44 protein-coding genes and 1 pseudogene (2 of these 45 running past the window's edge) are annotated in these 57,671 nt (G+C 67.0%); 15 read left to right on the top strand and 30 right to left on the bottom strand.

Features of this window, described 5'->3' with window-relative positions:
- Together ARC23_RS02370 and ARC23_RS02365 are read left to right on the top strand one after the other, a co-directional pair.
- Positions 1-1,571, top strand: partial view of a fructose-specific PTS transporter subunit EIIC gene (locus ARC23_RS02370; RefSeq protein WP_057495743.1) — the 3' portion only. The gene continues 121 nt to the left of window position 1, outside the view; the window shows 1,571 of its 1,692 coding nt (coding positions 122-1,692); the start codon falls outside the window, past its left edge; the stop codon is at positions 1,569-1,571.
- 113 nt (positions 1,572-1,684) lie between these two features.
- The gene (locus ARC23_RS02365; protein ID WP_411847887.1) at positions 1,685-2,908 is read left to right on the top strand and encodes a carbohydrate porin; all 1,224 of its coding nucleotides are present in this window, start codon (positions 1,685-1,687) and stop codon (positions 2,906-2,908) included.
- 126 nt (positions 2,909-3,034) lie between these two features.
- Here the strand turns inward: ARC23_RS02365 and ARC23_RS02360 are convergent, their stop codons facing one another.
- From ARC23_RS02360 to ARC23_RS02330, 7 genes are read right to left on the bottom strand one after another with little or no spacing between them, the layout of a single operon-like run.
- Positions 3,035-3,880 (bottom strand): aldose epimerase family protein, encoded by an 846-nt coding sequence (locus tag ARC23_RS02360; RefSeq protein WP_057495741.1) that lies wholly within the window; start codon positions 3,878-3,880, stop codon positions 3,035-3,037.
- Positions 3,870-4,907 (bottom strand): glycoside hydrolase family 43 protein, encoded by a 1,038-nt coding sequence (locus ARC23_RS02355; RefSeq protein ID WP_057495783.1) that lies wholly within the window; start codon positions 4,905-4,907, stop codon positions 3,870-3,872. The genes ARC23_RS02360 and ARC23_RS02355 overlap by 11 nt, the downstream gene beginning before the upstream one ends.
- Before the next feature lie 16 nt (positions 4,908-4,923).
- The gene (locus ARC23_RS02350; RefSeq protein ID WP_057495740.1) at positions 4,924-6,408 is read right to left on the bottom strand and encodes an MFS transporter; all 1,485 of its coding nucleotides are present in this window, start codon (positions 6,406-6,408) and stop codon (positions 4,924-4,926) included.
- Between the two features lie 59 nt (positions 6,409-6,467).
- Positions 6,468-9,164: a glycoside hydrolase family 3 protein gene (locus ARC23_RS02345; protein ID WP_152985185.1), complete on the bottom strand. Its 2,697-nt coding sequence runs from the start codon at positions 9,162-9,164 to the stop codon at positions 6,468-6,470.
- Entirely contained in the window at positions 9,161-10,855 is a 1,695-nt protein-coding gene (locus tag ARC23_RS02340) for a glycoside hydrolase family 43 protein (RefSeq protein WP_057495781.1), read from the bottom strand. Before ARC23_RS02340 ends, ARC23_RS02345 begins: the two co-directional genes overlap by 4 nt.
- Positions 10,856-10,908: 53 nt before the next feature.
- A complete protein-coding gene (locus ARC23_RS02335; RefSeq protein WP_057495739.1) occupies positions 10,909-12,885 on the bottom strand; it encodes a sialate O-acetylesterase in 1,977 nt (658 codons plus the stop codon).
- On the bottom strand, positions 12,882-15,056 hold the full coding sequence (locus tag ARC23_RS02330; protein WP_057495738.1) for an alpha-glucuronidase family glycosyl hydrolase: 2,175 nt from the start codon (positions 15,054-15,056) through the stop codon (positions 12,882-12,884). The genes ARC23_RS02335 and ARC23_RS02330 overlap by 4 nt, the downstream gene beginning before the upstream one ends.
- Before the next feature lie 92 nt (positions 15,057-15,148).
- Here ARC23_RS02330 and ARC23_RS02325 point away from each other — a divergent pair, with 92 nt between their 5' ends.
- Entirely contained in the window at positions 15,149-16,207 is a 1,059-nt protein-coding gene (locus ARC23_RS02325; protein WP_057495737.1) for a LacI family DNA-binding transcriptional regulator, read from the top strand.
- A 70-nt stretch (positions 16,208-16,277) separates the two neighbouring features.
- On the opposite strand, the gene ARC23_RS02320 is transcribed toward ARC23_RS02325, so the two are convergent.
- From ARC23_RS02320 to ARC23_RS02285, 8 genes are all read right to left on the bottom strand, one after another.
- On the bottom strand, positions 16,278-18,839 hold the full coding sequence (locus ARC23_RS02320; protein ID WP_057495736.1) for a glycoside hydrolase family 3 protein: 2,562 nt from the start codon (positions 18,837-18,839) through the stop codon (positions 16,278-16,280).
- The gene (locus tag ARC23_RS02315) at positions 18,836-20,245 is read right to left on the bottom strand and encodes a sugar porter family MFS transporter (protein ID WP_057495735.1); all 1,410 of its coding nucleotides are present in this window, start codon (positions 20,243-20,245) and stop codon (positions 18,836-18,838) included. The genes ARC23_RS02320 and ARC23_RS02315 overlap by 4 nt, the downstream gene beginning before the upstream one ends.
- A gap of 49 nt (positions 20,246-20,294) precedes the next feature.
- The gene (gene xylA / locus ARC23_RS02310) at positions 20,295-21,629 is read right to left on the bottom strand and encodes a xylose isomerase (RefSeq protein ID WP_057495734.1); all 1,335 of its coding nucleotides are present in this window, start codon (positions 21,627-21,629) and stop codon (positions 20,295-20,297) included.
- 43 nt (positions 21,630-21,672) lie between these two features.
- Positions 21,673-23,166 carry a xylulokinase gene (xylB, locus tag ARC23_RS02305; protein ID WP_057495733.1) on the bottom strand — a complete coding sequence of 498 codons (1,494 nt, stop codon included), beginning with the start codon at positions 23,164-23,166 and terminating at the stop codon, positions 21,673-21,675.
- 165 nt (positions 23,167-23,331) lie between these two features.
- Positions 23,332-24,861: a tryptophan halogenase family protein gene (locus ARC23_RS02300; RefSeq protein ID WP_057495732.1), complete on the bottom strand. Its 1,530-nt coding sequence runs from the start codon at positions 24,859-24,861 to the stop codon at positions 23,332-23,334.
- A 14-nt stretch (positions 24,862-24,875) separates the two neighbouring features.
- Positions 24,876-25,898: a cupin-like domain-containing protein gene (locus tag ARC23_RS02295; RefSeq protein ID WP_080392994.1), complete on the bottom strand. Its 1,023-nt coding sequence runs from the start codon at positions 25,896-25,898 to the stop codon at positions 24,876-24,878.
- A 3-nt stretch (positions 25,899-25,901) separates the two neighbouring features.
- Complete coding sequence (locus ARC23_RS02290; RefSeq protein WP_057495730.1) at positions 25,902-26,660, bottom strand: SapC family protein; 759 nt, start codon at positions 26,658-26,660, stop codon at positions 25,902-25,904.
- 130 nt (positions 26,661-26,790) lie between these two features.
- The gene (locus ARC23_RS02285; protein WP_057495729.1) at positions 26,791-29,919 is read right to left on the bottom strand and encodes a TonB-dependent receptor; all 3,129 of its coding nucleotides are present in this window, start codon (positions 29,917-29,919) and stop codon (positions 26,791-26,793) included.
- 353 nt (positions 29,920-30,272) lie between these two features.
- Here ARC23_RS02285 and ARC23_RS21335 point away from each other — a divergent pair.
- Positions 30,273-30,512: pseudogene (locus ARC23_RS21335) on the top strand (hypothetical protein); the annotation flags it as partial.
- On the opposite strand, the gene ARC23_RS02280 reads toward ARC23_RS21335, so the two are convergent.
- From ARC23_RS02280 to ARC23_RS02260, 5 genes are all read right to left on the bottom strand, one after another.
- Positions 30,509-31,942, bottom strand: a complete 1,434-nt coding sequence (locus tag ARC23_RS02280; RefSeq protein ID WP_057495728.1) for an OprO/OprP family phosphate-selective porin — start codon at positions 31,940-31,942, stop codon at positions 30,509-30,511. The pseudogene ARC23_RS21335 and the gene ARC23_RS02280 sit on opposite strands and share 4 nt — an antisense overlap.
- A gap of 132 nt (positions 31,943-32,074) precedes the next feature.
- Entirely contained in the window at positions 32,075-32,851 is a 777-nt protein-coding gene (locus ARC23_RS02275) for an ABC transporter permease (protein ID WP_049447913.1), read from the bottom strand.
- Complete coding sequence (locus tag ARC23_RS02270; RefSeq protein WP_057495727.1) at positions 32,835-33,668, bottom strand: ABC transporter ATP-binding protein; 834 nt, start codon at positions 33,666-33,668, stop codon at positions 32,835-32,837. Before ARC23_RS02270 ends, ARC23_RS02275 begins: the two co-directional genes overlap by 17 nt.
- Positions 33,669-33,682: 14 nt before the next feature.
- Entirely contained in the window at positions 33,683-34,741 is a 1,059-nt protein-coding gene (locus ARC23_RS02265; RefSeq protein ID WP_057495780.1) for an ABC transporter substrate-binding protein, read from the bottom strand.
- A 75-nt stretch (positions 34,742-34,816) separates the two neighbouring features.
- Positions 34,817-35,938, bottom strand: coding sequence for a 4-oxalomesaconate tautomerase (locus tag ARC23_RS02260; RefSeq protein ID WP_057495726.1), 1,122 nt, complete (start codon positions 35,936-35,938; stop codon positions 34,817-34,819).
- Positions 35,939-36,047: 109 nt separating this feature from the next.
- Here ARC23_RS02260 and ARC23_RS02255 point away from each other — a divergent pair, with 109 nt between their 5' ends.
- A complete protein-coding gene (locus tag ARC23_RS02255) occupies positions 36,048-36,950 on the top strand; it encodes a LysR family transcriptional regulator (RefSeq protein WP_049410734.1) in 903 nt (300 codons plus the stop codon).
- Positions 36,951-37,272: 322 nt separating this feature from the next.
- On the opposite strand, the gene ARC23_RS20665 is transcribed toward ARC23_RS02255, so the two are convergent.
- The 5 genes from ARC23_RS20665 to ARC23_RS02230 all read right to left on the bottom strand — a co-directional run bounded on the left by ARC23_RS20665 (position 37,273) and on the right by ARC23_RS02230 (position 41,206).
- Positions 37,273-37,743 carry a hypothetical protein gene (locus ARC23_RS20665; protein WP_057495725.1) on the bottom strand — a complete coding sequence of 157 codons (471 nt, stop codon included), beginning with the start codon at positions 37,741-37,743 and terminating at the stop codon, positions 37,273-37,275.
- A 136-nt stretch (positions 37,744-37,879) separates the two neighbouring features.
- Positions 37,880-38,407, bottom strand: a complete 528-nt coding sequence (locus ARC23_RS02245) for a DUF6622 family protein (RefSeq protein WP_057495724.1) — start codon at positions 38,405-38,407, stop codon at positions 37,880-37,882.
- Positions 38,408-38,499: 92 nt separating this feature from the next.
- Positions 38,500-39,333: a S1 family peptidase gene (locus ARC23_RS02240; RefSeq protein WP_057495723.1), complete on the bottom strand. Its 834-nt coding sequence runs from the start codon at positions 39,331-39,333 to the stop codon at positions 38,500-38,502.
- 83 nt (positions 39,334-39,416) lie between these two features.
- On the bottom strand, positions 39,417-40,292 hold the full coding sequence (locus ARC23_RS02235; RefSeq protein WP_057495722.1) for a methylenetetrahydrofolate reductase: 876 nt from the start codon (positions 40,290-40,292) through the stop codon (positions 39,417-39,419).
- On the bottom strand, positions 40,292-41,206 hold the full coding sequence (locus ARC23_RS02230) for a LysR family transcriptional regulator (protein ID WP_057495721.1): 915 nt from the start codon (positions 41,204-41,206) through the stop codon (positions 40,292-40,294). The genes ARC23_RS02235 and ARC23_RS02230 overlap by 1 nt, the downstream gene beginning before the upstream one ends.
- Before the next feature lie 75 nt (positions 41,207-41,281).
- Between ARC23_RS02230 and msuE the strand changes: the two genes are divergently transcribed.
- From msuE to ARC23_RS02215, 3 genes are read left to right on the top strand one after another with little or no spacing between them, the layout of a single operon-like run.
- Positions 41,282-41,872, top strand: a complete 591-nt coding sequence (gene msuE, locus ARC23_RS02225) for an FMN reductase (protein WP_057495720.1) — start codon at positions 41,282-41,284, stop codon at positions 41,870-41,872.
- A gap of 59 nt (positions 41,873-41,931) precedes the next feature.
- On the top strand, positions 41,932-42,909 hold the full coding sequence (locus tag ARC23_RS02220; protein WP_057495719.1) for a DUF1852 domain-containing protein: 978 nt from the start codon (positions 41,932-41,934) through the stop codon (positions 42,907-42,909).
- A 38-nt stretch (positions 42,910-42,947) separates the two neighbouring features.
- On the top strand, positions 42,948-43,982 hold the full coding sequence (locus tag ARC23_RS02215; protein WP_057495718.1) for a methionine synthase: 1,035 nt from the start codon (positions 42,948-42,950) through the stop codon (positions 43,980-43,982).
- A gap of 123 nt (positions 43,983-44,105) precedes the next feature.
- On the opposite strand, the gene ARC23_RS02210 is transcribed toward ARC23_RS02215, so the two are convergent.
- Positions 44,106-45,305: a serine hydrolase domain-containing protein gene (locus ARC23_RS02210; RefSeq protein ID WP_057495717.1), complete on the bottom strand. Its 1,200-nt coding sequence runs from the start codon at positions 45,303-45,305 to the stop codon at positions 44,106-44,108.
- Between the two features lie 169 nt (positions 45,306-45,474).
- Between ARC23_RS02210 and ARC23_RS02205 the strand changes: the two genes are divergently transcribed.
- The gene (locus tag ARC23_RS02205; RefSeq protein ID WP_203226333.1) at positions 45,475-46,710 is read left to right on the top strand and encodes an MFS transporter; all 1,236 of its coding nucleotides are present in this window, start codon (positions 45,475-45,477) and stop codon (positions 46,708-46,710) included.
- Positions 46,711-46,723: 13 nt separating this feature from the next.
- Positions 46,724-47,971 carry an arsenic transporter gene (locus ARC23_RS02200; protein WP_057495716.1) on the top strand — a complete coding sequence of 416 codons (1,248 nt, stop codon included), beginning with the start codon at positions 46,724-46,726 and terminating at the stop codon, positions 47,969-47,971.
- 13 nt (positions 47,972-47,984) lie between these two features.
- Here the strand turns inward: ARC23_RS02200 and ARC23_RS02195 are convergent, their stop codons facing one another.
- The 3 genes from ARC23_RS02195 to ARC23_RS02185 form a co-directional block, all read right to left on the bottom strand.
- Entirely contained in the window at positions 47,985-49,184 is a 1,200-nt protein-coding gene (locus ARC23_RS02195; RefSeq protein WP_238985166.1) for a serine hydrolase domain-containing protein, read from the bottom strand.
- 290 nt (positions 49,185-49,474) lie between these two features.
- Positions 49,475-50,701 (bottom strand): SHOCT domain-containing protein, encoded by a 1,227-nt coding sequence (locus ARC23_RS21040; RefSeq protein ID WP_057495714.1) that lies wholly within the window; start codon positions 50,699-50,701, stop codon positions 49,475-49,477.
- Positions 50,702-50,796: 95 nt separating this feature from the next.
- On the bottom strand, positions 50,797-51,237 hold the full coding sequence (locus ARC23_RS02185) for a hypothetical protein (RefSeq protein WP_057495713.1): 441 nt from the start codon (positions 51,235-51,237) through the stop codon (positions 50,797-50,799).
- 145 nt (positions 51,238-51,382) lie between these two features.
- On the opposite strand from ARC23_RS02185, the gene ARC23_RS02180 reads away from it, so the two are divergent.
- From ARC23_RS02180 to ARC23_RS02170, 3 genes are all read left to right on the top strand, one after another.
- Entirely contained in the window at positions 51,383-51,943 is a 561-nt protein-coding gene (locus ARC23_RS02180) for a fasciclin domain-containing protein (RefSeq protein WP_057495712.1), read from the top strand.
- Positions 51,944-52,073: 130 nt separating this feature from the next.
- Positions 52,074-54,257: an AsmA family protein gene (locus ARC23_RS02175; protein ID WP_057495778.1), complete on the top strand. Its 2,184-nt coding sequence runs from the start codon at positions 52,074-52,076 to the stop codon at positions 54,255-54,257.
- Positions 54,258-54,329: 72 nt separating this feature from the next.
- On the top strand, positions 54,330-54,815 hold the full coding sequence (locus tag ARC23_RS02170) for a TspO/MBR family protein (protein WP_057495711.1): 486 nt from the start codon (positions 54,330-54,332) through the stop codon (positions 54,813-54,815).
- A gap of 15 nt (positions 54,816-54,830) precedes the next feature.
- On the opposite strand, the gene ARC23_RS02165 is transcribed toward ARC23_RS02170, so the two are convergent.
- Positions 54,831-55,124: a hypothetical protein gene (locus ARC23_RS02165; protein ID WP_057495777.1), complete on the bottom strand. Its 294-nt coding sequence runs from the start codon at positions 55,122-55,124 to the stop codon at positions 54,831-54,833.
- 181 nt (positions 55,125-55,305) lie between these two features.
- On the opposite strand from ARC23_RS02165, the gene ARC23_RS02160 reads away from it, so the two are divergent.
- Both ARC23_RS02160 and ARC23_RS02155 read left to right on the top strand, forming a co-directional pair.
- Entirely contained in the window at positions 55,306-55,839 is a 534-nt protein-coding gene (locus tag ARC23_RS02160) for a biliverdin-producing heme oxygenase (protein WP_057495710.1), read from the top strand.
- A 114-nt stretch (positions 55,840-55,953) separates the two neighbouring features.
- A protein-coding gene (locus ARC23_RS02155; RefSeq protein ID WP_057495709.1) for an ATP-binding protein crosses the window boundary here: on the top strand, positions 55,954-57,671 show its 5' portion. 520 nt of this gene lie beyond the right edge of the window; 1,718 of the gene's 2,238 nt are visible here — the first part of the coding sequence; its start codon is at positions 55,954-55,956; its stop codon lies beyond the right edge, outside the window.

Raw genomic sequence — 57,671 nt, 5'->3', positions numbered from 1 at the left:
GCGCCCAGGGCGTCACCGGCGCGTTGACCGCCGCACAGGCCAGCACCGCAACGCCGCTGCTGCTGGTCGGTGACGGCGAGGCAGACACGTCCCGCTTCGGCAACGCCCAGATCGTGCGCGCGAGCCTTGGCGAAGTGCTGGACGATCCGCTTGCTGCGCTGGCGCCGCTTTCGGTCGCACCCAGGGCAGGCAGCGGCCAGCGCATCGTCGCGGTCACGTCCTGCCCGACCGGCATCGCCCACACCTTCATGGCGGCCGAAGGCCTGCAGCAGGCCGCCAGGGCGTTGGGCCACGTCATCCGGGTCGAGACCCAGGGTTCGGTTGGCGCGCAGGATGCATTGAACGACGAGGAAATCGCGGCCGCCGACCTGGTGCTGATTGCCGCCGACCGCGAAGTGGATCTGTCGCGCTTCGCCGGCAAGCGCCTGTTCAAGAGTGGTACCAAGCCAGCGATCAACGATGGCCAGAACCTGGTCCGCAAGGCGCTGGCCGAGGCCGGCGTGCACGCGGCTACGGCGGTTGCTGGCCGCACCCCCGAAAAGACCAGGGCCACCGGCCCCTACAAGCACCTGATGACCGGTGTGTCGTTCATGCTGCCGTTCGTTACCGCCGGTGGCCTGCTGATCGCGTTGGCCTTTGCGCTGGGCGGCATCTACGCCTTCGATGATGCACACAAGGGCACGCTGGCCTGGTCGCTGTTCCAGATCGGTGCCAAGTCCGGCTTCATGTTGATGGTGCCGGCACTGGCCGGTTACATCGCCTACTCCATCGCCGACCGCCCCGGCATCGCGCCCGGCATGATCGGTGGGCTGGTTGCGGTCAACATGGATGCAGGCTTCATCGGCGGCATCCTCGCCGGCTTCATCGCCGGCTATGGCGTGCACTGGATCAATCGTGCACTGCGCCTGCCGCGCAGCCTGGAGGGCCTCAAGCCGGTGCTGATCCTGCCGGTGCTGGGCACGCTGCTGGTCGGCCTGCTGATGATGTATGTGATCGGTACGCCGGTGGCCGGGCTGCTGGCATGGCTGACCGACTGGCTGCGCGGGATGCAGGGCAGCAGCGCGATCCTGCTCGGCCTGCTGCTGGGCGGAATGATGGCGGTGGACATGGGTGGGCCGGTCAACAAGGCGTCCTACGCCTTCTCCACTGCATTGATCTCCAGCCAGGTCTACACGCCGATGGCGGCAACAATGATCGGCGGCATGACCCCGCCGCTGGGCATTGCGCTGGCAACGTGGTTGTTCAGCAACCGCTTCACCGCCGAAGAGCGCGGTACTGCCGGTGCCGCCGGCGTGCTTGGCTTGAGTTTCGTGACCGAGGGCGCGATCCCTTACGCCGCACGCGATCCGCTGCGCACCATTCCCGCGCTGATTCTGGGCTCCGCCGTAGCCGGCGCGATCTCGATGGCCGCGGGCGTCGAGCTGAAGGTGCCGCACGGCGGTGTATTCGTGCTGCCGATCCCGAACGCGGTCACGCACCTGGGCATCTACCTGCTGGCGTTGCTGGCCGGCGTGGCGGTCACTGCGGTCGCACTGCGCATACTCAAGAAGCCGGTCACCACGCCGGCCTGATCCATCCCATCGCCAAGACCCTGCCACCGCCCCTGCGCGCGCAGGAGCGCGGTGACCTGCGCCCTGCACAAGGAGCCTCGCCCATGCCCCGCTCTTCCCGATACGTGTTGCCGATGGTGATCGTGCTGACCCTGCCGTCCCTGCCCGCCGCCGCCGACGCCAATGACGTCTTCACTCCCAGGCTCGCCTACACCGGCGAAGCCGCCGCCACGCTTGATGGTGGCAAGCGCAGCGGCACCGCCTATGCCGGACAGCTCATGTTCGGCGCCGATGTGGATCTGGACGCCGCGTTCGGCTGGCGGGGCGCGACGATCAAGGCCTACGGCATCAACCGCCATGGCACCAACCTGGCCAACAGCAGCACTGGCAACAGCACCTCGGTGCAGGAAATCTACGGCGGCCAGGGCACGCGCCTGGCCAACCTGACGCTCGAGCAGAAACTGCTGGATGACCGGCTGGTACTGGAAGCCGGGCGCAGCGTCGCCAACATCCACCACCTCGGCTCGGAGCTGTGCCAGTACTTCCAGGGCAACTCGGCCTGCGGCAACCCGACCTACGTGTTCCGCACCAGCAATTTCACCTGGTGGCCGGTATCGAGCTGGATGGCCGATGCCACGGCCTGGGTGACGCCCGATGTCTATGTGCGCGTCGGCGCCTATCAGGTCGACCCCAGCCAGGCCGAGGACGGCCAGCATGGGCTGAAGTGGAATACGAACCAGGCCACCGGCTGGATCGTGCCCTACACGATCGGCTGGCGCAGCCCTGGATCGGCGCGGCTGAAAGCCCGGTACGAGCTCGGTGGCTGGCAGGACAACTCGGCCTATCTCGATCCACTGCGTGATGCCAACGGCGCCCCGGCGCTGCTCAGTGGCCAGGTCCATGCGACCCATCGTGGCCGCTCCGGTGCGTTCGCGCGCTTCGAGCAGCAGCTTACCGGCGATGGCAATGGTCGCGGCCTGACCCTTTTCGGTGCCGCGCTCAAGGGTACCTCCGGCCAGTTGATCGAGGATCACTTCCTGCAGGCCGGCCTGGTCCAGAGAGGTACGCTGGCGCGGCGACCGCAGGACAGCATCGCCTTCGTCGTCACCCAGCAGAAGTACAGCGGTATCGCGCTGGAGAACCTGCGCCTTGCCCGTGCCGCGGCGGGTGGCAGCGGCACCCCGCACGGAAGCCAGGTGATGATGGAGCTGAGCTATGGCATCCAGCTCACCCCGCAGCTTCGGGTCGCGCCGAACCTGCACTACATCGTGCATCCCGACCAGTTCAATGAACCCGCACGCCAGCGTGACCTGCCGAATGCGCTGATCGCCGGCCTGCGGATCGACTGGAGCCTGTAAGGCAACGGCCAGTGGCCGCGAAGCGCTGCCAGCGTGACGCACCGACGCGCTCCCTCCGCCCGCAGAGCCATCGCGGCGTGCCGGCCCGCTGCGGCGTCGCCCTCCGGTGCATGCCCCCGGCGGGCTTCAAGGACTGTTCGCTGCCCACGCCAGTTCGAACGTCAACGCCAGCCGCTGCCCCGGCTCCAGCCGATGCGGCGCCAGGGTGAAGCCGTCCGGCGGGCCACTCTGCGGTTCGACACAGGTCGCGTGTGACGCACCGTCGTAGACCACCCAATGGTCGTTGTCCGACCGCAGCCGCAGGCGCTGGCCCCCACGCACCAGGGTGATGCCGCTTTCGGCGATGAAGCAGTCGTCCCATGGGCCGTGGGCAGGAGACACACAGGGCAGCGTGGCAATGCCCTCTCCGTCCCGCGGATACATGGCGCGAGGGCTGAACAGCAGTCGATCCGGCTTCCGGAACCACGGGTGCCAGCCCAGTACCGCCGGCATCGCCTGCTCGCCCGCCTGGACCGAGAGACGCAGCTGCAGGCGGTGAGGGTGCAGGGTCACTTCCTGGACGGCAACGCCACCAAAGGGCCAGTACCTGTCGCGTGGCAGCGCCAGCGACAGCGTGGCCGTGGCCGCCTCCATGCGCTCGACCTGCCAGGGCCGCGTGAAGCCCACGCCATGGATGGCATGCCCGCCGAAATTCAGCGGCAGCGCATGCGACGCGCCGTCGAAGCGGAACTGTCCCTGACGGATGCGCCCGGCCCACGGCACCATCGGGTAGCAGCCCCATGCGATCGCCGCCGGACCCGCCTGCTGCGCATCCACCAGCCATTCCACGCCGCAGTAGCGCAGGTGCGCCACGCGCCCGCCCGCCCCCGTCGCCAGCGCAACCTCCAGATCGCCGCACCTCAGCCAGTGCAGCTCACCGGGCGGCAGCGCGGCGAGTGCATCGTCCACCGCCAGCACGCGCTCATGCACCATAGGGATCGACCGTGCCGATGCTGCCGTCCTGCGCCATGTGCAGTGGCGTGCACTTGGCCGAGCGCAGGTGGGTCACGCCGCCCGAGAGCAGTGCATCGTGATAGAACAGGTACCACTGCCCTTCGAACTGGCAGATGGAGTGGTGCGTGGTCCAGCCCACCACGGGCGTCAGGATCACCCCGCCATAGGTGAACGGCCCGTAGGGGCTGTCGCCCACGGCATAGCACAGCAGGTGCGTGTTGCCGGTGGAATACGAGAGGTAGTAACGGCCCTGGTACTTGTGCAGCCACGGCCCTTCGAAGAAGCGTCGCGCGTGATCATCCGCGCGCAGTGGCTGGCCATGCTCATCCAGGATCTGGACTTCGCGGGTGGCTTCGGCCAGCTCGGTCATGCTGGCGTCAAGCCTGCCCACGCGCGGGCCCAGCGCCGGTGCACTGCCCTCGGGTTCCTGGTGGGCGTCGTTGTACTGGTTGTCACGATACTTCTGCAGCTGCCCGCCCCAGATGCCGCCGAAGTACAGGTAGTGGCTGCCGTCATCGTCTTCGAACACGGCCGGGTCGATCGAGTAGGCGCCCTTCATCGGCTCTGCGAGGGGAACGAACGGCCCATCGGGCCGCTCGCCGATGGCCACGCCGATGCGGAAGCGACCGCTGGCGTCCTTGGCCGGGAAGTAGAGGTAGTAGCGGCCATCGCGACAGGCGGCATCGGGGGCCCACATCTGTTTGCGGGCCCAGGGCACGTCCCGCACATGCAACGCCATGCCGCAATCGACGGCGGTGCCGTCGGGCGTATCCATCTTAAGCACGTGGTAGTCCTGCATGCCGAAATGGCCGCCTTCATCGTCGAATGGCTGGCCGCCGTCGATGTCGTGCGACGGATAGATGTACAGGCGCCCCTCGAACACGTGTGCCGAGGGGTCGGCGGTATAGATGTGGGTCACCAACGGTTGCGAAATGGCATGCGTGGCGAGCTGCGCAAGCCGGGCTTCATCGGCCCGGCCGTCTTCACCGGCAGAGTGGTCGATCATGGTCGTCATCCTGGGTTCAAGCGGAGGCGTCGGCGGAACGACGACGCAGCAGGAGATCCTGTTCGATGCGGGTTTCGGCACGCTTGTCGATCTCGTAGGCGAACAGCAGCGCCACGGCGAGCAGGAAGGGAATGGAGCAGTAGACGCTGATGGTCAGGCGAATGCCTTCCACCACCGCCTCGGGCTGCTGCGCCAGGCCTGCCTGGTAGCCATAGTGGGCAAGGATGGCGGCTACCAGTGCGCCGCCCACGCTGAGGCCGATCTTCAGGCCGCACAGCATCGCCGAGAAGATGATCGCAGTGGCGCGGCGATGGTTCTTCCACTCGGAGTAATCCGCGACGTCCGCGATCATCGCCCACAGCAGCGGGATGGTGATGCCGTAGCAGAAGCCATGCAGCATGAAGGCGCCGAAGGCCACGGCGACTGCGGTGGGCGGGAAGAGAAGGAAGGCGAGCAGGAACAGGGTCGATACGAACAGCGCACCGCCAAAGACATCGCGCTTTCCGAAGCGGTCGGCCAGCCGCCGCGACAGGCCGATGCCCAGGATCATGCAGAGGATGCCGCAGGCATTGAACAGGCTGAAGGCCGAGGTGGCGGCATCCCTGGGCCAGGTGAATGCGGCAAGACCGGCACGGGCCAGGCCCGCATTCAGGCCACCGATCAGCCCATTGAAGCCCGAATCCTGCAGGAATGCGACCAGCGCCGCTTCGCTCATGTAGTACTGGAAGTAATAGATGTAGCTGCCGCCTTTCAGCGCCAGGTTGATGAACACCAGCACGGTCAGCGCGAGCATCACCTGCCACGGCCGGTTGTGCAGCAGGTCGGACAGGTCCTGCAGTACGCCGCCGGTCTGCTCGCGGGTCGGCACGATGCGTTCGCGGGTGGTGGCGAAGGTGATCAGGAAGAACAGCGTGCCGATGAGGGCGAACGCGGTCATCACCCGTTCGAAGCCGCGCACCCGGTCACCGTCCCCCAGGATCAGCACCAGTGGCATCAACAGCACCTGGATGATGAACTGCGCGATCATCACGGCTACGAACCGGTAGGCCGAGAGGCTGTTGCGCTGGGCCATGCTGCCGGTCAGAACACCGCTCAACGCCGAGTAAGGCAGGTTGTTCGCGGCGTAGACGCACACCAGCAGCGCGTAGGTGGTCAGCGCATAGACCACCTTTCCGCGCTCACCCAGGTCCGGTGTACTGAATGCCAGCAGTGACAGCACGCCGAATGGAATGGCCGTCCACAGGATCCACGGGCGGAAGCGCCCCCAGCGCGTGGACGTGCGATCGGCCGCGATGCCGATCAACGGGGTGAACACGAATGCGCCAAGCAGGCCGACCACGAAGATGATCGTCGCCGCCGTGGCCGCCGGCAGGCGATAGACGTCGGTGTAGAAGAACGCCAGATAGGTGATCAGGGTCTGGAAGATCAGGTTGGCCGCAAGATCGCCCAGGCTGTAGCCGAGCTTTTCGCGTACCGATAGCGCGTGTTCAGTGCTTGCCATGCAGCGGACGTCCTGGAAAAGGGATCTGAACGGATGGGAATCGAGGTGGGTAATGACGATCAGTCATGCGTTGGCTCTACGGTGAACCTGCCCCGCGCGCGCACATCCGCACTGGATGCGCCGACCCTGATCTCGTACGCGCCGGGCTGCACCACGTACGCGGCGCGGGCATCGTCATAGTGGCGCAGCGCCTGCGGCGCCTCCACGGTGAAGGTGATCGTGCGGCGTTCGCCCGGGGCCAGCTGGACACGCTGGAAGCCGCGCAGCTCCTGCACGGCGTCACCCTCGCTGCCGCGCTCGCGCCGTACGTACAGCTGCACCACCTCGTCACCGGCGCGGCTGCCCGCATTTGCCACGTCCACCTGCACGCGCAGGCGGCCGTCGGCGCGGATCGTATCCGCATCCAGGCGGAGGGGGCCGTATTCGAACCGCGTATATGACAGCCCGTGGCCGAACGGATACAGCGGCGTGCCGCGGAAGTAGCGATAGGTACGGCCCTCCATGGCGTAGTCGTCGAATGCCGGCATCGCTTCGCCCGCCTTGTAGAAGGTGACCGGCAGGCGGCCGGCAGGATTGATGTCGCCGAACAGCGCCTGGCCGACGGCAGTGCCGCCGCGCTGGCCCGGGTACCAGCTCATCAGGATCGCCGGCAGGTGTGCCTGCGCCCAGTCCACGGCGATGGCCGAACCGCCGGTGAGCACCATCACCACCGGCTTGCCGGTGCCGTGCAGGGCCTCCAGCAGGGTGCGCTGGGGCGCAGGCAGCCGCAGGTCGGTGCGGTCACCGCCGGCAAAGCCCGGATAGTTGACGGTCATCTCCTCGCCTTCGACGTCGCCGGTAAGGCCACCGACGAACACCACCACGTCGGCATCGCGTGCGGCATCGAGCGCTTCATCGAATGGCGCCTTGGCGCCGGGCATGCGCCAGCCCAGGCGCACGCCGGCATCGCGCTGGTCGTCGTAGTACTCCAGCTTCAGGTCATAGGCGCGCCCCGCCTGCAGGTCCAGTTCGACACCTTCGGCATGCAGCCGGTCACTGTTTTCCCAGTGATCGATCACGCGCTTGCCGTCCAGGTACAGCCGGTAGCCATCGTCGCCGGCCAGCTCCAGCCGATAGCGGCCGGACACCGGCGGCAGCAGCTGGCCGCTCCAGCGGATGCTGAAGCGGTCGTTCGGGATCCCCTGCCCTGGAGCCGCTTCGCCGCGTGCCAGCAGGTTGTCGGTCGGCGAGCCGCGGTCCCAGCGGAAGCCGATCTGCGCGTCGGTACGCACCAGGGCCGGCGTGCCGGACAGGTCGGGCGTGCGGAAGTACTCGCCGCGCAGGCCACGCTCGGGCGAGTCCGCCGAGGGCCGCAGGAAGGTTGGCTCGATCAGCGGCGTGGCACCGGGATCGTCACGGCCTTCCACCAGGTCCACGCCGCGGGCGTAGCGCACCTCGATACCCCTGGCCGCATCGCGTATGCCCTGCAGGATCGTGACGGGCGCGGCCGGTGTACCGAAGTAGTTGCCGAGCAGTGCCATGGTGTCGTCGGCGGTGGGTCCGACCACGGCAATGCGCTTGACGCTGCGCGACAGTGGCAGGACGCCGTCGTTCTTCAGCAGCACCAGCGATGCCTGCGCCGCCTTGAGCGCCAGCGCATCGTGGGCCGGGGCCTGGTTCACCGAGGCCGGAATGCGCGCCCAGCGCACCCGCTCGGGCGGATCGAACATGCCCAGCCGCATCCGTGCGGTGAACAGGCGGGTTACCGCATCGTCGATCTCTGCTTCGCTGATCAGCCCCTGGCGCACCGCGGCAGGCAGCGTGGCGTACTCCTGGCCACATTCCAGCTCGGTGCCGTTCCGGACCGCCAGCGCCGCGGCGGCTTCGCGCGTGGCGACGATGTGGTGGTGCTTCCAGATGTCGACGATGGCCCAGCAGTCCGAGACCACGTAGCCCTTGAAGCCCCAGTCGCGCCGCAGCACATCACGCAGCAGGAAGCGGCTGGCACTGGCGGACTCGCCGTACACGCGGTTGTAGGCGCCCATGACCGCATCGACGTCGCCCTCCTTCACCAGCGCCTCGAACGCCGGCAGGTAGGTGTCATACAGGTCGCGCCGGCTGGGCCGTGCATCGAAGTGATGGCGGTCGGCCTCCGGTCCGCTGTGCACGGCCAGATGCTTGGCGGTGGCGTCCAGCTTGCGGTAGACCGGGTCGTCGCCCTGCAGGCCGCGCACGAAGGCCACCCCCATGCGGGCGGTGAGGTAGGGATCCTCGCCGTAGGTTTCCTGCCCGCGGCCCCAGCGCGGGTCGCGGAAGATGTTGACGTTCGGCGACCAGAAGGTCAGCCCCTGGTAACGGCCGTGCGCGCCTTCGCGGAGGAACTGATGGTGCTTGGCGCGGGCCTCGTCGCTGATGGTCGTGGCCACCTGCCCCATCAACGGCACATCGAAGGTCGCGGCCAGGCCGATTGCCTGCGGAAACACCGTGGCCTGCCCTGCCCGTGCTACGCCGTGCAGTCCCTCGTTCCACCAGTCGTAGGCGGGTACCCCCAGGCGTTCGATCGCCGGCGCGGCGTTCTGCATCTGCGCAGCCTTCTCTTCCAGCGTCATCTGCGCGACGAGTGCGGCGGCCCGTTGCTCGAAGCTGGCCGAAGGATCCAGCCAGGGCTGCGGCGATGCCGCCGACGCGACGGTCGCCACGCACGCCAGGACGGCCAGGACCGGCAGGCCGTGCAACCTGCTGCGACGGCCGGCGATGGACAGTGACGGCAGCTTCATTTGCTCCTCCCGGTGCGCTCATCGCGCGCGAAGGGACCCAGCAGTGCGCCGACGAAGCCGCCTGCCCGATCCGTACTCAGAACGGTGCCATCCACACCGGCGGCGAGCAGCTGCCAGCCCTGCCCGTCGCCGGTGTCGAACGAAAACGTGTAGTCCCCCTCGTTGCCGGCGATCTGCAGCCGCACCGTCTCCGGTGCCCGCACTTCGCGGGTGGCCAGTGTGCGCGTACTGCCACCGCCGTCACGAACCTCCAGGAACAGCGCAAGTCGCCCGCCCGGCAGGCTGCGCACGCCAAGGAAATACCAGTACGCCTCACTCTGGAACGCGGCCAGGCCGGCCGCCACGCCAGGCCCGGGCCGGCTCATTGCGGTGCTCGCCTCGAAGCGCAGGTGCTGCTGGCGTCGGCCGAGGAACGCCGGATTGCGCAGCGTGTCCAGATCCTCGGCAAGCGGGCGCACGGCCAGCATGCCCGGACGCGTGGCCAGGTCGGCCCAGGCATGCCTGGGCACCCGCACGCGCAGCCACTGGCGATCAAGTGTTGGTCCATCAAAATTGTCGCGCGCTACGAAATTGCCGGTCGAAGGGGCCTGCGATGCCTCGCCCTGCATCCACGACGGCGCCTCGACCACGTAGGGAATGGCCTGGTCGGTCGGCAGGATCCGTGGCCAGCCGTCCTGCCAGCGCACCGGCAGCAGATAGGTCTCACGTCCGGTGTTGTAGTGGCGCTTCTGATAATTGCGGCTGGCCAGGAACACCGCCCACCACGAACCATCCGGGCCCTCGACCAGGTCGGCATGGCCGGCATTGGTGATCGGCAGCGGACGGTCGTCCGGCAGCTCGCGCTGGGTCAGGATCGGATTGCCTGCGTAGGGAACATACGGTCCCCACACCGAGCGGCTGCGCAGCACCACCTGCGAGTGCTGCGGCCCGGTGCCCCCTTCGGCATCGGACAGGTAATACCAGCCCTGGCGCTTGTAGATGTGCGGTCCCTCGATCCAGATCGGGTTCTTCGCCGGCTCCACGCCTCCATCAACCAGCACCCGGCGCGGGCCGACCGGCTTGAAGGCGGCCAGATCGATCTGCTGCATCCAGATGGCGCGGTGTCCGTCATAGCGTGGCGTGCCGGGCGGCGCGTCGTTGTTGATCAGGTACACCGTGCCGTCGTCGTCGAAGAACAGTGATGGATCGATGCCGTCGATGCCGGGCAGCCAGTGCGGGTCCGACCACGGCCCGGCCGGGTCGCGCGCGGTGGCAATGAAGTTGCCGCCGCTGTCGGTGGCCGTGGTCACCACGTAGAAGACCCCGTCGTGGTATTCGATGGTGGGGGCGAAGATGCCGCGCGAGACGCTCAACCCGTCGAAATCCAGCTGCGTCGGCCGGTCGATCACATTGCCGATCTGCTTCCAGTGCACCAGGTCGGCACTTTCGAACACCGGAATGCCCGGGAAGTAGGTGAAGCTGGAATTGACCAGGTAGAACCGGCCGTTCGCGCGCACGATGCTGGGATCGGCATGGAAGCCGGCCAGCACTGGATTGCGGTAGTGGCCAGCCGGCAGCGGCGTTTCGAAGGCCGCGTCGTGACCGCTGTATTCGAACCAGTCGAAATACACCGGCGGTGCGTCCGGCGGCGCGCTGGCCGGGCTGGCGGCGGCCGACAGCAGCAGCACCGCCGCCAGCAGGTGGCGTGCCATCGACCGCAGGCCGGCCCTGTCGCGGGCCAGAGGGGACTGCTTGGACAACGTCATCATCGTCGCGTCTCGGCTTCGGCAATGGGAAGTTCGAACGGGCCCGCCGGCGCCGCGCTGCGGTCGCGCAGCGTGCATACCGGGCCATCGGCCCAGCAGTAGCGGGCATGTGTTGCGTGCGTCGACAGCGGCCCGCGCAGCAGGATCCGGCGCCCGTCCAGTTCGGCGTCGCTGTATTCGCAGTGGCGCGTATCGCAGAGTTCGAAGCCGATCGGCCGCACCGCGCCGGTCGCGGTGAGTGCGCCTTGGACATCCTCGAACGCAACGGCGACGCCCGCGGGCGTCCGCACGGCGGTGACCGCTCGCGGCCCTGACGGGGCCACGTCCACCTCGCCGTACGCGACGTGGCGCGCCACGCGGGCCAGGCGGCGCCCGAGCTCCTGCTTGTTCGGTGGATGGATGTCGTAGGCATCACCGATGTCGATGGCGATGGCGAGCCCGCTCCGCGCATCCTCGGCCGCGACGCGCCGCTGCGCCTCGCGCACCTGTGCCCAGCCGCTGTCGGCCGGCACAACCGGCGGCTGGCCGTAACCGGCCAGCTGCACCAGTAACAGCGGCGTGCCAGCGCCGAACTGCCGCCGCCAGTCGTCGCGCAGCGCACGCAGGCGCGCCGCATACGCCGCACCCTCGCCGGTGTTCGATTCCCCCTGGTACCAGAGCATGCCGCGCAGCCCGACGCCCCCGAGCGGCGCGATCATTCCGTTGTACAGCGTCGACAGCCCGGTAGCGGCCTGCCACGGCGCGAACGGAGGTGCCGGCTGGCCCGGCGCCACCCGGTACTTCCACGGCGCCTGCAGCACCACCCGCTCACCGTTGTCGAACTGCAGGCGGTGTGCCGTCGCGGGGCCCGCCAGGCCGCCTTCACCGTAGGTGTCGAGCACGTTCACCGCAATACTGTTGGCCCCTGCCTTCAACAGGCCGCTGGGCAACGGGTAGCGCCTCTCGCCGGCACCATACTGGCTGCCCACGGCGACGCCGTTCACCCAGGTCACGTCCGCCTCGTCGGCGGAGGCCAGCTGCAGGATCGCGCCGCGTGCAGCCTGTTCAGCACTCAGCGTCACCTGCGTTCGATACCAGACCATGCCGTTGTAGTCGGCAAGCGCGGGCACGTTCCACCGCTCCCACGCCCCCAACGCAGCCGGTGCGCGCGGCCATCGGCCGTCGTCGGTGTCCGCGCGCCACGGTGCGTCGCCGGGCAGCGCGCCCTCACGGGAGGCCCACCAGTGCTGCCAGTAGCGGCCCCAGGCTGCGCGTGCCTCCAGCGGATCATGCACAGACCGCGCGAGGATATCGAGGGCCTCGTCCAGGCCACCCTGCCCTCGCAATGCATCGGCGCTGGTCCAGGCTTCGATCCGCGAGCCGCCCCATGCCGCCTGGATCAGCCCCATCGGCACGTCGACCGTGCGCTGCAGCTCGCGCGCGAAGTAGAAGCACGCTGCCGAGAAGTCACGCACCGTAGCGGGCGTTGCCGGCGCCCATGCGACGCGACCGTTGAAACGCGCCTGTGCCTGCACGTCCGCGGCGTGCGGCACAGTGAACAGCCGGAGGCGTGGCATTGTGGCCGAGTCGATCTCGCTGGCTGCATTGAGCGAGCGCCACACCGGAAGTTCCATGTTCGACTGGCCCGCGCACAACCAGACGTCGCCGACCAGCACATCGCGCGCCCTCTCACGTTGGTTCCCGGCGGCGGCCTCCAGGATGTACGGCCCGCCTGCGGCGATGGCGGGCAACGTGGCCTGCCAGCGGCCCGTCGTGTCTGCGCGCGTGGTCACCGCCTGGCCGGCGAAGGTCACCGACACCGCCTGCCCGGGGCCCGCCTGGCCCCAGATGGCGATCGGCTGGTCGCGCTGCAGGACCGCGTGGTCCTGGAACAGCGGGTGCAGCAACCGTGTCGTTTCAGCGGCCGCCACCGGCACGGCAAGGCACGCCAGCACCATCAACGCCACCGCACGCGCGGCCCATGCGATCCTGCTCATCGCCCATCCCCGGGTGCGAAAGGAAACTGCAACGCCTGGTAGTACGCCAACGGGTGCGGCGGCGGCTGTTCGCCGGCTGGCAACGGCCGTCCGCTGAGTGACTGGAAGTACGCCACGCTGGCATCACGCCACCACTGCGCTTCGTCGTGCTGGATCTGCAGGAACGCCGCGACGTGCCGATGCCGCTGCGGATCGATCCGGTCATGCAGGCCTGCCCAGGTCGCCTGCATCGACTGCACCTGGCGCACGCCGCGCGAATAGCGCCCGACCAGCTCGTCCCAGAGCGTCCTGCCCGAGCGCATGCGGTGATCCCACGGCACATGGTGGAACCACAGCAGCAGTGACTCGGGCACGCGCGCCGGGTCTCCATAGACCTCGGCCACCTGCGGCGCATACTGGCCCACTGCGTTGCTCCCGCTGGCGCTGCGGTCGAAACCAATGCCGTCGCGGCCGGCGCGGTGGTAGTACACCGACGTCCAGTCCGCGCGCGGGCCGCCGTCCACCCAGGGGCCGGGGCCGTAATGATGGCCGCGTGCCATGAGGTGATGCAGGCCCAGCGGCATCATGTAATCCACCGCCGCTTCCCGCGAGTCCATCATCATCCGCACGATCGGGCCAGTCACCTGCGGGTCGGGCGAGAAGGTCAGTGCGGCCCAGTCCTCGGCAATGCCGCGCGCGGACTGCTGCGGATTCCAGGCCAGGCGCCCGAAGGCATACCAGTTGGCCTGGTCGAAGTGCGAGCCGCTCCAGGTGCGGTCCACGCCGATGTTGGCGACGCCGGCGATGCCGGTCAGCGCGTGGCCCTCCAGCGAGCCATCAACAACGCGGGCAACGATGGAGCCTTCGCCGCGTGCATGGGTATCGGCCTGCAGCACTTCCTGGTAGAGCGTTCCCAGATACACCAGGTGTGTCGCGAAGCCCAGGTACTCCTTGGTGATCTGCAATTCCATCATCAGCGGCGTGCGTGGCATGGCGCCGAACAGCGGATGGAACGGCTCGCGCGGCTGGAAGTCGATGGGGCCGTTCTTCACCTGCACGATCACGTTGGGGCGGAAGGCGCCGTCGAGCCCGACGAATTCGCTGTAGGCCTGCTTGGCGCGATCGTCTGGCACCTCGTGCGAGTACACGAAGGCCCGCCACATCACCACGCCGTTGTACGGCGCCAGCGCGTCGGCCAGCAGGTTGGCTCCGTCGGCGTGGGAGCGGCCGTAGTCCTGGGGGCCGGGTTGCCCCTCCGAGTTCGCCTTGACCAGGAAACCGCCGAAATCTGGAATGAGCGCGTGGATCTCATCCACCTTGTCGCGCCACCAGCGCTGTACAGCCGGATCGAGCGGATCAGCTGTCGCCAGCCCGCCCAGTTCGATGGGCGCGCTGAAGCGTGCGCTCAGGTAGACCCGGATGCCGTAGGGGCGGAACAGGTCGGCCAGCGTGGCCGCCTTGGCCAGATAGGCCGGCGACAGGCTCAGGGCACTGGCATTGACGTTGTTCAGGACGGTGCCGTTGATGCCGAGCGAGGCGTTGGCCCGTGCGTAGTCGGTGTAGCGCGGATCATGCCACTGCGGCAGCGTCTGCCAATCCCACAGCGAGCTGCCCGCATAGCCGCGCTCGACGTAGCGATCCAGGTTGTCCCAATGGTCGAGCACACGCAGGGCGACCCGTGGCGACTCACGCACCTCCAGCCCCTGCAGCGACGTGCCACGCTGCAGCAGGCGCAGCAGATGGAACGTGCCGTACAGCACGCCCAGATCCTGGCGCGCCGCCACCAGCAGAACATCACGTCCGTCGATCCGGACCCGCCGGATCAGGAACCCGTCGTCGCCCAGCGTGGCGATCTCCTCGCCAAACGCGGCGACCAGGTCCGAGGACTGCGGCGTACCCAGCACCAGGGCATGGCCAGCGCTGATCGCCGTCCGCATCGGCGGAGCCGATCCCAGCAGGCCCGGCAGGCTGCGCGCCAGCTCATCGCGGCTGGCACGCTGGACCGGCGTGCGATCCGGTGCCACCACCTCCGCCAACTGCAGCCGGTATTCGGCAACGACCGCCGGGGCAACCGGCACGTAACGCATCCACAACGCATAGCCGTCTTCGGCCTGCACGCCGCCAGTGCAGGCCAGCAGCGCCAGGATGGCACACAGCCGGCTGCCGACAGCGCGGAACAACGGCGTTAACATGCGCCTTTGTAGACTACGGCCGGGCCCGCGACGGTTCATCATCGTCCCGCGCACCGGCGCGGCAGCGCCACCAAGACCAAAGGGATCGTGCATTGGACAAGCCGAAGAAGTCGGTTCGCCGCAGAACCGCAGGCGTGACCATCGACGAGGTTGCGGCCCTTGCCGGCGTTTCGCCGATGACCGTGTCGCGCGTGATCAACCAGGGCAAGGTGCGTGACGTCACCCGCGAGCGCGTGCTGCGCGCGGTGCACGCGCTGGGCTATACGCCCAATCTTGCGGCCAGTTCGCTGGCCGCCGCGCAGCACACGCGCATCGCCCTGATCTATACCAATCCCAGCGGCGCCTACCTGCGCGAGCTGCTGGTCGGGCTGCTGCGCGTCGCGTCCAGCTCCGCCCTGCAGCTGGTCATCGACTACTGGGACAATCTGGATGCCGAGTCCGAGCGCAAGGCCGCGCGTGCGCTCGCCGGACGCGTCGACGGGGTGATCCTGCCGCCGCCCTTGTGCGAATCGCAGGCCGCGGTAAGCGAACTGGTCAAGGCAGGCATTCCGGTGGTGGCCATCGCTTCGGGACGGCTGAGCGATGCCCTGTCCTGCGTCCGTATCGACGACTTCAGCGCCGGCAGGGAAATGACCGAACACCTGCTCCGGCAGGGGCACACCCGCATCGGCTTCATCCGTGGACGCACTGACCTGAGCGCGAGCGCGCTCCGCTACGACGGTTTCGTCACGGCGCTGCGCGAGGCGGGGCTGGCGGTGGAGTCCGGCCTGGTCCAGCACGGTGACTACACCTACCGGTCCGGCCTGGCTGCGGCCGAGAAGCTGCTGTCCCAGCGCCGGCCACCGACGGCGATCTTCGCCAGCAACGATGACATGGGCGCCGCCGCCATCTCCGTGGCGCATCGGCGCGGACTGGATGTACCGCGCGACCTGTCGGTGGTCGGCTTCGATGACACCTCGGCTGCAACCACCGTGTGGCCGGAACTGACCACGATCCATCAGCCGATCGCGTTCATGGCCAACGCAGCCATCGACATCCTGCTGCGCACCATCCGCCGTTCCAGTGGTGACACCCCCGTGCTGCGCGACCACGTCGTGCCGCACCGGTTGATCGTACGTGATTCGGTGGCTGCGCCACCCAAGCGCCGGTAGCGCGGATTGCTGCCTCATGCGTGCGGCCACCCGGTGCATGCGAGGCCCGCGATGATGGCGGCGCGGACGATCATCGCGCATCGCAGCGCACCGTGTCCTGCGCTTCGTTCAGCGCCCCCAGGGCGACGCGGGACACCGAGAGCGTCATGGTGTCGGCCGAGGCCAGCGACCAGGGACGATCAAGCGCGTCCAGCTTCGCACCGGCCGCAGCCAGGCATTTCAGCGGAACACCCACCCGCGTCCACTGGCCGGCCGTCATAGCGGCCAGGGTCGGCCCGATGGCGACCCGCGCCGAACAGCCGGCACCACAGCCCACCGACAGCCATGCCTGGCCACGCGGTGCCGCGTCGACACGCAGCGTGGTCAACAGCATCAGGTCACCGTTGGCCTCGCGCTGCAGGTCCAGTGGCGTGTGCGACTGCAGCGCGACGACGGCCTCGCCGTTGCCCGACCACGCCAGCCGCCGCCCGTCTTCCTGCGCCAGGTGATCCACGCCGGTGATCTTCAACCGGTCGCCGGGCAATGCATCCGGCACGCGGGTCACGGTCGAACCCTGCCCTGTCGCATCCTCGATCCGCAGCGCCATGCCGGCGCCTGCGTCGCCGCGTGCGAAGAACACCCCGGACGCGCCCTCGTTGCCGGTGACGCCTGATGCCTCCGGCAGTACGGGCAGGTCGCCGTTGTCGGCATAGGTCAGGCCGAAGCCGAATGCGAACAACGGGTCGTAATTCTTCTGGCCCACGTTGTTGGCGTACTGGGTGGCGGTGCGCGGCCAGCTGAAACTGAGCCTGCCCTTGAAATCGTGCTGCACGCGGCCGTCGGCCCCACGCAGCAGCACATCGGCGATGCCGGCGCCTTCCGAGCCCGGCAGCCACGCGGCCACGAAGGCATCGGCGGCATTGATTTCCCGGTTCACCCACAGCGGTCGCCCGCTCAGGAAGACCGCAGCGACCGGGATGCCCTCGGCCTTGAGCCGCTTGAGCAGGTCCAGGTCCGTTTCGTTGCCGGGCTTGTAGGCCAGCGTCGGCCGGTCTCCCTGGAACTCGGCATACGGGTCTTCGCCAAACACCACCACCGCCACGTCGGGTTTCACTGCATAGCGACCGTCAACGGCGAGCACGGCCTCACCGCCAGCCGCCGTGGCCTGGCGCGCGATGCCTTCGTAGATCGAGTCCGCATTGGGAAAATCCTTGCGGGTGGTACCGGTGCCCTGCCAGTTGAGCGTCCAGCCGCCGGCCTGTTTGCCGACATCGTCGGCGCCGTCGCCGGCCACCAGGATCCGCTGCTTTGGCGACAGCGGCAGCAGGCCGTTCTGGTTCTTCAGCAGCACCAGCGATTCGCGTACCGCCTGGCGGGCCACCGCGCGATGCTCGGGCGCGCCAATGAGTGCGAACTGGCCGCCGACGGCCCGCGACGACGGCCGGCCCGCTTCGAACAGGCCGAGGCGGAACTTGACGCGCAGGATGCGGCGCACCGCGTCATCCAGGCGCTGCGGCGTGATCCGCCCGTCCTTCGCCGCCGCCAGCGTGGTCTCGTAGAAGCCCCTCCAGCTGTCCGAAGCCATCGCCATGTCCAGGCCGGCGTTGATGGTGGCCGGGCAGTCCGTGGTGGTGCAGCCCTTGACCTGCCCGTGGCCATTCCAGTCGCCGACCACGAAGCCACCGAACTGCATTCGCCCCTTGAGCACGTCGGTGAGGTAATGCCGGTGCCCGTGCATCTTTTCACCGTTGACGCTGTTGAAGGAGGCCATGGCCGTCTGCGCCCCGGCGGCGATTGCCGGGGGATACCCGGCCGCATGGATGCGCACCAGGTCGGGCTCGCTGATGCGCGTGTCGCCCTGGTCCTTGCCGCCGGTAGTGCCGCCATCGCCGAGGAAGTGCTTCACCGAGGCAATCACATGACGGCCATCCAGAAACTCCGGCGTCCCCACCCTGCCCTGCAATCCCTCCACCATGGCGCCCGCGTAACTGGCCACCACCTCGGGCGATTCCGAGTAGCCCTCGTAGGTGCGGCCCCAGCGATCATCCTGGGGTACCGCAACGGTCGGCGCGAACGTCCACTCCATGCCGGTGACGCGGGTCTCCAGGGCGGTAATGCCACCGATCTGCCGCAGCAGCTCCGGATTGCGCGCGGCACCCAGCCCGATGTTGTGCGGGAACAACGTGGCGCCAATGATGTTGCTCTGCCCGTGCACGGCATCGATGCCGAACAGCAGTGGAATGGCTTTGCCTCCGTTGGAAGTATCCATGGACGCGTCATAGAACGCATCGGCCAGCGCCAGCCATTCGGCTGGTGACGCGTCGTAGCGGCCACCGGGGTCGGAATTACCTCCGGCCAGGATCGAACCGAGGCGGTAGCGCCGCACGTCATCGGGGGTGAGGCTGGCGATGTCGCCCTGCACGAGCTGGCCGACCTTTTCCTCCACCGTCATGCCGGCCATCAGGTCGGTGATCCGCTTCTCCAGCGCGGGGTCCTCGGCCAGCGGCCAGGTGACCTTCGGCCACGGATCATTGTCGGTAGCTGCTACGGCGGCGGCCCGGTCCTGGCCGCTGCAGCCGAGCAATCCCAGCATCAGTGCGGCGACCAGCGCGCCGCTGCGGATTACGAAGGTCTGCGATGCCATGGCGCTCATCCTTCCATCTGCTCCAGTTCCTTGCCCTTGGTCTCGTGCACATGCCGGACCACGAAAATCACCGAGATGACCGCCGCCACCAGGTAGATACCGTAGGTAGCCGCCAGCCCGGCCGCGGCCAGCAGCATCGGGAATGTCACCGTAACCACGAAGTTGGACGTCCATTGCGCCGCGCCGGCGACCGCCAATGCCGAACCGCGGATCTGGTTCGGGAACATCTCGCCCAGCATCACCCACATCACCGGGCCCCAGGACAGATTGAAGAACACGACGTAGGCATTGGCCGCCACCAGGGCCAGCGTGCCCATGCGACCGGGCAGCTGCAGATGCCCGTCGGCCAGCGAACCGCTGGCAAAGGCCACCACCACCAGTGCCAGTGACAGCGACATCCCGGCCGAACCGAACCACAGCAACGGCTTGCGGCCGATCCGGTCGATCAGCAGCACCGTGACCACGCAGGCGCCAATGCTCAGCGCGCCGGACAGCACGTTGATCAGCAGTGCGTCGTTCTCGGAGAAGCCGACCGCCTGCCACAGCACGGCGCCGTAATAGAACACCACGTTGATGCCGACCAGCTGCTGGAAGCAGGCCAGCCCGACGCCGACCCACACAATCGGGCGGATCCGCCCGGTCGCCCGGCTCTTCAGGTCGGACAGGCGCGGGCGATGGTGGTCATTGGACAGCGAGGCATCGATCTCTTCGAGCGTGGCGTGGGCCTTGTCGCTGCCGAGCAGCCGGGTAAGCACGCGCAGCGCGTCGTCCTTGCGCCGCTTTACCACCAGGTAGCGCGGGCTCTCCGGGATGGTCAGCAACAGCAGCAGGAACACCAGCGATGGCGCGGCCTGCATCCAGAACATCCAGCGCCAGGCAGCCTGCCCGCCCCACAGTGGCTCGGTCGACGCGCCCGCTGCGGCCGCCAGCAGGTAGTTGGACAGGAAGGCAGCGGTGAGCCCGGTGATGATGGCGATCTGCTGCACCGTGGCCAGGCGGCCGCGATAGCGGGCCGGAGCGACCTCGGCGATGTAGGCCGGCGAGATCACGCTCGCCGCGCCGACCGCGAATCCGCCCACCACCCGCGCCGCAATGAACCAGCCCGACGAGACCGCCGCACCTGCACCGAGTGCCGACAGCAGGAACATCACCGCCGACAGGATCAGCACGTTGCGGCGGCCGAGGCGGTCGGCCAGGCGGCCTGCACTGAACGCGCCCACCGCACAGCCCAGCAGCATCGACGCGATCTCGAACCCCTGCATCCATTCGCCGGACCGGAACGCCTGGTGCAGGCCGTCCTGGGTGCCATTGATCACGCCGCTGTCGAAACCGAACAGAAAACCGCCAATCGTCGCTACCACGCTGATCAGTACGATCAGCCGGGTGTTCTCGCCGCTGCCTGCTGCCTGGTTCATCCCCGTCCCCTTGAGTGCACCGTTGCCGCCGTTGGCCTGCCTGCTGCGCTCAGCGCAGCAGGTACTGGTTGAGCAGGTTTTCGTAACGCTCCTGCTTGCCGCTGGCCTGGCGCGGTTCGCCGAGGCGGGCGGCCAGGCCCGCCAGGTCCGGCAGGCTGAGCGTGCCGCGCTCGAACTCCTGGCCGGCGCCGCTGTCGAAACTCGCGTAGCGCTCCTTGCGCCATTGCTCCCAGGGCGACTCGGTCAGCAGTGCATGGGCGACCTCCAGCCCGCGTGCGAAGGCGTCCATGCCGCCGATATGGGCAATGAACAGATCCTCCAGGTCGGTCGACTCGCGGCGCACCTTCGCATCGAAGTTCAACCCGCCCTCCAGCCCGCCCTGGCGCAGCACGACCAGCATCGCGCCCACGGTGTCGTACAGGTCACTCGGGAACTGATCGGTGTCCCAGCCGTTCTGCGCATTGCCGCGATTGGCATCGATGCTGCCGAGCAGGCCATGATCGGACGCGACCTGCAGATCGTGCTCGAAGGTATGCCCGGACAATGTGGCGTGGTTGGCCTCGATGTTGAGCTTGAAGTCCTTGTCCAGCCCATGTTCCTTCAGGAAGCCCACCACCGTTGCGCTGTCGAAGTCGTACTGGTGCTTCATCGGCTCCATCGGCTTGGGCTCGATGAGGAAGTTGCCCTTCAGGCCGATGCTGCGGCCGTAGTCGCGGGCCATGGTGAGGAAACGTGCGAAATGCTCGATCTCGCGCTTCATCTGGGTATTGGCCAGCGATGCATAGCCTTCGCGCCCACCCCAGAACACATAGTGTTCGCCGCCCAGCTCGACCGTCGCTTCCAGTGCAGCCTTGACCTGCACCGCGGCGCGCGCGACCACGGTGAAATCGGGATTGGTCGATGCGCCGTTCATGTAGCGCGGGTGCGAGAACAGGTTGGCCGTGCCCCACAGCAGCTTGACGCCGGTGGCCTCCTGGCGCGCCTTGGCCAGCGCGACCATATGCGAGAGGTTCTTCTGGTACTGGCCGATGTCATCGGCATCCGGCGCCAGGTCGATGTCGTGGAAGCACCAGTACGGCACGCCCAGCTTGGTGAAGAACTCGAACGCCGCGTCCACTTTCGCCTCGGCCGTGGCCAGCGGCGAGGCCGCCTCCCACGGGAACTGCCGGGTACCCGGGCCGAACGGATCGTGCCCGGCATTGCAGAAGGTGTGCCAGTAGCACACGGCGAAGCGCAGATGCTCCTGCATGGTCTTGCCAGCGATGACCCGGTTCGCATCGTAGACCTTGAAGGCGAGCGGATTGTCCGAGCCCTTGCCCTCGAACGGAATGCGGCCGACGCCGGGGAAGTACTCCTTGGCGCCGATGAAGGGCTGCGTGCTCATGGTGCGTGCTCCTGTCGTTGTACGGGGTGTCGTGGAGGAGCCATTAGCCGCGCTGCAGCGGCGTGATGGCATCAAGATGACTGAGGAAGCGTGCGTAGGCCCGTGCATAGGCATCGCTCCGTTCCGGAGCCGGGCGTGCGGACAGCGCGGGATCGACGGTGACGTGCCGCGCGGTGATGTCGCTGATCGAGGTGGCGTCTCCCTGCGCCCGGGCGAGCGCCCACAGCGCCTGCAGTGCTGCGCCAAACGCCGCGCCTTCCGCTTGCACCGGGACCTCCACGGGCAGCCCGAACACATCGGCCACCAGCTGACGCCACGCAGCGCTGTTGCTGCCACCGCCGGTGAGCACGATGCGATCGAACTGCATGCCCGCGCGCACGAAGGCGTCGTAGCCGTACTTCAGGCTGTAGGTCGCGCCCTCCATGGCGGCGCGGTAGATATGTGCGGGAGTGAAATTGGCGGTGTCCAGGCCGGCCAGCACGCCCTTGCCGAGCGGCAGGTCGGGGGTGCGCTCGCCATTGAGGAAGGGCAGCATCACCAGCCCGCCTGCTCCCGGTGTCGTCGCGCGCAGGTGCGCATCGCCGTCGCGTGTGCTGAAGCCGAAGGCTCGGGCCACCTGTTCGGTCGCCACGGTGCAGTTCATGGTGCAGATCAGCGGCAGCCAGCCCCCCGTGGACGAGCAGAACGCTGCCCAGGCGCCGTCGGCATCGATCACCGGCGAGCCGGAGTAGGCAAACAGCGTTCCGGACGTTCCCAGGCTCATCGCCAGGCGCCCTTCGGTGACGCAGCCAGTGCCGATCGCGGCCATCATGTTGTCTCCACCGCCAACGGCCACCTTTACCGTCGCCGGCAGCCCCAGCGCGGCTGCCGCAGCAGGCGCGATGTCAAACAGGGCGTCAGGTGCGGCGATCGGCGGCAGGCAGGCGCCCAGATCGCGATCAGGATCGGTTGCGCGCAGCAGTTCCTGCGACCACGTGCGTGTGCGCACGTCCAGCCAACCGGTTCCGGACGCATCGCCCAGTTCGCAGAACCGCTGTCCGGTCAACACGAAATTCAGGTAGTCGTGCGGCAGCAGGATGGTCGCCAGCCGCGCGTAGGCGTCGGCCCGGTGGGTCCGGGTCCACGGCAGCTTGGAAGCGGTGTAGCCGGCCAGGATCGGGTTGCCCGCAATGGCGATGGTCCGCTGGATCCCGCCAACGGCGGCCATGATCTGCGAGCATTCGGCCGACGTGCTGGTATCGCACCACAGCTTGGCCGGCGCCAGTACCTCGCCTGCCGCATCCACCGGCACGAACCCATGCTGCTGGCCCGATACCGCCAGCGCGACGATGCGTGCGCGCAGCGCGGGATCGATCCGGGCGAAGCAATCGTGGAGGGCCGCTACCCAATCGGCGGGTGCCTGCTCGCGGCTGCCGTCGGCCGCACTGTCCAGCGTGAGCGGCGCGCTGGCGGCGGCGGCCACCGCTTGCGCCTGCGGGTCGTAGACCAGCACCTTCAAGCTCTGCGTCCCTGCATCGATCCCTGCAACCAGACCCATCGAAACCGCCTCCGATCAACAAAAAGGTAGCGCTAACATTCCATGGACTCAAAAAGGGGGCATGCTGCACGGCCCCCTCGTTGCCACCGCATGCGCCATCGCCTGCGGTTTTTCCGCACTGTAACCAGCTGCAGCGGAAAAAGCGTGCTGCAACGCAAAACCCTGCTATGCCGTCGTTGCGATCGGACGCCACACGTCCGCGCCGGATCTGCAGTAGTGCGCGATGAACTCTGCCTGCGTCGGCATCTGCGCAGCGGCCTGCTGGACGGGCTGCTGGATACCCTTCAACAAGGTGCGCAGATCGGCGTCACTCACGGCCCGCGCCAGCGGATGCGGCGGGCCTGGCGGAATGCCCTGGCCGAGCAGCACGCTGGTCCAGGACTCGACGCGGAACAGCTCGCCGGGATCCTGCCAGGCGTGCGCACGTTCGCGCCACGCCTGCAACCGCTGCTGCAGCGATTCGGGCACGCGCATTTCGCGGCACGCTTTCCACATCGGTTCGGAGCGCTGCGTGGCGTGGTAGTGCAGGATGATGAAGTCGCGCACGTGCTCCATTTCCTGCCGGCTGACGTCGTTGTACAGCTGCACCAGCGACGCACTGATGCCGTCGAACGGGAACAGCTGGATCAGGCGCACCACGGCGCTGATCGTCAGATGGATGCTGGTCGATTCCAGGGGTTCGATGAAGCCGCTTGCCAGCCCCAGTGCCACCACGTTCCTGTTCCAGGCCTTCAGCCGACGCCCGCTGCGGAACGGCACCTGCCAGGGATCGCGCAAGGGCGGAGCCCCCACGTCGCGCAGCAGCTTCGCCGTGGCCTCGTCATCGGACAGATGGCGGCTGGAATACACCAGCCCGCAGCCGACCCGGTGTTGCAGCGCGATGTGCCAGCGCCACCCTGCTTCGTGGGCGATCGCGCGGGTGTATGGCACGGGTGGAGCAACCGCTTCGGTCTGCACGGCCACCGCCCGGTCGCACGGCAGCCATTCGTGCCAGTCCTCGTAGCCGGTGCCCAGCGTTTGTTCGATCAGCAGGCCGCGGAAGCCGGTGCAGTCGATGAACAGATCCCCTTCCACCACCTGCCCGTCCTCCAGCACCAGCGCCTGCACCGACCCGTCGTGTGCATGCTGCCGGACCTGCGCGATCCTGCCTTCGATCCGGCGCAGGCCATGGGCCTCGGCCCTGCGCCGCAGGAACCGCGCATACAGCCCGGCATCGAAGTGGTAGGCATAGCTGGCCTGCGGCTGGGTCTGCAACGAGAAGCGGTCGCCCCGCGAGGCAACGCTCTCCAGGCAGAAGTCACCCAGGTCCGAAGGCATGCCGCGGCGAAGGCTGTCCAGCCAGAAGTGATGGAACGGTGCTGCCCAGGTGCCGTGGCCGATGGTGCCGAACGGGTGGAAGAAGCGCTCGCCCGGCAGCCGCCAGTTCTCGAACGAGATCGACAGCTTGAAGGTGCCGGCCACCGCGCGCAGGAACTCCTGTTCGTCGATCTGCAGGAAGCGATGGAAGGTGCGGATGGGCGGCACGGTGGACTCGCCGACACCGACGGTGCCGATCTGCTCGGACTCGACCAGGGTGATCTCCAGCTGGTCACGGAACTGGTGCGCCAGCGCGCAGCCGGCCAGCCATCCCGCCGTCCCGCCGCCGGCGATGACCACCCTGCGGATGCGTCCTGCCGGTGTGCTCTCGGTATCCATTACGGCGCTCCTTCTCAACGGTTGAGCCTGCCCAGCAGCATCGCGCGCATGCGGCGCGCGCGCGGCTCGTCGAACGGTGCCAGATCTCCGCGTGCGGCGTCAGGCAGGTGCTGCCCGGCGTGCGCGCCGGGGCCGAATACGTAGTAGTGGAAGAGCCCTTCCCAGGCCTGTTTTTCGCGCGCTGGCAGGTCGCGCACGGCCCACATCGCGTGCTGCAGCGCCGCCAGTGGAGACCCCAGCCAGGCCGGCGAGCTTCGCCACCAGTAGTTCACCAGCACGTTGAACGGCGCCAGGCTGCGCACATGGTGCCACCACATGCTGGGAATGAAGATCGCATCGCCGGGCCCAAGCACCGCGCTGCGTGCATGCGCCAGCGCGTCGCGGAAACGCGGGTACCGATCGAAGTCGGGGCGCTCGAAGTCCACCACGCTCACCACCTGGCCACCGGGCGTGGGATCGAGCGGGCCCGGATACAGATTGTCGATCTGGTCGGGCGGGAACAGGGTGAACTCGCGCTGCCCCACCGCGCAGCAGGCGAGGTTGTCGGGCGTGTCGAAGTGGCACGAGGCCGTCACCCGGTTGCCGATCCAGATGCTGGCCGTGGCATCGATGCCCTGCTTCGCCAGCCCGGCGTCGTTGGCCTGTGCGAACGCCGGCCGCAGTGCCCGCTCGATCGGCAGCGCCGCCACGTAATAGGTCGGCGGCCGCGGGGCCTGCAGCGTCGAGGCGATCTCCCCCAGCACCTGGGCCAGCACGCCGCGCCGCACCTCGAAGTTCAACCGGGTGAAGTCCGCGCTGTAGAACGGACGGCCGTCGATTTCGGCGCCGCCGAACGAGTACTGGATCGGCCCGCCCGCATCGGCGCTGCATAGATAGGCCATCGCGTCCTGCGCCGAGCGCACGCCCGCCTGGACCAGCGGCCAACCGCTGGCGATGCCGCGCAGTACGGCCGGCTCACCTGCCTCCGCCAGGGCAGCCAACGGCAGTTCGGCTGGATCGACGCCTTCCAGGATCCGCATCGGCTGGCTCGCCCGCACCGGTCAGTTCCTGGCCGGCTGCGTTGCGGCGTCCTGGACGCGGAGGCGGCGCTGCTTCTCGGCAATCAGGCGGCGCATGTTGTGCAACGAGGCCAGCATCAGGTACGCACCTTCAAGGTAACCGGCGCGGTTCAGTGCCGCCAGGCGTGCACTGTCCAGCGCCGCCAGGCGCTCACGGTCGATGCCATGCAATCCGTTCACGCTCACCCGGTGACGCTGCGTGACCTGCACGTCGAGCGTGACCGGCTGGATCAGGCCGCTGTCGTCAAGCATCGTAAACATTGCGGCCGCGAACGCGCCGCCATCGTGGATGCCGCGCAGCACCCCTGCGATGTGGTCCAGGTAAGGCGTGTTGCCGCCCTGCGGCAGGAACACCGGCTCACCGCCGCCGCTGGTGACACGCGGATGGTCCAGGTCCACGTGCATCACCGCGTCCTGGGTGAGCACGCCATCGACATAGTGTTCCTGGAAGCCGATCAGGAACGGCCCTCTTGCGGCCGCGCCGGGCAGATAGGAGGCGTTCCAGCGCCCCTCCTGCAGGAACAGGTTTTCGTGTTGCTCGAAACCCAGCAGGGCCACGGACTGCCATGACCCGGTTCCGGCCTCCCTGCGCAGGAAAATCGGATACTCGCGCTGGAGCTCGGCAAACTCGCTGGGATAGGCGGGCACCATGCCCACCGCGTCGCCGAACTGTGGCCCGAATCCGGTGGAGACCTTCAGGTCCCGATGCGCGATGTTGTTGAGCATTTCATAGCGGGCCATCGGGGTATCCAGTCCAGTGTTAGGTGGCTGGCCAGCAGGGTAGCGCAGGCGCGACAGGTGCGGCGACACCGTCCCGGCGCGGCACCGCTGGCGGGCAGCGGTGCCGTGCCGGGCGCATCGGCGGCCAGGCTCAGAACTTGTAGCGGACGCCCAGCATGTAGCGCGGGCTCTGGTCTGCCAGCTTGACGATCATCTGCGACGTGCGCGAGCGCCACCGCACATCCTCGCCGGTCAGGTTGATCGCCTCCAGGCTGAAGGACCAGTGGTCATCCAGCGCGTAGTTGACGCTGAGATCCCACTGCTCGTACGGCTCCACATAGTACGGATTGCGGCTGGAGCCCTGGTTGGCCAGGATCAGGTACTGATCGCGCCAGTTCCATGCCAGACGCACTGACCACCCGTACTTCTCGTACATCAGCATGGCATTGGCGGTGTCGCTCAGGCCGGTGAGCGAGAACTGGTCGATACCCGGATCGCCGCCGTTGTTGTAGCCGACATCACCTTTCACCACCGTGTAGTTGGCCAGTACGCCGAACCCGGTGTCACCGAAGAAGTACTGCCCGCCCAGCTCCCAGCCGTGCAGCTTGGACTTGTTCTGGTTGATCGGGCGATTGACGTTGAACTGGTACAGCGGGTCGTTGGCCTGCCCATACAGATCGTAGGCCGCTTCGGTGGCAAGGACCTGCGCATCGGTTCCGTTGTAGGCGCCCAGGCCGGCAGGATTGTTGCGCAGCAATGCCAGCGCGGTGAACAGCGAGGTGTCGTTGGCCGAGCAGGCGGCCGCATTGGCCGGCCCGACCTGGGCGACGCAGGCGCCGCTGGTCAGGAAGTCCAATGCCGCCCGCGCATCCGGCCCGGAGGTCGGGTCGGTGAGGCCGTACAGGCTCTCCTGGACCACGGTGTTGCCAATGAAGTTGCTGACCGACTTGTTCCAGTATGTCAATGACACATAGCTGGCATCGGCGAAGTACCACTCCAGCCCCAGGTCGAGGTTGTCCGATTCCAGCGGCTTCAGGCTCGGGTTCTGGGAATTGCCGCTGGCGCGCGACGAGGGATCGATCAGCACCGAGCCGAACGGTTGCTGGGCCCCGGGTCCTGCATAGAGATTGCCGTATGGCGCGCGGGCGATGCTCTTGCCGAACGACACTCGGCCCTTCAGTTCCTCGGTGAGGTCGATGCTGAAATCGAGGTTGGGCAGGATGTAGCTGTAGCGCGCCTTCTCGGTGAAGGGCTGCTGCTCATCGGACAGCACGATGCGGAAATCATTGTTGGCCTGCCACTCGATCGATTCGGGCACGGCAATGACCGAGGTCGACACCACGTCGGTGGTCTCATAGCGCACGCCCAGGCGGGTGTTGGTGCGCAGGCCACCCAGTTCGCCATCCAGTTCCACCTGGAAGTACGCCGCCTTGGTCTTTTCCTCGACGAAGTTGTCGGCCGCACGTTGCGGGTTCACGCCCAGCCCGACGCCGTACTCGCGCGATGCCCATTGCGCCAGCTGTCCGGCATTGCCGCGCCAGGCCGGCCAGCTGTTCGCGCTGTAGTCGTCAAACAGGCCGACGATGTTGACCGGCTGCAGCAGGTCCATCAGGCCCGCGGCGGTATCCCGGTCCACGTTGGCCACGCCCCAGTCGCCCAGGGTCGAATAGGCCTCGGCCGCCTGGATGCGGTGGGTGGTGGACTTGTTGGTGTCCACGCCGAACTGGAAGCGGCCGTGGTCGAAGTTCCATTCGCCATCGACGCGCGCCTGCTTGATCTCGCTGATCTGGGTCTGCGCGTTGACGCGCAGCACCTGCGTGCCGACCTCGCCCTCCTGGAAGCCCGGGTTGACCACGCCATTGGTCCCGGCGATCGCATCGGCCGTGCTGGGATACCAGACCTGGGTGCCAACCGGCAGGCCGTTGTTGAAGTTCAGCTCCTGCACCCAGGAGCCGCCACAATGCGGGCCACGGGTACAGTTGTTGGTGCCGGCGATGCTCATGAAGATGGAGCCACCGCCGGTGAGCGGGTCGTTGGGGCGGCTCTCGTTCTTCGAGTTGTGCGCATCGAAGCTGAGCTTGAAGCGGTCGCTGACATTCCAGACGGCATTGAAGCCCAGCGAACCCAGCTTGTACTCCTGCATGCTGCGCTGCTGTTCCAGGCCGAAATCCTTGGTGCCGGCGATTTCACGGATGTATACCGGCGTCGCGACGGCGCCACTGGTGTCGAACTCAACGTTGGTGTAGTTGCTGTTCTGCAACCACATGCCCTGCTCGCCGCGATTCTCGGTGATCTCGTTGGTCGAGTAGGTGTAATCCACGGTCAGGGTCAGGCTGTCCGTCGGTGCGAACTGGAGCACGGCCTGGCCGTTGACGCGCTCGCGCTCGAATTCGGAGAACGCGTAGCGCAGGTCGTTGGGCCGCGCGTAAAGCTGGCCGACGGCCGGGGCATTGACCACGGCCGGATTGCCCGGCATGGACCCTGTCCACGGCTGCACATTCCAGTAGTTCTCCGTGGCCTGCACCGAGCCACCCTTGCGCTTCTGCTGGCTGGCGCTGAGGCTGACGCCAAAGGTCTTTTCCGGATTGCTGTAACTGAAGATGCCCGACAGCTCCGGGGTCAGGTCATTGTCGAACGGCTGGCTCTGGTCGGACACCAGCTTCGCGCCGGCGTTGGCCACGATGCCGGCGTGATCGAGCGGACGCGAGGTCAGGATGTTGATCGTCGCACCGATGCCACCGCTGGGCACCTGTGCCTGGCTGGTCTTGTAGACCTCGATACCATTGATGGCCTCGGCGGCCAGCTGCGCGAAATTGAAGGCGCGGGTGCCGCCGTCGACACCGCCGATGGCGACCTGTCCAGAGGCACCGAATGCATCGGCACCCGGCATCTGCCGGCCATTGAGCGTGACCATGTTGAACTGGGGGCCAAAGCCACGCGCGGTCACCTGCGCACCCTCGCCGTCACGGCGCTCGATGGAGATGCCGGTGATGCGCTGCAGCGATTCGGCAAGATTGGTGTCGGGGAACTTGCCGATGTCTTCGGCACTGATCGCATCGACCACGCCGGCCGAGTCGCGCTTGATGTCCATGGCCTGGCTCAGGCTGTTGCGTATGCCCGTGACCTGCACTGCATCAAGCTGGGTGGGTTGCGACTGGCCCTGCGGCGGCTGGCCGGCCGATGGCGCTGCGTCCTGCGCGAAGGCGGGATTGATGACCAGGGCGCCGCCAACGAAGGTGAACATGGCCCTGGACCGGAACTTCGCCAACGTGCGGCTCATGAACCGATCCTCGGGCGCAGGGTGCCACGGAAACTGCAAGTGCTCATGAAAGTCCCCTCTGACATACGATCGAATGGATGTACCGCCCCCTCCCAGGGGCACGCACGGGCGTGGCCCGCATTCCAAACCGAACAGCGCGGGCGCCGGAGCACGCCGCGACTTACACTTGCTTTTCAAGCCTGCCAGGACAAACACGCGGCAAAGAAGGCGGCGCCAGGACCTTGGACCCCCGTCCTGCTGGTAGCGCTACCATCGCGTTGCAGCGGAGAGTAATCACCGCGGTTTGCCGTTGTCACCATGCAGCGCAGCAATTCGGCCGCTGGCGAACGCCAGCCCGCCGAAGCACGGGCATCTGGCTGGCAGATGGTGCGGCCGCACTGCTCGGCAGCTTGACCCGCTGTCTGCCGCTGGGCCTGGCGGCCGGCTCGCTGCCCACGATGCAGTGGCCGGTGGCGTTGCGTCGCGATGGCGAGCACGTCAGCGCGCTCGACGTCCTGCGCGTCGGCGCGCTGGCGATGCCGCCTGCACTCATGGCTGTGTTGTTGCTGCGGTGGCCAGGATGCAGGCGGCGACCCGGCCCTAGAAGGCCCTAGAAGGCCAGCTGCAGGCGGGTATTGAAGGTGGTGCCTTCATCCCTGCCCTTGCCTGTACCGTTGAGGTGGCGGGTCTGCCAACGCACGGCTTCGAACATCAAGCGACTGAAGTCGTTGAGGTACCAGTTCGCCCCCAGCGTCCACGCGTGGCCAGTGCCGCCACTGGGCAGCTCGGCATAGTCCACGTCCTCGTAGCGGCCCTTCAGTTCCCACGCACCGCTGCCGCCGCGGGTCACGGGATCGGCGACCTTCACCTTCCCCCAGGTACCCGTCTTGCCCGCGTAGGACGGTTGGGCGCCGGCCAGGAACCAGCCGGCCGAGACCGCCCAGGCCTGGTGGTCGCGGTCGTAGTGGCCAGCGGCGTCGGCCCCGCGCAGGCTGCGCGTGCCCCATTCGCCGGTGGCCCACGCCGGGCCGAAGAAGCCGGCAAGTTCGGCGCCATAGGCGGTGCTGCGCTCGGCGCCCAGCAGCGTGCCCGGGGCAATTTTCACCAGATCGTTGAAATGCCCGGCGATGGCCGAACTGCGCACCACGCCGCTGGCGCCTGCGGGAATCTTTTCGTGGAAAGCCCATGCGCCCAGATGCACGGTGGCGCCAGCGCTCTCCACCGGATTCCAATGGACGCGCGTGGCCCAGGTCTGGCTGTCGTTGTCGTTACCGGCGTTGTTGAGATCGTTGCCGGCCACCGACAGGCTGGCATGCCAGCCCTTTCCATACACCCGCTCGGTCAGCCCGACACCAAACAGGCCACGCTGCGGCAGCAGCAGCGTGCCGACCACGTTGCGCTCCTGGAACGGCGTATTGGAGGTGCTGCTGGAACCATCGATGCCGCGATCGTTCAAGCGGTTACCCATGGTGAGATCGGCAGGCCGCCCGAACAGTGTGTGATCCAGCGTGGCATAGACCGACTTCCACGCCACCGCGTTGTCGGCGAAGTCGCCCTCCACGACCCAGCCCAGGGTGCCGTAGCGGCCCTCGGCGCCCAGGCGTACCGAACGGATCTCGGTACCCGAAACATTGCGGTCGCTGGAGGCGGAACCCTCGGTACTGGAGGCATCGACGAACAGGCGGCCGCGAGGACGGAACACCGTGTTGCCGTCGGCACTGCTGAACTCGGGTGCACCCTTGGCCCAGGAGACCTTGGGCAGCTTGGACTGGCTGGATTCCAGTGCGGCCATCCGCGTCTCCAGTGCAGGTGCGGGCGGCGTGGGCGGTACAGTCGCACCGCCCTGCCCGCCCTCGACGGCGCGGAGGCGTGCTTCCAGTTGCTGGATCTGCAGCGCCTGCTGCTGCACCAGGCGTGACAGCTCAGCCTGGCTCAGCGGCGCGGGCAGCGACGCGGTGGACTGGGCGTCGGCATGGCCACTGGCCAACAGCAGGCCGAGCGCGACCGGCAGCGCTGCCATCGGCAGCACGGTGGGAGGGTTCATGGGCTCTCTCCGGCCAGCCGGCCCCCTGGCCTGGCGCTGGCCTGTTGCGGTGGTGCGGGGGAAGATCGGGGAAGGAAGCTCGCGCCGCCGGATCGGACCGGCGGCGCGGCAGGCGGGCTCAGCCCGGCCCGGTCAGCTCGTGGCCTGTGCCTGGGCGTTGGGACGCCAGGTGATCAGCTTGTTCTCAACCACGTCCAGCAGGGCGTCGATGACCAGCACGAAGGCGGCCAGGATGATGATGCCGGCGAACACGCCCACGGCGTTGAAGTTGCCCTCGGCCTGCGCGATCAGGTAGCCCAGGCCCGCCGAGGCGCCGAGGTACTCACCAATGATCGCGCCGACCACGGCAAAGCCGACCGAGGTGCGCAGCGACGACAGGATCCAGCTCGCCGCTGCCGGGAAGTAGACATGGCGCAGCAGGTCGCTGCGGCTCGCTCCGAGGATGCGCGCATTGGCCAGTACCACCGGGTTCACTTCGCGCACGCCCTGCATGGCATTGAAGAACGTGGTGAAGAACACCAGCGTGACCGCCAGCGCCACCTTCGACCACAGCCCAAGGCCCAGCCAGAGCACGAAGATCGGCGCCAGCACCACGCGCGGAATCGCGTTGAAGCCCTTGATGAAGGGGTCCAGGATGCGTGCCGAACGGCGGCTCAGGCCGAGCCACACGCCACCGGCCACGCCCAGCCCGGTGCCGATGATGTAGCCCAGCGCGGTTTCGGTCAGCGTGATGTAGACGTGCTGGTAGAACGAGGTATCCGACAGCCAGGTCCAGGCCTGCTGCACGATCGCCGTCGGCGAAGGGAAGAAGAACGGATCGATCACGCCCAGCGCGATGCCACCTTCCCAGCCGCCGAACACGGCGATCACCAGGGCCAGCTGGATGAATTTGTCAGTCTTGGCGTGCATAGCTCTTCTCCACTTCGCCGCGCAGGCAGGCCCAGATGTCGCGGTACAGGTCGGTGAAACGGTCATCCAGCTTGATTTCGGCCACATTGCGCGGCCGCTCCAGATCCACGTCGAAACTGCGCACCACGCGGCTGGCCGGGCCGGAAGACAACACCACCACGCGATCGCCCAGGGCGATGGCTTCCTCCAGATCGTGGGTAATCAGGATCACCGAGCGGCGATCCTCCTGCCACAGGCGCAGCAACTCGTTCTGCATCAGGTGGCGGGTGTGGATGTCCAGCGCCGAGAACGGCTCGTCCATCAGGATCACCTTCGGCTCGACGATCAGCGCCTGCGCCATCTGCACGCGCTTGCGCTGGCCACCGGACAGCTGGTGCGGGTAGCGATGCTCGAAGCCGGCCAGGCCGACCTTGGCCAGCCACGCGTTGGCCTTGGCCCTGCGTTCGGCCTCGGGCACGCCGCGGAAACGCAGGCCCAGCTCGACGTTCTGGAAAGCGGTCTTCCACGGCAGCAGGGCGTCCTGCTGGAACAGGTAGCCGACCGACTCCTGCACGCCGCTGACCGTGCGGCCATCGATGGCCACTTCGCCGGAGGACGGCTTCAGCAGGCCCGCCACGGAATTGAGGATGGTGCTCTTGCCGCAGCCGGTGGGCCCGACGATGGCGAGGAACTCGCCGTCACCCACCTGGATGTCGACGTCGCGTACGGCGGTGAATTCGCCGAAGGACATGGTCACCTTGTTGATGGCGACCATGGTCTGTGCAGGCTCCAGCTGCGGTGCGCCGTTGAGCTGGCGCACGGTGGCATTGAGGGCCATGGGGTTACCTCCGCTTACGGTTGGGCAGCCGGCGCCGCAGCGTGGGCACGCTCGACGAAGGCATTGGTGTAGGTCCTGGACAGATCGATGTCGGCCTTGGCCACATCGGCGTTGAACTCACGCAGCACTTTCAATGGCGTCTCCAGGTCGGCCGGCGTGAAGCGCCCGTCCCGGGTGAAGATCGCGCGTGCGTTCTCCACCGCGCGGGCATAGGTGGCGCGGTCGCCGGAGACATAGCTGTCCGGCAGTGCGGCAACGATCTCTTCTGCACTGTGGTCGGCGATGAACTTCAAAGCCATCTGCTCGGCACGGGCGATCTTTTCGGCCGCTTCGGGACGCTTGTCCAGGAAGCTCTGGTTGGCATACATCACCGAGGTCGGGTACAGGCCGCCATAGACCTGGCGGGCGCCTTCGTCGCTGCGCGCGTCGAGGAGGATCTTCCCGACCTTGCGCTCGGTGATCAGGGTCGCGGCCGGGTCGTAGTTGACCAGCAGGTCGATCTTGCCCTGCTCCAGCGCGGCCACCGCTGCGGCGCCCGAGCCGACGCCGATCAGCGAAATGCTGTCGGCCGGAATATCGTGCTGGGCCAGGAAGTGGCGGACGAAGAAGTCGGACGAGGAGCCCGGTGCGGTGATGCCGACCTTCTGGCCCTTGATGGTCTCCGGGCGGGCCGGATCGAAGGTGGCATCCTCGCGCCCGGCCATCACCAGGCCGGAGTTGCGCGAGAGCAGCACGAAGCCGACCACGTCCTTGCCCTTGGCCTGCATCTGGATGGTGTGGTCATAGAAACCGACGGCCACGTCGGTGGAATTGGCGACCAGCGCCTGCAGCACCTTGGAGCCGCCCTGCGCGAAGTTCTCGGTCTTGACCTCCAGGCCGACGTCCTTGAAGTAGCCCTTGGCGTCGGCGATGAAGAACGGAAGATTGTTGAGATTGTAGGAACCGACGCTGATGCGCACCGGCGCGTTGTCGGCGCTGGCGGCGGACGCCCCTTCGGCGCGCCCGTTGTTGCTGCATCCAGCCGCGGCCAGGCCGGCCGCGCACAACGCGGCCATCAAGAACTGCTTGTACATCATCCCTCCCAGGAGTGAAGCATCTACGTTGTAAGGGTGGGCATGCGCGTCTGCGCCGTCGCACCCGGGTTCAGATCATGCCGCCGATATCCATTGGCGGGTTTGGGTGGCACTGGATGCAGCCGGCGCCGGCGATGTCGCGTACACGCGCCCCTCGAACAGGCGGCGCGCGGTGCGGACCACGCTGGCAATCACCGGCGCATCGTCCGAACTGCGGCTGAGGCCCACCTCCAGGGCCCCGCTCGGATGCTCGAGGGTAATGCGGCCGGGGACGGACAGGCATCCGACCAAAGTGTGGGCCAGCGTGCCCGGCGTGACGGCGGCGGTGGCCAGGCCGACCGCGCCGGTGATGGCCAGTGCGGTGTGGCATTGGTGCGGCATGAAATAGCGCACCTGCAGATCACCCCCATGTTGCGGTGCCGACAGCAGCACCGGCTTGGGAATGACCTTGTTGCCGGCGTCGGCGATGCCCATGCGGGCGCCCGCCTCGATGCGCAGCGCCTCCAGCCGGCGCATGAACGCGGCGTCCGCGTTCAGTTCGGCGGGCGAGGCATCACCACGCACGCCCAGGTCTTCGGCACGCACCAGCATCATCGGCATGGCACAGTCCACCAGGCTGACCGGCACGCCACTGATGGTTTCCTGCGCGTGCCCGCTGGGCAGCAGCTTGCCGGTGCGGGCACCTGCCGCGTCCAGGAAGGACAGCCTGACCGGCGAGGCCGAGCCCGGCGCGCCGGCAATGCGCGTATCACCGCGGTAGACCACAGTGCCGCCCGGCGTTTCCACCGTGGCGATGATCAGCTTGCCGGTGTTGACGTTGTGGATGCGCACCTCGGTCTGCGGATCCTGCGCCTGCACCAGCCCACGCTCGATGGCATACGGGCCCACGGCCGCCAGCATGTTGCCGCAGTTGGGCGAGGTGTCCACCACCTGCTGCTCCACCCGGACCTGGGCGAACAGATAATCCACGTCGGCGTCCGCCCGGCTCGAGCGGTCGATGATGGCCACCTTGCTGGTCAGCGCGTTGCCCCCGCCGATGCCGTCGATCTGCAACGGATGGCCCGAGCCCATCACTTCCAGCAGCAGGCGATCGCGTTCGGCGATGTCCATCGGAAGGTCGCCGGCCAGGAAGAACGGGCCTTTGGAGGTGCCGCCGCGCATGAGCACGCAGGGAATGCTGAGCAGATCGTTGGACATACGTGTGCTAGATTGATGCGTATAGGGGATGAATGACCCCTCTGTGATTCGATACTGGCATGGCCTCAATTGATCTGTGAATTGCTGATTTTTGGATGATTGATACCCAATGAGCATCAATTGCGAAATCCTGGATCTACGCGCCTTCCTGCTGGTCTCGGAGACGCGCAGCTTCCATCGCGCCGCGGAAATCCTGCACGTCTCCCAGCCAGCACTCAGCCGGCGGATCCAGAAACTGGAGCAGGCCGTGGGTTCGCCACTGCTGGAGCGCACCACGCGCAGCGTCAGTACCACCGCTGTCGGCGAGAACCTGCTGCCGCTGGTACGCCGCATGCTGGAGGAATTCGATGGCTCGCTGTTCTCGCTGCGCGGCCGCGAGGACACGCGTGGCGCCACCGTCACCATCGCGTGCCTGCCGACGGCGGCGTTCTACTTCCTGCCCAGCGTGATGGCGCGTTTCCACGAAGCACACCCGAACGTGCGCTTCCGCATTCTGGATATTCCGGCCACGGAGGGTCTGCAGGCGGTGGAACGTGGCGAAGTCGAGTTCGGCATCAACTTCATGGGCGCCAACGATCCGAATCTAGACTTCGACGTACTGGCAGAGGACCCCTTCGTCCTCGCCTGCCGGCGCGATCATCCGCTGGCCCGCAAGCGCAAGGTGGAGTGGGCCGACCTGGCCGAGCACCAGTTGATCACCGTGCATCGCACCAGCGGCAATCGCACGCTGCTGGACGGTGCACTGGCGCGCGAGAACCTCAAGTTGAGCTGGCACTACGAGGTGACGCACCTGTCGACGTCACTGGGCATGGTCGAGGCCGGCATCGGCGTGTCGGTGCTGCCGAAGATGGCCACGCCGGACGGGGATCACCCCACTCTGGTGACGCGCGCGATCGGCAACCCGGTGGTGTCGCGCACGATCGGCATCGTCCGCCGACGCGGCGCCCTGCTCTCGCCCACCGCAGAGCGATTCCTTCAGATGCTGATGAGCCAGTGGCGTGGGAATGTCTAAGGCGCTGGACGTCTGACTGGGCTGCTGCGCAGGCTGGGCTTCCGCGATGCACTCTGCCTGGTCACCGAAGCGTCGGACAGCGATCTGTCCGACGTGCTGTTGCCCGCGGCGGTCAAACAGGATCGGCAGTTCTATCTGGTTGCTGGCACCGCGCTGTTGCTGCAGAGCCACCGCCGGTGGCGGCCCATCGCTGGCATCGACGTCGGGCACGCCCACCTGGTCGATCAGGCGGCGTGCATAAGGTGCGACGGATTCGAAGTCAGGAGATCAATGCGTTTGGCGCACTTCAAATGCGTTTGGCGCACTTCAATCGCCCCTGGATTCAATGGCACTGCTGCGCGACATCGATGCCGTCTCGATGCTTCATGATGAGCGCCTCCAGTCCCGAGGGCTCTACAGAAATCGGGCCGGGCTTGCCGGGCTGACCCTCCGGGATCAGTCTCGATGTCATCTGATCTTGAAGCTTGGCAATGCCTGGCGCACGTCGGTCTGCGTATCCAAAGATATCGAGGGTGAGCAGGTCATGCCCGTTCTCGACCAGGAGTAATGGAACCTTCCTGCACCGCAGTTCGAACACGCTCGATTGCGGGGAGCCTGCTTCGATGGTAATGCCTTTCGATGCGTTCGCCCGAGCGAAGGCGATCGCATCGTCACGAAGCATCTTGAATGTTTCTGGTGGAAGTGAGCGGAATGTTCTGAGCTCAGATTCGAGACAGGTTGGATACGTTACCCAAACGATTCCTGCCGCAACCACCAAGCCCAGGAACATGAGGGAAGAGATCAGCATCCTCATTCTGGAGACTTCATTTGACCTGTCTGAACCTTGGCGGTACCCACTACGCTGACGTACCAAGCTGCGAAGTACAACCCGCCCACTGCATGGTTCATCATCCTGGTGAACTGGCTGTTCCCATATCCTAGGCGGGCGATCAGCCTGCGGTTTCCAGTCCCTTGCCCGCCGCATCCACCCGCAGCGAGGCCAGGTACCGGGCGTACTTGCCGACGAAGATGCCAGTGAACCCGCCCGTCAGCAGCAGGTAGGCGGCACTGAAGCCGGCATGGGCGGACAGCGACGGCGACACCGCAAATGCGACTTCGAAGCCGTACTTCACCAGGAAGGTGACCAGCAGCAGCGGCAGCAGGCTGAAGTCCGCGCTGCGCCAGAGCTTGCCGGTGCTGCGGTCCAGCGTCAGCTTCAACCGATTCAACAGCAGCCAGGCAAGCGCCGCGCCCGTGGCAATGCCGGCCAGCCACTCGCTCCAGGCGATCAGCGACGCGCCGAAACGATGGCTGATCGACCACGCACCCCAGACGGCAAACAGGCCGGGCACGATCGCCAGCTTCTGCAGCGAGGTCTCGGTCGGCTTCATGGCGGCGATGCCACGGGTGACCAGGAAGGCCAGAAGCAGCCAGACCCAGATCGGCGTCTGCGAGGCGAGGTGCTGGAGCATGTTCATGAGCGGTCCCCTTGCTGGCTGAGTGGTGGCGAGGTGCCCTCGCCTTGGCGCTCACTATCCGCTTCCGCCCGGGGTGCAGCCAGTGACAGCTGTCAGTCTTCGGGTGTTACTGGGCGGTAATCTGGCGCACTCAGGGTGCTCTCGATCCAATCCACATAGCGCGACACCCGAACGTTGTGCACGACCTGACCATAGAAGCCTGCCTCCAGGGCATGCTCGGGAACGGCGGTAATCCAGGAGCCCAGGCCGACCAGCTGCCAGACGCCGCGATCCTCGATCACCAGTGGGCCGCCGCTATCGCCGCTGCCCAACACGCCTTCAAGTGGAAGTCCCTGTGGCGGGGCATCGAACCGATACCAGAGATAACGATCGTTTCCGCCGGTAATCGCGTTGTACGCCCGCCGCAAAGCGGTGCGATGCGGCCCGCCCGGCACCAGTCCAACCGATCCATTGCCGGTGGCGCCCTTTCCGACCAAGGCGGCGACCTGCGCGACCTCGGCAGTGCCGCGATAGAGCGCTACGGGCTGCACATCGTTCACGGGGGTGGCGAGCCGGATCAATGCAATGTCATCCGACCCGGCCAGGAAAGCGTGGATCTTCGCAGGACTTCCCGTTGCCAATGCCTCCTTGCCCAAGGCGTCAGGCATTCTCCGGTAGCCGGGATGCAGGAATACGCGCTCCACGCCGTGGTCCTTTCCATTGATGGTGATCGCCTGCCCCATCCCTTCCATCGGCGCGGCATGTGCCGCGGTCAGCACCCAGCTGGGGGCGATCAGAACGCCCTGCCCTTCGCCGGGCATGTCGGCCAGGGCCGGAAACTCGGATCCGTCGATCCGGTATCGATCATCGTCAACGTCGTGGCGGATGACTACAGCGCTGGCAGCGAACGGCAGCGCAGCAAGTGCCAAGAACAACCAGCGAATCATCGGCGCTTCATCCTTTCGGTCAGTGGCTGCAGCCTAGCCGAACACACCTGGCACAGGGACGGCATGCGACCAAGCCGCGGCATTCAACGACGAACCCGGGGAAACGGGCCCCGAAGCCGGAACCGCTCAATCCAATCCAGTGACGGCGCGATGCCGCCAAACGGGAACAGGTGCGGGCTGATCAGGCCATGGGCGTCGGTCAGCCCCTGCACGAGACGGTCGACAAACACCTCCGGCCCCGCTGTGCCAAGCAACCGGCCGATCGAGACGCCGTACCTGGCCAGCATCGATGCACTGGCACCCACGCCGCACATCGCGGCGTAGCGCAGCAACCGGGTGATGCTGGCCGGCCCCGGCACACCGACCAGCACCGGAACGTTGATGCCACGCGCGCGCAGTACATTCAACCACGCCAGCACGATATCGGCATCGAACGCAAACTGGGTAATGATCAAGGGTGCCATGCCGCGCGATTCGATGGCCCGGCACTTGCGTTCAAGCGCCTGCCAGCGACCGTCACTGCTCATCACCGGATGGCCTTCCGGGTGCCCGCCGATACCCACGACTTTGACGCCGAAACGCTCAAGAAGTCCGGTCTCGATGATCGAAGCACTGTCAGCAAACGGTCCGGCAGGCGTGGCGAGGTCACCGGCGATCACCAGGCACTGCTCGGCACCGGCCTCGCTGGCAGCACGCTCCAGGAAGCGCTCGAGTGCCGCACGCGAGCCGATGCGGCGCGCAGACAGATGTGGCATCGGCTCAAAGCCGAGCGCGCGCACCATGCGCGCGGCAGCCAGGCGGGCGTCGTCATCCTCGCTGGCCAGGTAGGGAATGGAGATCGTCGTGCCACGCGGTATGCGGGCGGCCTCGGCGCGCAGCGCGGGCATGGCCTTCACGCTGACCTCCAGTGAAAAGGTGCTGATGAAGGCCTCCGTCCGCAGTGATCCAGGTGCAGGCATCAACGGGCTCCGCCTGCATTGCCGGCAAGCGGCGAGCTGTTACGGGCCAGTTCGATGAAGGACTGCAGGTAGTCGATGCCGGTATCGGCTTCGCGCGCGCCCAGATAGATCTGCTTGGGGATGCCTTTGGCGCCCAGGCGCACGGGCACCACGTCCATGCGCGCGGCGTACTCTTCCACCAGCCAGCGCGGCATGGCGGCCACGCCGCGGCCGCTCGCCACCATCTGCATCATGATATCGGTGGTCTCAATGGCCTTGTGGCGCCGTGGCGTGATGCCGGCCGGCAGCAGGAACTGGTTGTAGATGTCCAGGCGCTCGAACGGCACCGGGTAGCTGATCAACACTTCCTGGCCGAGCTGGCGCGGCTTGACGTAATCCACCTTGGCCAGGGCGTGGCGCTTGGCCACCACCAGCACCTGCTCGTAGTCGAACACGGGGATGAACTTCAGGCCCGGCTTCAGCAGCGGATCCGGGGTGACCAGCAGATCGATCTCGTAGCCGAACAATGCGCCGATGCCGCCGAACTGGAACTTCTGCTTGACGTCCACATCCACGTCCGGCCACGCGGCCAGGTAGGGCGAGACGATCTTCAGCAGCCACTGGTAACACGGATGGCATTCCATGCCGATGCGCAGCGCGCCGCGCTCGCCCTGGGCGAACTGGCGCAGGCGCTCTTCGGCCAGGTCCAGCTGCGGCAGCACGCGGTTGGCGACGGCCAGCAGGTACTGGCCGGCCTGGGTCAGGCGCAGGCTGCGTCCCTCCCGCAGCCAGACCTCGGTCCCCAGCTGCTGCTCCAGCTTCTTCATGCTGTGGCTCAGCGCCGATTGGGTCAGGTTCAGCACGCCGGCAGCGGCGGTGAGCGAGCCCTGCTGCTCGACCTGCTGCACGATGCTGAGGTGGATCCGTTCCAGCATGACGATGAATCTCACTCATGGATTGGTGAAGTAATACCATTTTACGTCATGGAAAGGCATGACTAGCATCGGGTCATGCCTTCACTCCACCGCCCCCTCCGTATCGTCGCCGTCTCCGGCGGACTGCAGCGCCCCTCGCGCGCGACCACCCTCTGTGAACACCTGCTGGATCTGATCGGCGAGCAGGTGCCGAGCAGCCCGGAGCTGGTCGAACTGGGCCAGCTGGCTCCGCAGCTGGCCGGTGCCCTGTGGCGCTCGCAGCTGCCCGAGGCCGTGGAGCGGCAACTGCTCGCTGTTGAACAGGCAGACGTGCTGGTCGTGGCCACGCCGGTCTATCGCGGCTCGTACACCGGGCTGTTCAAGCACTTCTTCGACTTCATCGACCAGGATGCGCTGGTCGACACCCCCATCCTGCTGGCCGCCACCGGCGGCAGCGAACGCCACGCGCTGGTGATCGACCACCAGCTGCGCCCGCTCTTCAGCTTCTTCCAGGCCCGCACGCTGCCGCTTGGCGTCTACGCCACCGATCGTGACTTCGCCGACGGCCGGCTGCACAGCCACGCCCTGATCGAGCGCGCGCAGCTGGCCGTGCAGCGGGCGCTGCCGCTGCTGTCGCTGCCCGGCCGCCGCGCCTCGGTCGTTGCCGAGACCGCCGCCACGCTTTGAATGCCGAATGCCCTCCCCCTTTGCCTTCGGATGCCACCCCGCAACACGGAACGCCACCCATGACGACCGACGCCTTCACCTTCCGCATCTCGCGCATTCCCTTCAACGAGGACTACCAGCCCGCTGACGGCACGCGCATCACCACCAATTTCGCCAACCTGGCCCGTGGCGACTCTCGCCAGCAGAATCTGCGCAACACGCTGGGGATGATCAACAACCGCTTCAATGACCTTGCGCACTGGGACAACCCGGGCGCCGATCGCTACAGCGTGGAGCTGGACATCATCTCGGTGGAGATGCACATCGACGACGCCAGTGACGCAGACCCCTTTCCCTTGATCGAAGTGCTGCAGCCGGCCATCGTCGATACGCGGACCGGCGCGCGTATCGACGGCATCGTTGGCAACAACTTCTCGTCCTATGTACGCGACTATGACTTCAGTGTGGTACTGCCGGCCAGCAACGAAGGCAAGGCGACCTTCGGCATTCCGGAGGGCTTCGGTGACCTGCACGGCAAGCTGTTCAAGCACTTCCTGGAGTCCGAGGCCTACCGGGCCAACTTCAGCAAGGCGCCGGTGATCTGCATCAGCGTTTCCAGCAGCCAGACCTACCACCGCACCGAGAACCACCATCCAATCCTGGGCGTGGAATACCGCCAGGGCGAGTTTTCACCCACCGACCAGTACTTCGACAAGATGGGCCTGCAGGTGCGCTACTTCATGCCGCCGGGCAGCGTCGCGCCGCTGGCGTTCTACTTCCGCGGCGATCTGCTGGGGGATTACTCCAACCTGGAGCTGATCGGCACCATCAGCACCATGGAGGCCTTCCAGAAGATCTACCGCCCGGAGATCTACAACGCCAATTCGGTGGCCGGCAAGGTCTACCAGCCCAGCCTGAAGCATCAGGACTACTCCTCCACCCGCATCGTCTACGACCGCGAAGAGCGCAGCCAGCTGGCGGTCAAGCAGGGCCGCTTCACCGAAGAGCACTTCATCAAGCCGTACCGCGCTGTGCTTGAGCAGTGGGCCGCCCGCTGATCCACCGTTTTCCATCGCCCCCAAGGACATACCCCGCAATGCCGACCAAGATTCTGTTCCCCACCTCCACTGCGGGCAGCCTGCCCAAGCCCTCCTGGCTGGCCGAGCCGGAAACGCTGTGGTCGCCCTGGAAGTTGCAGGCTGAAGCGTTGATTGAAGGCAAGCAGGATGCCCTGCGCCTTTCGCTGCAGGAACAGCAGCACGCCGGCATCGATATCGTCAGCGACGGCGAGCAGACCCGGCAGCATTTCGTCACCACCTTCATCGAGCACCTCAGCGGTGTCGATTTCGAGAAGCGCGAAACCGTGCGCATCCGCAACCGCTACGACGCCAGCGTGCCGACCGTGGTCGGCGCCGTGAGCCGGCCCAGGCCGGTATTCGTCGAGGATGCGACGTTCCTGCGCCGGCAGACCACGCAGCCGATCAAGTGGGCCCTGCCCGGCCCGATGACCATGATCGATACGTTGTACGACGCACACTACAGGAGCCGCGAGAAGCTGGCCTGGGAGTTCGCGAAGATCCTCAACGAGGAAGCGAAGGAACTGGAGGCCGCTGGCGTGGACATCATCCAGTTCGATGAGCCGGCCTTCAACGTGTTCTTCGATGAGGTGAACGACTGGGGCGTGGCGGCCCTGGAACGCGCGGTTGAAGGGCTGAAGTGCGAGACCGCCGTGCACATCTGCTACGGCTACGGCATCAAGGCCAACACCGACTGGAAGCAGACGCTGGGTTCGGAATGGCGCCAGTACGAAGAATCGTTCCCGAAGCTGCAGGCCTCCAGCATCGACATCATTTCGCTGGAATGCCAGAACTCGCATGTGCCGATCGACCTGATCGAACTGGTGCGCGGCAAGAAGGTGATGGTCGGCGCCATCGACGTGGCCTCCCACACGGTTGAAACACCGCAGGAGGTGGCCGACACCCTGCGCAGGGCGCTGCAGTTCGTGGATGCCGACAAGCTCTACCCGAGCACCAACTGTGGCATGGCACCGTTGCCGCGTGCGGTGGCGCGGGGCAAGCTGCGCGCACTCAGCGAAGGCGCGAAGATCGTGCGGGAGGAGCTGTCGGCCTGAACGGATTGCGTACCTGCGCGCCTGGCTGGAGCGGTGTGGCCGGGTGCTGTGCGCCCGCTGCCTGCCGGATCGCAAAGGTGAAGCACGCCCAGGGATGCGTTGGCGTGCCGTGGAGGCTGTTGCTCAGCGCAGGGCCTGCGCCAGCTGCAGCACGTCAGCGAAGAAGCCGCTGTAGTCGTCGCGCGGTGCAACGTGGGTATCGCGCCGGTGGATCAGGCGCACCGCCACTACGCGCTGCTCCGGGATGACCAGCAGATACTGGCCCATATAGCCGTTGGCGGCGTAGCCAACGACCGGGCCGCGCGCGGTGTCGTAGAGATCGGCGAGCTTGAGGCCGCGCCCGGTGACCTCGCTGCCATAGCGCTGCGGCCATTCCGGACCCAGCTGTTCGGCCAGGGCAGCGATCAGCGCGTCCTTGCTGTCGAAGGTACGCCCAGCGGTGGACTGAATGGCCGCCTGCACGCCGGATTCCACCCCGCGAGCGGACAACAGATCGCCCAGCCCTGGCTTCAGCTGATAGCGCTCCCATGCCGGAATCCGCCACCACAGCAGGCCCACGTCGGGCGAGCGTGCGCTCTCAGCGGTCAGCAGCGCTACTGATCGCGCGCTCAGCAGGCGTGTTCCATCCGGCGCCACACCGTCATCCAGCAGCAGTTGCCCGATGGCCGCCAGATCGCTCGCCCGCAATGACAGGCCGGCCATTCCCAGCGGGGTATCCGCCTCGTCCTTCATCCACGTGTAGTGGGCGATGCCCAGCGGCTTGAACAGACGCGCGTGCAGATATGCATCCAGCGGCTGGCCGGCCAGGCGCTGAACGATGCCGGGCAGCAGATTGGTGGCCTTGTTGTTGTACGAGAAGGTGGTGCCGGGGGCATGGCTCAACTCCGCAGCCAGGGCCAGCTTGACCAGGTCCGGCGCGCCTTCCAGCTCCTGGCCGGCATTGGCCACGTTCTGCAGGCCCGAGGTGTGGTCCAGCAGCATGCGCACGGTAATGTCCTGCTTCTGGCCCTGTTTCCACTCCGGGTAGATGCGGCTGACCGGTTCATCGATCGAGGCCAGCGTGCCGTCGTCGAGCAGCAGCCCGATGGCCAGCGCCATCACCGATTTGGTGGCTGACATCAGATGAACGGCGTCCTGTCCAGCCGCAGGCTGCAGCTCCAGCAGGGTCTTCCCGTCGTGCCTGACGAGCACGGCATCGGAGTGCGCTGCACGGGCGTTGCGCTCGATCGTGGCAAGCGCATCGTCGGCCGTGGTCGCCAGGGCGGACAGCGGCATCAGCAATACCAAGGCGAGAATGTGGCAGAACCGGTATGCGGATTTCATGTGGGCCTCATGCGGTGAGTGCCGGCGCAGGATGACTACATTTGTAGTTAACCTGCAGTGCCTGAAGTCACGCCGCAGGCTGCGCGACACGATCATCACAGCCTGACCTGCAAAACTTCGCCGCTCCGCACGCGCTGCGGCGACCCGTTGCAGCCGCGAATCGACCGCCGTGACCGACCTGCCTGTTGTACCTTCCATCGCCGCGCGTGCCGAGCGCGGCCTGGATGGACTGAACTTCTTCCTCGCCGACGTCCGCGACGGACTGGGGCCCTATCTGGCGATCTACCTGCTGGCTGTGCACCATTGGCAACCGGCCAGCATCGGTGCGGTGATGACGGTCTCGGCGGTGGTCGGCCTGTTGACCCAGGCCCCTGCCGGTGCATTGATGGACCGTATCGATGCAAAGCGGGCGGCCCTTGCGTTGGCCGCGATGCTGGTCACAGGGACCTGCCTTCTGTTGCCGTGGATGCATTCGTTCACGCTGATCGCGCTTAGCCAGGCGCTCAGTGCCGTGGCCGCGTCCGTCATCGCGCCGGCCATCGCGGCCATTTCACTGGGCACCAGCGGACCTCGGGCCTTCGCCCGCCGAATGGGTCGCAACGAGTCCTTCAACCATGCCGGCAATGCGGTGGCCGCCGTGCTGGCCGGCGCCCTGGCCTACCTGTGGGGCCCGGTGGTGGTGTTCCCGCTGATGGCAGTGCTGACCGTGGCCAGCTTGGCGGCGCTGCGCTCGATTCCGGCCCGGGCGATCAACCACGAGCGCGCACGCGGCATGAGTGCGGTGGCCGACGCTGAGCGCGCACCCGCGCCGGCGCGACGGTTGCTGCACGACCGCAATCTGCGCACGCTGGCGGCCTGCTGCGCGTTGTTCCATCTGGCCAATGCCGCGATGCTGCCCCTCGTGGGCCAGAAGCTGGCGCTGAGCGCGCCGGCTTTGGCCACCACGATGACGGCGGGCTGCATCGTCGCCGCGCAGTTGGTGATGATTCCAATGGCGTGGCTGGTCGGGGCGCGTGCGGACACCTGGGGCCGTCGCCCGCTGCTGCTGGCAGGCTTCCTGATCCTGCCGATCCGCGCGGCACTGTACCCGCTGTCGGATGCACCCGCATGGCTGCTGGGCGTGCAGTTGCTGGATGGTATCGGTGCGGGCCTGTTCGGCGCGTTGCTGCCGGTGATCGTCAGCGACCTGACCGAAGGCAGCGGCCGTTTCAACGTCACGCTCGGCGCCGTCTCCACCGTGTTCGGCGTGGGCGCGGCGTTCAGTCCGGGCCTGGCAGGCCTGGTGGTGCAGTTCGCAGGGTATGATGCTGCCTTCCTTGCACTTGCCGTGATTGCAGCGGGCGCCTTCCTGCTGGCGATGCGCGTACCGGAGACGGGCCGCGCATCCGCACGTCAGCGCAGCTGAGACCCCCCACTGCATGCTCTCCTCGTCATCTTCCCTCTTCATCTGGACCGCCGTAGCCATTGCCACCGTCGGCCTGCTGTTCCGGCCGTGGCGCATTCCGGAATATGTGTGGGCGCTGGCCGCTGCCGCCCTGCTGACGCTCAGTGGCGCAGTGTCAGCAGCCACGGCATGGGACGCGGTGGCCGAAGGTCGCGACGTCTACCTGTTCCTGGTCGGCATGATGGCGTTGGCCGAACTGGCCCGGCGCGAAGGCCTGTTCGACTGGCTGGCACTGTATGCGGTCCGGCATGCCGGCGGGTCGGGGCGGCGCCTGTTCGATCTGGTCTTCCTGGTCGGCACGCTGGTGACGGTGTTCCTGTCCAACGACGCGACGGCCGTCGTGCTGACGCCGGCGGTCTATGCCGCGTGCAGGGCCGCGCGCGCCAATCCCCTGCCCTACCTGTTCGTCTGCGCGTTCATCGCCAATGCGGCCAGCTTCGTGCTGCCGATCTCCAATCCGGCCAATCTGGTGGTGTACGGCGCGCATATGCCGCCGCTGCTGCAGTGGCTGGGGCAGTTCGCGCTGCCTTCGCTGGCCGCGATCGCTGCGACCTATCTGGTGCTGCGCTGGGTGCATCGACGGGAGATCGCACAACCGCTGGTGGCGGCGCCCGAGCACCGGCCGCTGACCGAGGGCGGCCGGTTGAGTGCGTGGGGCGTGCTGTTCACCGGCAGCGTACTGGTGCTGACCTCTGCCCTGAACGGCCCGCTTGGCCTGGCCACATTCTGTGCGGGCGCGCTGAGCGTGGCGGTGGTGGCCATCCGCCAGCGCCGCAGCCCCGTGCCGCTGCTGCGGCATGTGTCCTGGGGCGTGTTGCCGCTGGTGGCTGGGCTGTTCGTGCTGGTGGAAGCTGTGGCGCAGACCGGCGTCATCCAGGCGGCAGCCGATGCGCTGCAGGCGGTGGCACAGGCATCACCGCGCCAGGCCGGCTGGCTGGCCGGTGGCGCAGCCGCCTTGCTGAGCAACGCGGCCAACAACCTGCCGGTCGGGCTGGCGGCGGGCTCGCTGGGCCAGATGGCCGAACTGCCCGCACAGACGCGCGCGGCCCTGTTGGTGGGCGTGGACCTGGGCCCGAACCTGTCGGTGACCGGCTCGCTGGCCACGATGTTGTGGCTGGTGGCGCTACGCCGCGAAGGCGAGCATGTCAGTGCGCTCGACTTCCTGCGCGTAGGCGTGCTGGTGATGCCGCCTGCATTGATCGCCGCGCTGCTGTTGCTGTAGCCCGCCGCTGCGCCTATCGCGTGTCGCCCGCGCTGATCCGCTCGACCAGGGTGTCAACCGCCGCTTCCAGGGCGTGCGCCGTCTGCTCGCCACTCTGATTGGTGATGACGAATATGCCCAGGTCGTGCTTCGGCATGATGTAGATGTAGCACTGCGAGCGGGGCACGCCGCCATGATGGGCATAGTAGGTCCCCTTCAGGCGATCGCCCGCAACGATGTTCCAGAAGTAGCCGATGCTGAACTCGTCGTCGAACCGGGCCAGGGTGCGGTGCGACTCCTTCACCACGGGCCCGTCGGCCAACTGGAACTGCAGGTACTTCACCATGTCGGGGACGGTGGCCTTCACGTTGCCGGACGCACCCCACGGCAACCCGGGCATGGGCGTGGTCGGCACCGGATTGTCGCTGTGGTAGCCCACCGCCAGGCGCGACGCTTCGGTGTCGCTCAACGAGATGGTGGTCCCGGTCATTCCAGCCGCATCGCTGAAGAACTCATGCTGCAGCGCCTCATAGTCGCGCCGATGGACCTGTTCCAGGATGTGCGCGGCCAGCTGGGATCCTGCACTGGAGTATGCGTAGTCCTTCCCCGGCATCCGCAGAATGCGGACAGTGTGCAGATCCTTGAGGAAATCAGCCTTGCCGTAACCGGCGTAGAGGGCATTGAGTTCAGCCGGCGTGCGGTGATCGGTGAAGTCGGCCAGTATCGTGTTCGCACGCTCCGGCAGCATGTTCGGCAGGCCACTGGTGTGCGACAGCAGGTGCCGGATGCGGATCGGCGCGCCCTGGTACTGCAGGTTCGGATAGTCGCCCTGCAGGTAGGCACGAACGTCATCATCCAGTCCCAGCTTGCCTTCCAGTACTGCATTGGCCATCAGTGTGCCGGCCAGGGTCTTGCTTAATGAGCCGATCTCATAGAGGGTGGCATCGGTCGGCGCGCCGGGTTCTCCTGCCTGCATGTGGCCGCGATGGCGGACGAACGTCTGGCCACGGTAAACCACGGCGATCGAGGCCGAGTGCAGCAAGGGCTGCTCGATCAGGGTCTGGGCCACCTCTTCGATATCCGCACCCGGATCCTTGGCCGGTGCCGTTGCATCAGCGCAGCCGGCGGCCAGCAGCGCGGTGGACAGGATGAAGGCGTGAAGCCTCCACCGGGTTCGGGCTGTGTTCGGTGTGGCGTCCATGCGCTGCCAGGCGGGAGCGGTTGGGGCGCTCACGATAGCGGATCGGTGGCAGTGGCCGGAGGTGCCATCTGGCACGTCCGGCCGACCCTTCCCCGCGGCGCGCTCCCCTGCCCGCTCCCTCGGCACTGGTAATTCTTCATTGACAGCCAGGCGATCCGCGCGGCATCCGGGCCCTGCGGGTCGATGAACGGCAGGCCCGACTGGCTGCCGCTCCAGGCATGGCCCATCTCCTGCACCACGTGATCCGGCTGTGGGCAGCCGCGGCTGAGGCCGGCGGCGTGCGCCTCAGCCGGGTGGCAACGCCTGCGCCAGGCGGCAGGAATTTACGGGGTCTTGCCGCTGGACAGTACGCGCTGCTTGGCGGTTTCGAACTCGGCGTCGGTCAGCGCGCCGCTGGCCTTCAGCTCGGCCAGTTGCTTCAGCTCATCGGCAAGCGAGCCTGTGCTGCCGCTGCCTGCGCCGCCTGCGGGCGTCCCGGTCTCCGCCGGTGCCGGCGGCAGGGAAGCCACGGCCTTGGCGCACGCCGTACCGACCAGGTCCAGTTCGCGGCTGTTGCCCAGCTCCAGATACTTCACCTGGCCGTCTTCACCCAGAACCACGACAAAGGCATTGGTTCCGACATAGCCGCCCATGCGGTTCCTGGCATTCACGGTGCCGCAGGTCCAGTAACCGTCCACGGCCTTCTGCAGCAGCGGCCTCCAGCTGCCGCGCAGGAAACCGTAGGGCATGTCGATGCGGGCCGATTCGGGGTCGAGCAGGCGCCCACGCACCGCGTCCTGGGCAATGCGGCGGAACTGGCCCTGGTCGATCTCGGTGCGCTTGTAGAGCGCTTCCGCCCCCGGCCAGCGCTCGGTTGCTGCCACCAGCGCCGCGTAGCGGTCTTCGCCCAGGTACTTTTCGATCTGCACCCGCTGCCTGCGCATGACATCGATCATATTGCTGCGCGCGTCCGGTTCCCACTGGGCCTCGGCGATCCGCTGCTTCAGCGCTTCGTAGATCAGTTCGGCCTGGCGCGACGGGCCGATGCTCTTGGCGGCTTCGCCACACTGCGCCGCCAGCACCGCCATGCGCCCCCCCAGATCCTTGCGCGCACTGAGCGTATCGACGCACGCCTGGTAGTTGCCGCTCGCGGCGGCATCCAGGCCGCTCAGCACCGCCTCCATGCGCGACCGGGCATTGCCACACGGCAGCGACAGCTCCATGCGGGTGCCGGCGCGTTCCACCACCACCGGTATGGTCAGGTCGGGCCCGATGCCCCTGAGTACAGCACCCAGCGCATCGTTGGACTTGCCGGCGACATCCTGGCCGTTGAGGGTAAGCAGGCGGTCGCCCGGCTGCAGTACGTTGCCGCCGGAAACACTGGTGACTACCGCAGCGTCGTTGGTGGTCGTCGCCAGATTGCAGCGATCCATCGGCTCGCCCAGCCTGCGCAGCTCCTTGGCGGTCGCCTTGGCCTGACTCTTGAACGAGCCGCTCTGCGCGGAGCTGGCAAAAGGCGTGGCCAGCGCTGCGACCAGCAGCAGTGATCCACCGAGAACTCCGTTCTTCATTGTTTCCCCCTGGGAATCCGTTCGCATTGATGAATCCACCGATTGTAGCGTTTGCCGATGGCCTGCAGCAGCCTCGAGCAGTGGCCTGCCGCACGCTACCGGTGGTCGTTGTGATCCTGTGCACTGTCGACCGGATCGACCAGGGCGCCCAGGACTGTGGCATGGCAGGGGTCGGTCACGATCCGCACGTGCGAATAGCCCATATCGATGAGCGCATACAACCTGTGCCGTCCATCGACGACGCGCACCCGTCCGTGTTCGCCGCTCAACCATGGGGTGTAGATCGGGGCGCCCTCAAGGATCGTCGTCATGGCGCCGTCGTACTTCCAAGCCTTGAAGGTCTCTGCATCGCGCTGGAACGGCGTGTCTGCCCAAAGCGCGTTGCCGCGCAGTGCGTCACGCAGCAGGGCCAGGCTGACGCGCAGATAGGCCGGTTCTTCGGACTGGGTTGTCGCGTCCAGGTAAAGGGGATAGTCCTTTGTCGCGCCCCCCTGCGCTTTCCCCTTCACGTCTCCGTGCGCATGTGCGGATTCCATCGATGCTCCATCTCCTGTGGTCGCTCCCGCTAGCGGCCGCCGAACGGCATTCTTGAGCCCTCACCCAAAGCACTGCATCCATCTGCGGCCCGCCAGCGTAGCTTAGGTGCCCGCATCTGGCGGGCGCCCAACCGAGGGACGTACCGTGAACGTTCTCCAGCGTATTGCCACTGCTGCAGGTTTCGCTGCACTCGCTTCCGTCGCAACGGTCAGCTTCGCGGCCGGGCCGGTCATGGTCGGTGGCGCGGAGATGTATCCCACCCGCACCATCGTCGCCAATGCGGTCAATTCCAAGGACCACACCACCCTGGTGGCCGCCGTGAAGGCCGCCGGCCTGGTTGACACCCTGAATGGTGCAGGCCCCTTCACTGTTTTCGCACCTACCAATGCGGCCTTCAACAAGCTGCCGCCGGGCACGGTGGATACGCTGGTCAAGCCTGAAAACAAGGCCCAGCTCACCCGGATCCTCACCTACCACGTGGTGCCCGGCAACTACAGCGCCATGCAGCTGATGGCCGATGCCAGGCGCCATGGCGGCAAGGCGACCCTGAAAACCGTCGAAGGCGAGCCGCTGACCGTTGCCCTGCACGACGGAAAGCTGTGGCTTGTCGATGCCAAGGGCGGAAAGGCCGGTGTCAGCATTGCCGACGTCGGCCAGTCCAATGGCGTGATCCACGTGATCGATTCGGTGCTGATGCCGAAGTAGCGCTACTGCGGCGGATGCGCGCGTCGCATCCGCCGTGACCGCCTGCCTGCGTGGCGCGTCACGCCAACGTTCACGTCCCGCCGCCACGCGCTCGGCAATAGTGGTCGCCTCACCTCCGGAAGGTACAACCCTGATCCCGATCCGCTACCCGCACTGGCCCCGACCGTTACGCGTGGCGCTGCGCGCACTGCTGGTGGCCTATGCCGCCTATCTGCTGGCCGGCAACCTGTTCCTCAATACACCGCTGTTCGATCAGGTCACCAACCGCAAGCCGCACAAGTTCGTGATGACCACGGGCCCGGCGATCACCGTGCTGCCCGGGCATGTCATCGCCTGGAACGTGCATATGCGCGGGCATGTGAACCATACGGTATACGTGCTGCACGCCGAGCGCGCCAGCGCCCGGCTGGCCGTGCTGCCGCTGTTCCAGCGCCAGGTGCGGGTGCCACGGCTGCAGGCCACCGGTGTTTCGGCCGAGATAAGCCGCGTGCAGGGGGCCATTCCCTCGCCACCGCGCAGCGACCAGGGCTGGACGCTGCGCTTCGATGCGATCCACAGTGACAGCATCCGCAGTGCGCGCCTGGGCAAGCTGCTGATCATCGGCAAGGGGCGCGGAACCGTCGGCTTCCTCAAGCAGTTGCGTGGTGGCCCGTCGGAACTGTTCGATTCGGATATTTCATTCAGTGACGCCGACACCAGCTTCGACGGCGTGCAGCTGCTGGGTGGCATGAACCTGCACGCGCGCTTCCGCTACCCGCGCCACTACCGGGACCAGGCGCCGGGCCTGGCCAAGTTGAAGCTGCTGAGCGCCGCGCTGGAGGTGGACGCACGCAGCCAGGGGCTGCGCATGGATACCGACGTGCAGCAGCCGCGCATCAGCAGTTCGCCGGTGGCCGGCCATCTGCGGCTGTCGGTCCATCTTGCCGATGGCCGCCTGCAGCCGGGCGACCACGCGCTCTGGCACGTGCCACTGCAACTGGGCGATGGCGCACCTGATCGCGGCGTGCTGGCCCTGCAGCTCAGCGTGGCCGAAGACCTGCGCCTGCAGGCGCGCCTGCCTGCCCGGCCCGGCGCGGCAGTCGATGCAGACCTCCGCATCCGCGGGCGCGACATCCCCTTCCAGCAACCGGCGCAACTGCTGGACCGCAGCTCGGGCAGCGTGCGCGGTGAGTGGACGTTCTCCTCGCTGAACTGGATACCAGCGCTGTTCGTGCGCAAGCCCTGGCTGCAGCTGGATGGCGGCGGAACGCTGAAGGCCGATCTGCGCCTGCGTGATGGCGAACTGGCCGAAGGCAGCACGGTGGATATTCCTGCCGCCGAAGCGGTGGCCGAGGTTGCCGGCGTACGCCTGGCGGGCACCGCCAGCGCGCACGGTGAACTGAAGGCGGGCCAGCCGACGCAGGCCCAACTGGCCATCCGCCTGCCGCGCTTCAGTGCGCGGCCCACCGACGCCAAGGACGTGCGCCTGTTCGATGGCCGCGACCTGGCGGTGGACCTGAGTGGCGATGGACGCCTGCAGGAACTGCGCAAGGGGGTACGCGCACGGCTGCGCTTCAGTGAGGCCGCCATTCCCGATCTGGCCGCCTACAATCGCTATCTGGGCAGCCGCCAGGTCCGGCTGCTGAAGGGCTCAGGCGTGTTGAGCGGTGATGTCACGCTGGATACCGAAGGGCGTGTCGGCCGTGGCAACGCGCGGCTGGTCGGGCGCAGCGCGAGCGCCGAAGTGGCCGGAGTGGGCATGGGCGGGGATATTGAAGTGAATGCCGCGCTGCGACGAGGCGATTTCAGCCAACGCCATTTCGATCTGTCCGGCACCACCGTCGAGTTGCGTAATGTGCAGGTCGACGGGGCGCCACGCGCGACGGGGTGGCAAGGCGATGTGGCCTTCCGCCAGGGACGCATCGATGCGCAATCCCCGTTCCAGGTGGATGCCACCACTGACCTCACGCTCAGTGACACGCGGCCCCTGCTGGCGCTGTTTGCCGAGCGCACCGACTACCCGCGCTGGACACTGTCGCTGCTGGATTCGGGCCGGGTGGACGCGCAGGCGCGACTGCAATGGCGCCCGGGGCATCTGGTGGTTGATGGGCTGCGGGCGGAAAACCAGCGCCTGTCGGTGCGTGCACGGCTGGACCTGCTGGAGCGTCGCAAGCGCGGCGACCTCTACCTGCGCTGGGGGCCGCTGGGCGCGGGCATTGAACTGGACGGCGACCAGCGCCATTGGCATCTGGCCAAGGCTCGGGAGTGGTTCGAGCAGCGGCCCGGCCTGCTGACGGCCAGCGATGAGTCCGGTGCCGCAGGCATCTCGGACTGAGCGAACGGGCACTGCATCCATTTGCCGCCCTAGAACGTATACGGCGCATCTGCAACAGGGAGCTGGGCCGGAATGAAGGGGAGCACGCAGGCGCTGGGCGCCCTCGGATGGGTCACGGTCACCTTTGCCGCCGCTGCGCTGGGGGCGTGGGCGTCCACTTCGGCGGCCAGCTTCTACGCCACCCTCGCACTGCCGGACTGGGCGCCGCCTGCAAGCCTGTTCGGCCCGGTCTGGACCGTGCTCTACGCAATGATGGCGGTTGCCGCCTGGCTGGTCTGGCGCGAACGTGGCACAGCGGCAACCCGGCCTGCACTGACGCTCTATCTTCTGCAGCTCGGCGTCAATGCGCTCTGGAGCTGGCTGTTCTTCGGCTGGAGGCTGGGCGCGCTCGCCTTCGTCGACATTCTGCTGCTTGTGGTGCTGGTGGTCGCAACCCTCATCGCCTTCGCTCGCATACGCGCCCTTGCTGCGGTGATGCTGTTGCCTTACCTGGCCTGGATAACGTTTGCCTCGGCACTCAACTTCGCGGTGTGGCGCGCCAACCCCGGGGTGCTGTGAGCATCTCGCAGGCGGTCATGCCAGCGCCGCGGCCTGCGGGCACCAGGCACGTAGCAGGGCCGGCTTGAATGCCTGCTGGCCGCAGCCACCGGGGCATCGCACCACGCGTGCGATCGAATGGCTGACCAAGCCCTGCCCTTCTTCGGCCTTGAACACGGTCTCGCAGCACAGGCAGCGTGCAACCACGGAGTACAGATGCAGCAGGCGGCCACTGGCCGGGTCCTGCAGCGCATCCACGTCCAGCAGTTCAAACTGGCAGCTGTCGGGCAGCAGGCGGTACGGCATCGATGGCAGGGTCTGCAGGTTCACGGGCATGATGGCGGGTGGGTGTGCGTTCAGCGTAGGAAAGCGGGTGTCGAGCCGGCGTGCAGCGCACATGCACTGGCCGCGAAACCGGTACCTGCCTCTACGACCGGCTCTGCTATCGTGCGACACAATGCCTGCTCCCGCCCTGCTCCCGCGCCCGCCCTGGACGGCCCCCCTCAGTGGTGTGCTCAAGGCGCAGGCCCGCGACGTACATGATGGCCTCGACCAGCACCTGCTGAAGCAGCGCATCTTTGCCTCCTGCGAACGCTATCTCCGCTTTCTGTGTGTCCAATGGCACTTCCACGAGGCGGTTGCATCGCTGGACCGAAGCGCAGATACCGCAGCGGGACGCCTGCAGTTGATAATGCACGACCTGGCTGATCTGGGAGAGCGACCACCCACTCCGCATGCCTGGCGCCCATCGCTGCACGTTGCCAGCCCCTCCGCCGCGCTCGGCTGGCACTACGTGGCTGAAGGTTCGACGCTGGGTGCCGCCATTCTGCTGAAGGCGGCCGCGGCACTGGACCTGCACGGGCACTACGGTGCGCGCCATCTGGCGCCGTCACCACTGGGCGTTGCCGGATACTGGACGCGCATACGCGGGCAGCTTGATGCGGTCGCACTGGACCGTACCGGGCAATTGCTGGCCTGTGCCGGCGCCTCGGATGCCTTCCAGTTCCTACGCCGCTGCGTAGATGAAGAGTTCAGTTTCGAATGAAATGCCCTTCACCTGCAGGAAGTAGTAGGCCAATGGAAGCTTTTGCTTCACCATCCACAATGCTGCGCTTGAGATCCATCGCGCGCAACCTTTCAATCAAGAGCCCCGCCTTTGATGTCATCTGTCGAACCCGCGCGCGATTCCCAGCTCACCCGCTGTGCGCGTGAACCGATCCATACGCCCGGCGCCATCCAGCCTTACGGGGTACTGCTGGTCGTGGATCCGGAATCACTGCGCGTGCACGAGCGCGCCATCAGCCCGCCGTCACTGCTGCAGCAGCATGGCGAACCGCTGACACAGCGCATCGACGAAGTGCTGGGCGGCGTACTCGCCCCCTTCACGGCGTTGTTCCGGCAAGCAGCCATCGGCAGCAGCGCGCATGTCGGCGCCGTGCATCTGGATGGACATGGCCGGCATCAGCTGCTGGTCCACCGCTCGGCCACCGACCTGCTGGTGGAGCTGGAGGCACCTGTTCCCGGCCAGCCCGGCTCGCTGGAGGAGCTCTACCCCGCCATCCGCCAGCTGATGACCGACATTGAATCCGCCGCCACGGTGGAGGATCTCTGCCAGCTGGCTGCAGCGCACATGCGTCGGCTCACCGGCTTCGACCGCACCCTGGTCTATCAGTTCGATCCTGGCTGGAACGGCGTAGTGGTGGCCGAGGATGGCAATGGGCAGCTGCCGTCCTACCTGGACCTGCGCTTCCCCGAGTCGGACATCCCGGCCCAGGCCCGAGAGCTGTATCGCCGCAACCGTGTCCGCCTGATTGCTGACAACAATTACACGCCCGCCCCCCTGATGCGTGCCGAACACCATCGCGACGCGCCCGCCACCGATCTGAGCCTGGCCGTGCTGCGCAGCGTTTCGCCGGTACACCTGCACTACATGCGCAACATGGGCACCGGCGCGTCGATGTCGGTCTCGCTGGTGCATGAAGGCCAGCTGTGGGGATTGGTGTCCTGCCACACCGTGCTGCCGCGGCGCCTGCCATACCACGTGCGCACCGCCTGCGAGTTCATGGGCCAGATCCTGTCTCTGCAGATTGCCCTGAAGGAGCGCGCGCGCGCCATCGAAGAGCGCGTGGCGCGCCGTTCGGTGCTGGTCAAGCTGCTCGCACGCATGGCCGGCGATGAGGACTTCATGGCCGCGCTGCGTCACGATGAGGCCAGCCTGCTGTCGCTGACCGGCGCGACCGGTGCCGCCATCGTGCACAAGGGCCAGTGCCTGCGCGTGGGACAGTGCCCTGCCGCCAACGATGTGCTGGCGCTGGCGGCATGGCTGGCCAGCCAGCAGGCCGGCCAGGAAACCTATTGCACCGAACACCTGGCCGCTGACTGGGCGCCGGCAGCTGAACTCAGCGACGTGGCCAGTGGCGTGCTGGCCGTGTCCATTTCGCAGCTGCACGACAGCTATCTCATGTGGTTCCGGCCCGAAGTGGTGCGCACGGTGCGTTGGGGCGGAGACCCGCGCAAGACCGCTGCACCCGGCACGCCGCTGTCACCGCGCAGTTCGTTCGATGCGTGGAAGGAAACCGTGCACCAGCGCAGCCTGCCCTGGAGCGATGCCGACTGCGACGCCGCCCACGAGATGCGCACCGCGATCGTCGATATCGTGCTGCGCAAGGCCGAGGAAATGGCCGAGCTCAACGAGCAGCTGTTGCGCAGCAACAAGGAGTTGGAAGCCTTTTCCTATTCGGTCAGCCACGACCTGCGCGCCCCGTTCCGTCACATCGTCGGCTATTCGGAGCTGCTGGGCAGCTCGGCCGGTGAGCGCCTCAACGAGACCGAGCGCCGCTTCCTGGACACCATCGTCGAATCGGCCAAGTCGGCCGG

Origin of the sequence: Stenotrophomonas beteli (assembly GCF_001431665.1) — a bacterium.
GTDB lineage: Bacteria > Pseudomonadota > Gammaproteobacteria > Xanthomonadales > Xanthomonadaceae > Stenotrophomonas > Stenotrophomonas beteli.
The sequence above is the reverse complement of the archived record's forward strand: the minus strand, read 5'-3'. Positions and strand labels throughout refer to the sequence as shown.

What these genes read in the sequence shown, in the direction of transcription:
- ARC23_RS02210 (WP_057495717.1), bottom strand. Translation starts at nt 45,305, where the DNA reads ATGAAATCCGCATACCGGTTCTGCCACATTCTCGCCTTGGTATTGCTG.
- ARC23_RS02230 (WP_057495721.1), bottom strand. Translation starts at nt 41,206, where the DNA reads ATGCTGGAACGGATCCACCTCAGCATCGTGCAGCAGGTCGAGCAGCAG.
- ARC23_RS02220 (WP_057495719.1), top strand. Translation starts at nt 41,932, where the DNA reads ATGACGACCGACGCCTTCACCTTCCGCATCTCGCGCATTCCCTTCAAC.
- ARC23_RS02265 (WP_057495780.1), bottom strand. Translation starts at nt 34,741, where the DNA reads ATGTACAAGCAGTTCTTGATGGCCGCGTTGTGCGCGGCCGGCCTGGCC.
- xylB (WP_057495733.1), bottom strand. Translation starts at nt 23,166, where the DNA reads ATGGGTCTGGTTGCAGGGATCGATGCAGGGACGCAGAGCTTGAAGGTG.
- ARC23_RS02185 (WP_057495713.1), bottom strand. Translation starts at nt 51,237, where the DNA reads ATGGAATCCGCACATGCGCACGGAGACGTGAAGGGGAAAGCGCAGGGG.
- ARC23_RS21040 (WP_057495714.1), bottom strand. Translation starts at nt 50,701, where the DNA reads ATGAAGAACGGAGTTCTCGGTGGATCACTGCTGCTGGTCGCAGCGCTG.
- ARC23_RS02215 (WP_057495718.1), top strand. Translation starts at nt 42,948, where the DNA reads ATGCCGACCAAGATTCTGTTCCCCACCTCCACTGCGGGCAGCCTGCCC.
- ARC23_RS02350 (WP_057495740.1), bottom strand. Translation starts at nt 6,408, where the DNA reads ATGGCAAGCACTGAACACGCGCTATCGGTACGCGAAAAGCTCGGCTAC.
- ARC23_RS02170 (WP_057495711.1), top strand. Translation starts at nt 54,330, where the DNA reads ATGAAGGGGAGCACGCAGGCGCTGGGCGCCCTCGGATGGGTCACGGTC.
- ARC23_RS02360 (WP_057495741.1), bottom strand. Translation starts at nt 3,880, where the DNA reads ATGGTGCATGAGCGCGTGCTGGCGGTGGACGATGCACTCGCCGCGCTG.
- ARC23_RS02355 (WP_057495783.1), bottom strand. Translation starts at nt 4,907, where the DNA reads ATGATCGACCACTCTGCCGGTGAAGACGGCCGGGCCGATGAAGCCCGG.
- ARC23_RS02270 (WP_057495727.1), bottom strand. Translation starts at nt 33,668, where the DNA reads ATGGCCCTCAATGCCACCGTGCGCCAGCTCAACGGCGCACCGCAGCTG.
- ARC23_RS02340 (WP_057495781.1), bottom strand. Translation starts at nt 10,855, where the DNA reads ATGGCACGCCACCTGCTGGCGGCGGTGCTGCTGCTGTCGGCCGCCGCC.
- msuE (WP_057495720.1), top strand. Translation starts at nt 41,282, where the DNA reads ATGCCTTCACTCCACCGCCCCCTCCGTATCGTCGCCGTCTCCGGCGGA.
- ARC23_RS02290 (WP_057495730.1), bottom strand. Translation starts at nt 26,660, where the DNA reads ATGGCCCGCTATGAAATGCTCAACAACATCGCGCATCGGGACCTGAAG.
- ARC23_RS20665 (WP_057495725.1), bottom strand. Translation starts at nt 37,743, where the DNA reads ATGAGGATGCTGATCTCTTCCCTCATGTTCCTGGGCTTGGTGGTTGCG.
- ARC23_RS02320 (WP_057495736.1), bottom strand. Translation starts at nt 18,839, where the DNA reads ATGAGCGCCATGGCATCGCAGACCTTCGTAATCCGCAGCGGCGCGCTG.
- ARC23_RS02255 (WP_049410734.1), top strand. Translation starts at nt 36,048, where the DNA reads ATGAGCATCAATTGCGAAATCCTGGATCTACGCGCCTTCCTGCTGGTC.
- ARC23_RS02300 (WP_057495732.1), bottom strand. Translation starts at nt 24,861, where the DNA reads ATGGATACCGAGAGCACACCGGCAGGACGCATCCGCAGGGTGGTCATC.
- ARC23_RS02315 (WP_057495735.1), bottom strand. Translation starts at nt 20,245, where the DNA reads ATGAACCAGGCAGCAGGCAGCGGCGAGAACACCCGGCTGATCGTACTG.
- ARC23_RS02245 (WP_057495724.1), bottom strand. Translation starts at nt 38,407, where the DNA reads ATGAACATGCTCCAGCACCTCGCCTCGCAGACGCCGATCTGGGTCTGG.
- ARC23_RS02260 (WP_057495726.1), bottom strand. Translation starts at nt 35,938, where the DNA reads ATGTCCAACGATCTGCTCAGCATTCCCTGCGTGCTCATGCGCGGCGGC.
- ARC23_RS02275 (WP_049447913.1), bottom strand. Translation starts at nt 32,851, where the DNA reads ATGCACGCCAAGACTGACAAATTCATCCAGCTGGCCCTGGTGATCGCC.
- ARC23_RS02240 (WP_057495723.1), bottom strand. Translation starts at nt 39,333, where the DNA reads ATGATTCGCTGGTTGTTCTTGGCACTTGCTGCGCTGCCGTTCGCTGCC.
- ARC23_RS02345 (WP_152985185.1), bottom strand. Translation starts at nt 9,164, where the DNA reads ATGAAGCTGCCGTCACTGTCCATCGCCGGCCGTCGCAGCAGGTTGCAC.
- ARC23_RS02280 (WP_057495728.1), bottom strand. Translation starts at nt 31,942, where the DNA reads ATGAACCCTCCCACCGTGCTGCCGATGGCAGCGCTGCCGGTCGCGCTC.
- ARC23_RS02285 (WP_057495729.1), bottom strand. Translation starts at nt 29,919, where the DNA reads ATGAGCCGCACGTTGGCGAAGTTCCGGTCCAGGGCCATGTTCACCTTC.
- ARC23_RS02200 (WP_057495716.1), top strand. Translation starts at nt 46,724, where the DNA reads ATGCTCTCCTCGTCATCTTCCCTCTTCATCTGGACCGCCGTAGCCATT.
- xylA (WP_057495734.1), bottom strand. Translation starts at nt 21,629, where the DNA reads ATGAGCACGCAGCCCTTCATCGGCGCCAAGGAGTACTTCCCCGGCGTC.
- ARC23_RS02335 (WP_057495739.1), bottom strand. Translation starts at nt 12,885, where the DNA reads ATGAGCAGGATCGCATGGGCCGCGCGTGCGGTGGCGTTGATGGTGCTG.
- ARC23_RS02365 (WP_411847887.1), top strand. Translation starts at nt 1,685, where the DNA reads ATGGTGATCGTGCTGACCCTGCCGTCCCTGCCCGCCGCCGCCGACGCC.
- ARC23_RS02235 (WP_057495722.1), bottom strand. Translation starts at nt 40,292, where the DNA reads ATGCCTGCACCTGGATCACTGCGGACGGAGGCCTTCATCAGCACCTTT.
- ARC23_RS02330 (WP_057495738.1), bottom strand. Translation starts at nt 15,056, where the DNA reads ATGTTAACGCCGTTGTTCCGCGCTGTCGGCAGCCGGCTGTGTGCCATC.